Annotated in this window: 48 protein-coding genes (2 of these 48 running past the window's edge); 20 read left to right on the top strand and 28 right to left on the bottom strand. The window is 76.0% G+C overall.

From position 1 onward, the window contains the following. The 6 genes from AC2TEW_RS24635 to AC2TEW_RS24610 all read left to right on the top strand — a co-directional run. Positions 1-501 carry the 3' end of an acyl-CoA dehydrogenase family protein gene (locus AC2TEW_RS24635; RefSeq protein WP_484625525.1) on the top strand. The gene continues 672 nt to the left of window position 1, outside the view, so only the last 501 of its 1,173 coding nucleotides appear in the window; its start codon lies off the left edge, out of view; its stop codon occupies positions 499-501. A gap of 28 nt (positions 502-529) precedes the next feature. Next, positions 530-2,374: an AMP-binding protein gene (locus AC2TEW_RS24630; protein ID WP_484625524.1), complete on the top strand. Its 1,845-nt coding sequence runs from the start codon at positions 530-532 to the stop codon at positions 2,372-2,374. Positions 2,375-2,435: 61 nt separating this feature from the next. After that, positions 2,436-4,256, top strand: coding sequence for an amino acid adenylation domain-containing protein (locus AC2TEW_RS24625; RefSeq protein WP_484625523.1), 1,821 nt, complete (start codon positions 2,436-2,438; stop codon positions 4,254-4,256). Further along, on the top strand, positions 4,253-7,138 hold the full coding sequence (locus AC2TEW_RS24620; RefSeq protein ID WP_484625522.1) for a condensation domain-containing protein: 2,886 nt from the start codon (positions 4,253-4,255) through the stop codon (positions 7,136-7,138). The genes AC2TEW_RS24625 and AC2TEW_RS24620 overlap by 4 nt, the downstream gene beginning before the upstream one ends. Positions 7,139-7,576: 438 nt before the next feature. Beyond that, entirely contained in the window at positions 7,577-8,944 is a 1,368-nt protein-coding gene (locus AC2TEW_RS24615) for an FAD-dependent oxidoreductase (RefSeq protein WP_484625521.1), read from the top strand. Positions 8,945-9,104: 160 nt separating this feature from the next. Further along, positions 9,105-9,788 (top strand): DUF998 domain-containing protein, encoded by a 684-nt coding sequence (locus tag AC2TEW_RS24610; protein ID WP_484625520.1) that lies wholly within the window; start codon positions 9,105-9,107, stop codon positions 9,786-9,788. Positions 9,789-9,834: 46 nt separating this feature from the next. Here the strand turns inward: AC2TEW_RS24610 and AC2TEW_RS24605 are convergent, their stop codons facing one another. The 4 genes from AC2TEW_RS24605 to AC2TEW_RS24590 form a co-directional block, all read right to left on the bottom strand. Further along, positions 9,835-11,061, bottom strand: coding sequence for a saccharopine dehydrogenase family protein (locus tag AC2TEW_RS24605; protein WP_484625519.1), 1,227 nt, complete (start codon positions 11,059-11,061; stop codon positions 9,835-9,837). A 102-nt stretch (positions 11,062-11,163) separates the two neighbouring features. Further along, positions 11,164-12,084, bottom strand: coding sequence for a phosphatidylinositol-specific phospholipase C (locus AC2TEW_RS24600; RefSeq protein ID WP_484625518.1), 921 nt, complete (start codon positions 12,082-12,084; stop codon positions 11,164-11,166). Between the two features lie 183 nt (positions 12,085-12,267). Continuing rightward, positions 12,268-12,429, bottom strand: a complete 162-nt coding sequence (locus tag AC2TEW_RS24595) for a hypothetical protein (protein ID WP_484625517.1) — start codon at positions 12,427-12,429, stop codon at positions 12,268-12,270. 214 nt (positions 12,430-12,643) lie between these two features. After that, on the bottom strand, positions 12,644-13,741 hold the full coding sequence (locus AC2TEW_RS24590) for a PQQ-dependent sugar dehydrogenase (protein WP_484625516.1): 1,098 nt from the start codon (positions 13,739-13,741) through the stop codon (positions 12,644-12,646). Between the two features lie 442 nt (positions 13,742-14,183). Here AC2TEW_RS24590 and AC2TEW_RS24585 point away from each other — a divergent pair, with 442 nt between their 5' ends. Next, entirely contained in the window at positions 14,184-15,515 is a 1,332-nt protein-coding gene (locus tag AC2TEW_RS24585) for a hypothetical protein (protein ID WP_484625515.1), read from the top strand. Between the two features lie 87 nt (positions 15,516-15,602). Here AC2TEW_RS24585 and AC2TEW_RS24580 read toward each other — a convergent pair whose 3' ends face one another. From AC2TEW_RS24580 to pgm, 5 genes are all read right to left on the bottom strand, one after another. Continuing rightward, positions 15,603-15,818, bottom strand: a complete 216-nt coding sequence (locus tag AC2TEW_RS24580; RefSeq protein WP_484625514.1) for a hypothetical protein — start codon at positions 15,816-15,818, stop codon at positions 15,603-15,605. A gap of 235 nt (positions 15,819-16,053) precedes the next feature. Continuing rightward, positions 16,054-17,109, bottom strand: coding sequence for a WD40 repeat domain-containing protein (locus AC2TEW_RS24575; protein ID WP_484625513.1), 1,056 nt, complete (start codon positions 17,107-17,109; stop codon positions 16,054-16,056). A 42-nt stretch (positions 17,110-17,151) separates the two neighbouring features. After that, complete coding sequence (locus AC2TEW_RS24570) at positions 17,152-18,036, bottom strand: peptidoglycan recognition protein family protein (protein WP_484625512.1); 885 nt, start codon at positions 18,034-18,036, stop codon at positions 17,152-17,154. Positions 18,037-18,628: 592 nt separating this feature from the next. Next, the gene (locus tag AC2TEW_RS24565) at positions 18,629-19,513 is read right to left on the bottom strand and encodes a helix-turn-helix domain-containing protein (RefSeq protein ID WP_484625511.1); all 885 of its coding nucleotides are present in this window, start codon (positions 19,511-19,513) and stop codon (positions 18,629-18,631) included. A gap of 174 nt (positions 19,514-19,687) precedes the next feature. Then, positions 19,688-21,328: a phosphoglucomutase (alpha-D-glucose-1,6-bisphosphate-dependent) gene (gene pgm, locus AC2TEW_RS24560; RefSeq protein WP_484625510.1), complete on the bottom strand. Its 1,641-nt coding sequence runs from the start codon at positions 21,326-21,328 to the stop codon at positions 19,688-19,690. A 124-nt stretch (positions 21,329-21,452) separates the two neighbouring features. Between pgm and AC2TEW_RS24555 the strand changes: the two genes are divergently transcribed. From AC2TEW_RS24555 to AC2TEW_RS24540, 4 genes are all read left to right on the top strand, one after another. After that, positions 21,453-21,998, top strand: a complete 546-nt coding sequence (locus AC2TEW_RS24555) for a YbaK/EbsC family protein (protein ID WP_484625509.1) — start codon at positions 21,453-21,455, stop codon at positions 21,996-21,998. Positions 21,999-22,065: 67 nt separating this feature from the next. Beyond that, on the top strand, positions 22,066-22,656 hold the full coding sequence (locus AC2TEW_RS24550) for a GNAT family N-acetyltransferase (protein WP_484625508.1): 591 nt from the start codon (positions 22,066-22,068) through the stop codon (positions 22,654-22,656). A gap of 10 nt (positions 22,657-22,666) precedes the next feature. Beyond that, positions 22,667-23,041, top strand: coding sequence for an RNA-binding S4 domain-containing protein (locus tag AC2TEW_RS24545; protein ID WP_484625507.1), 375 nt, complete (start codon positions 22,667-22,669; stop codon positions 23,039-23,041). Between the two features lie 19 nt (positions 23,042-23,060). After that, complete coding sequence (locus AC2TEW_RS24540) at positions 23,061-23,483, top strand: hypothetical protein (protein ID WP_484625506.1); 423 nt, start codon at positions 23,061-23,063, stop codon at positions 23,481-23,483. Between the two features lie 30 nt (positions 23,484-23,513). Here the strand turns inward: AC2TEW_RS24540 and AC2TEW_RS24535 are convergent, their stop codons facing one another. Next, positions 23,514-23,735 carry a hypothetical protein gene (locus tag AC2TEW_RS24535; RefSeq protein WP_033824123.1) on the bottom strand — a complete coding sequence of 74 codons (222 nt, stop codon included), beginning with the start codon at positions 23,733-23,735 and terminating at the stop codon, positions 23,514-23,516. Positions 23,736-23,874: 139 nt separating this feature from the next. Beyond that, positions 23,875-24,789, bottom strand: a complete 915-nt coding sequence (locus AC2TEW_RS24530) for an AurF N-oxygenase family protein (protein WP_484625505.1) — start codon at positions 24,787-24,789, stop codon at positions 23,875-23,877. A gap of 216 nt (positions 24,790-25,005) precedes the next feature. Between AC2TEW_RS24530 and AC2TEW_RS24525 the strand changes: the two genes are divergently transcribed. Further along, positions 25,006-26,253 carry a polysaccharide deacetylase family protein gene (locus tag AC2TEW_RS24525; RefSeq protein ID WP_484625504.1) on the top strand — a complete coding sequence of 416 codons (1,248 nt, stop codon included), beginning with the start codon at positions 25,006-25,008 and terminating at the stop codon, positions 26,251-26,253. 27 nt (positions 26,254-26,280) lie between these two features. Here the strand turns inward: AC2TEW_RS24525 and AC2TEW_RS24520 are convergent, their stop codons facing one another. The 3 genes from AC2TEW_RS24520 to AC2TEW_RS24510 form a co-directional block, all read right to left on the bottom strand. Continuing rightward, complete coding sequence (locus AC2TEW_RS24520) at positions 26,281-28,290, bottom strand: transglycosylase domain-containing protein (RefSeq protein WP_484625503.1); 2,010 nt, start codon at positions 28,288-28,290, stop codon at positions 26,281-26,283. A 141-nt stretch (positions 28,291-28,431) separates the two neighbouring features. Further along, positions 28,432-29,874, bottom strand: coding sequence for an NADP-dependent phosphogluconate dehydrogenase (gnd, locus tag AC2TEW_RS24515; protein ID WP_484625502.1), 1,443 nt, complete (start codon positions 29,872-29,874; stop codon positions 28,432-28,434). A 101-nt stretch (positions 29,875-29,975) separates the two neighbouring features. Continuing rightward, complete coding sequence (locus AC2TEW_RS24510; protein WP_484625501.1) at positions 29,976-30,347, bottom strand: hypothetical protein; 372 nt, start codon at positions 30,345-30,347, stop codon at positions 29,976-29,978. A 270-nt stretch (positions 30,348-30,617) separates the two neighbouring features. Between AC2TEW_RS24510 and AC2TEW_RS24505 the strand changes: the two genes are divergently transcribed. Then, positions 30,618-31,823, top strand: coding sequence for an NAD(P)/FAD-dependent oxidoreductase (locus tag AC2TEW_RS24505; protein WP_484625500.1), 1,206 nt, complete (start codon positions 30,618-30,620; stop codon positions 31,821-31,823). A 25-nt stretch (positions 31,824-31,848) separates the two neighbouring features. Here the strand turns inward: AC2TEW_RS24505 and AC2TEW_RS24500 are convergent, their stop codons facing one another. Then, on the bottom strand, positions 31,849-33,363 hold the full coding sequence (locus tag AC2TEW_RS24500; RefSeq protein WP_484625499.1) for a M1 family metallopeptidase: 1,515 nt from the start codon (positions 33,361-33,363) through the stop codon (positions 31,849-31,851). 102 nt (positions 33,364-33,465) lie between these two features. Then, positions 33,466-33,678, bottom strand: a complete 213-nt coding sequence (locus tag AC2TEW_RS24495; RefSeq protein ID WP_484625498.1) for a DUF6480 family protein — start codon at positions 33,676-33,678, stop codon at positions 33,466-33,468. A 125-nt stretch (positions 33,679-33,803) separates the two neighbouring features. Between AC2TEW_RS24495 and AC2TEW_RS24490 the strand changes: the two genes are divergently transcribed. Next, positions 33,804-35,408 (top strand): ATP-dependent DNA ligase, encoded by a 1,605-nt coding sequence (locus tag AC2TEW_RS24490; protein ID WP_484625497.1) that lies wholly within the window; start codon positions 33,804-33,806, stop codon positions 35,406-35,408. A gap of 31 nt (positions 35,409-35,439) precedes the next feature. Here the strand turns inward: AC2TEW_RS24490 and AC2TEW_RS24485 are convergent, their stop codons facing one another. Continuing rightward, positions 35,440-36,390: a pseudouridine synthase gene (locus AC2TEW_RS24485; protein ID WP_484625496.1), complete on the bottom strand. Its 951-nt coding sequence runs from the start codon at positions 36,388-36,390 to the stop codon at positions 35,440-35,442. A 194-nt stretch (positions 36,391-36,584) separates the two neighbouring features. Here AC2TEW_RS24485 and AC2TEW_RS24480 point away from each other — a divergent pair, with 194 nt between their 5' ends. Continuing rightward, positions 36,585-40,319, top strand: coding sequence for a SpoIIE family protein phosphatase (locus tag AC2TEW_RS24480; protein WP_484625495.1), 3,735 nt, complete (start codon positions 36,585-36,587; stop codon positions 40,317-40,319). Positions 40,320-40,491: 172 nt separating this feature from the next. Continuing rightward, a complete protein-coding gene (locus tag AC2TEW_RS24475) occupies positions 40,492-40,857 on the top strand; it encodes a hypothetical protein (RefSeq protein WP_484625494.1) in 366 nt (121 codons plus the stop codon). A 68-nt stretch (positions 40,858-40,925) separates the two neighbouring features. Here AC2TEW_RS24475 and AC2TEW_RS24470 read toward each other — a convergent pair whose 3' ends face one another. The 5 genes from AC2TEW_RS24470 to AC2TEW_RS24450 are packed head-to-tail and all read right to left on the bottom strand — an operon-like array spanning position 40,926 to position 46,669. Further along, positions 40,926-41,702: a 3-oxoacyl-ACP reductase gene (locus tag AC2TEW_RS24470; protein ID WP_033820041.1), complete on the bottom strand. Its 777-nt coding sequence runs from the start codon at positions 41,700-41,702 to the stop codon at positions 40,926-40,928. Then, a complete protein-coding gene (locus AC2TEW_RS24465) occupies positions 41,699-43,072 on the bottom strand; it encodes an aldehyde dehydrogenase family protein (protein ID WP_484625493.1) in 1,374 nt (457 codons plus the stop codon). The genes AC2TEW_RS24470 and AC2TEW_RS24465 overlap by 4 nt, the downstream gene beginning before the upstream one ends. Then, the gene (locus AC2TEW_RS24460) at positions 43,069-43,770 is read right to left on the bottom strand and encodes a gamma-glutamyl-gamma-aminobutyrate hydrolase family protein (protein WP_484625492.1); all 702 of its coding nucleotides are present in this window, start codon (positions 43,768-43,770) and stop codon (positions 43,069-43,071) included. Before AC2TEW_RS24460 ends, AC2TEW_RS24465 begins: the two co-directional genes overlap by 4 nt. Further along, positions 43,767-45,125, bottom strand: a complete 1,359-nt coding sequence (locus tag AC2TEW_RS24455) for a glutamine synthetase family protein (protein WP_484625491.1) — start codon at positions 45,123-45,125, stop codon at positions 43,767-43,769. Before AC2TEW_RS24455 ends, AC2TEW_RS24460 begins: the two co-directional genes overlap by 4 nt. Next, positions 45,122-46,669, bottom strand: coding sequence for an amino acid permease (locus AC2TEW_RS24450; RefSeq protein WP_484625490.1), 1,548 nt, complete (start codon positions 46,667-46,669; stop codon positions 45,122-45,124). The genes AC2TEW_RS24455 and AC2TEW_RS24450 overlap by 4 nt, the downstream gene beginning before the upstream one ends. A 262-nt stretch (positions 46,670-46,931) precedes the next feature. On the opposite strand from AC2TEW_RS24450, the gene AC2TEW_RS24445 reads away from it, so the two are divergent. Beyond that, positions 46,932-47,663 carry a FadR/GntR family transcriptional regulator gene (locus tag AC2TEW_RS24445; protein ID WP_484625489.1) on the top strand — a complete coding sequence of 244 codons (732 nt, stop codon included), beginning with the start codon at positions 46,932-46,934 and terminating at the stop codon, positions 47,661-47,663. Between the two features lie 31 nt (positions 47,664-47,694). Here AC2TEW_RS24445 and AC2TEW_RS24440 read toward each other — a convergent pair whose 3' ends face one another. Continuing rightward, complete coding sequence (locus AC2TEW_RS24440) at positions 47,695-47,967, bottom strand: hypothetical protein (protein ID WP_484625488.1); 273 nt, start codon at positions 47,965-47,967, stop codon at positions 47,695-47,697. Positions 47,968-48,177: 210 nt separating this feature from the next. Between AC2TEW_RS24440 and AC2TEW_RS24435 the strand changes: the two genes are divergently transcribed. Then, entirely contained in the window at positions 48,178-48,837 is a 660-nt protein-coding gene (locus tag AC2TEW_RS24435; RefSeq protein WP_484625487.1) for a zinc ribbon domain-containing protein, read from the top strand. 36 nt (positions 48,838-48,873) lie between these two features. Here AC2TEW_RS24435 and AC2TEW_RS24430 read toward each other — a convergent pair whose 3' ends face one another. The 4 genes from AC2TEW_RS24430 to mptB all read right to left on the bottom strand — a co-directional run bounded on the left by AC2TEW_RS24430 (position 48,874) and on the right by mptB (position 53,961). Continuing rightward, positions 48,874-49,551, bottom strand: coding sequence for an SIMPL domain-containing protein (locus tag AC2TEW_RS24430; RefSeq protein WP_484625486.1), 678 nt, complete (start codon positions 49,549-49,551; stop codon positions 48,874-48,876). Positions 49,552-49,989: 438 nt separating this feature from the next. Then, entirely contained in the window at positions 49,990-50,709 is a 720-nt protein-coding gene (locus AC2TEW_RS24425; protein ID WP_484625485.1) for a peptidoglycan-binding domain-containing protein, read from the bottom strand. A 412-nt stretch (positions 50,710-51,121) separates the two neighbouring features. Next, on the bottom strand, positions 51,122-52,441 hold the full coding sequence (locus AC2TEW_RS24420; protein ID WP_484625484.1) for a glycosyltransferase 87 family protein: 1,320 nt from the start codon (positions 52,439-52,441) through the stop codon (positions 51,122-51,124). 101 nt (positions 52,442-52,542) lie between these two features. Next, positions 52,543-53,961 (bottom strand): polyprenol phosphomannose-dependent alpha 1,6 mannosyltransferase MptB, encoded by a 1,419-nt coding sequence (mptB, locus tag AC2TEW_RS24415; protein ID WP_484625483.1) that lies wholly within the window; start codon positions 53,959-53,961, stop codon positions 52,543-52,545. Positions 53,962-54,292: 331 nt separating this feature from the next. Between mptB and AC2TEW_RS24410 the strand changes: the two genes are divergently transcribed. Together AC2TEW_RS24410 and AC2TEW_RS24405 are read left to right on the top strand one after the other, a co-directional pair. Next, a complete protein-coding gene (locus tag AC2TEW_RS24410) occupies positions 54,293-55,135 on the top strand; it encodes a GNAT family N-acetyltransferase (RefSeq protein ID WP_484625482.1) in 843 nt (280 codons plus the stop codon). Next, a complete protein-coding gene (locus AC2TEW_RS24405) occupies positions 55,132-56,016 on the top strand; it encodes a lysophospholipid acyltransferase family protein (protein ID WP_484625481.1) in 885 nt (294 codons plus the stop codon). Before AC2TEW_RS24410 ends, AC2TEW_RS24405 begins: the two co-directional genes overlap by 4 nt. Before the next feature lie 55 nt (positions 56,017-56,071). Here the strand turns inward: AC2TEW_RS24405 and AC2TEW_RS24400 are convergent, their stop codons facing one another. Further along, on the bottom strand, positions 56,072-56,323 hold the 3' portion of the coding sequence (locus AC2TEW_RS24400; protein WP_484625480.1) for a DUF6777 domain-containing protein. Its footprint extends 1,047 nt past the window's final position; the window shows 252 of its 1,299 coding nt (coding positions 1,048-1,299); the start codon falls outside the window, past its right edge; its stop codon occupies positions 56,072-56,074.

Here is a 56,323-nt window from a genome sequence, read left to right as displayed (position 1 = left end):
CGGGTCCCGATGGCGGCCGTGATCGGCGGCGAGGCGGGCGTCGGGGCGGCGATGGCGCTGGCCATGGACAGCCTCTCGCGCGGACGCCTGGTGGTGGCCGCGATGTGCGACGGCGTGGCCGAGTACGCGCTGCGCCTGGGCGTGGAGTACGCCCGGGAGCGGGAGGCGTTCGGTGAGCGGATCGGCGCCTACCAGCACGTGCAGGAGCACCTGGTGCGCAGCCGGGCGGAGGTGGAGGCGGCGAAGCTGCTGACGCTGGCCTGTGCCCGGCTGGTGGACGAGGGCACCGAGGCGCCGGAGAACGCGGCGCTGGCCAAGCTGACCTCGTCGGAGACGGCGGTGCGGGTGGTGGACCGGGCGCTGCAGGTGCACGGGGCGACCGGGTGGGTGCGCGGGCATCCGCTGGAGTTCCTGTACCGGTACGTCCGGATGATGACGATCATCGAGGGGACCTCCGAGGTCCAGAAGGTGATCATCGCTCGGGCCATGGGCCTGGGCTGACCGCCAACGACTGTTCGGAGAACACGACATGACTGTTGAACGATCCATCGTCCGCGGCCTGCCCCAGGGCACGCCGGTACCCGACGCCGCCGTCCTCGACCTGTTCGGCGACTGGGTGCGCCGCACCCCCGACGCGCCCGCGCTGATCGACGGCGGGCGGGAGTGGAGCTACGCCGAACTCGACCGGCTCGCCGACGAGGTGGCCGGGACGCTGCGCGGCCGGGTGCGCCCGGGCGAGCTGGTCGGGGTGTGCCTGGACCAGTCGGCGGCGCTGGTCGCGGTCACCCTCGCGGTGGCCCGGCTCGGCGCGGTGCACCTGCCGCTCGGTCCGCGGCCCGGCGAGCGGCGGCTGCAGGCCGTCGCGGAGAACCTGTGGCTGGGCTGTCTGATCGGCGACCCGGCACTGCTGCCGCCCGCCTACCGGGCGGTGCAGCAGCTCCCGCTGCCGGTGCCGGCCGAGGGCGCGACCGCGGCGGGCGCCGTGGTGGCGGCCTTCGGGCCGTCGGCGGAGGGCGCGGCCGCCGCGCCGGAGGGCACCTTCTACGCGGTGCTGACCTCCGGCTCGACCGGGGTCCCGAAGGCGGTCGCCGTCGGCGAGCCGTCGCTGGCCGCGATGCTGCACTGGTACCGGGGGCTGACCGGGCTCGGCCCCGGCGACCGGCACAGCCTGCTGATCGGGGTCGCCTTCGACCCGCACCTGATGGAGCTGTGGGGGGCGCTGACCTCCGGCGCCGCGCTGAGCGTCGCCCCGGACGCGGTGCGCTGGGACCCGGCGGCGCTCACCGACTGGTGGCGTTCGGCGGGGATCACCGTGGCCGTGCTGCCCACCCCGCTGGCCGAGCCGGTGCTCGACCTGCCGTGGCCCGAGGGGCTGGCGCTGCGCCACCTGTCGATCGGCGGGGACCGGCTGCGCCGGTACCCGTCGCCGCAGGTGACCGCGCACGTGCACAACGCGTACGGGCCGGCCGAGGCGACCGTGGTGACCAGTGTGCACACCATGCCGGCAGGCGCGGGCGGCGCGGGCGCGCCGCCGATCGGCCTGCCGGTGCCGGGCGCGGTGCTGCTGGTCACCGACCCGGACGGGGTGCCGGTGCCGCGCGGCGAGAGCGGTGAACTGCGGGTCGGCGGCGGTCTGCTGGCGCTCGGCTACCTCGACGAGGAGCTGACGGCCCGCCGGTTCGTCGCGGCGCCGCCCGGGATCGACGGCGTGGACCGGGTGTACCGGACCGGCGACCGGGTGGTGATGGGCGCCGACGGCGTCCTCGAGTTCCTGGGGCGGCTGGACGACCAGGTCAAGATCAGCGGGGTCCGGATCGAACCGGCCGAGGTGGAGGCCGCGTTCGAGCGCGATCCGCGGGTGCGGCGGGCGGTGGTCGCGGTCCGCCGCGACGCGGCCGGCACCGCGCGGCTGCTCGCCTTCGTCCAGCCGGGCGACGCCCCGGTGCAGGGCGCCGACCTGCTGCCGGAGGTCCGCCGCTGGCTGCCCGAGCAGGCGGTGCCCACCGTGGTCCGGACGGTCGACGACTATCCGCTGGACGCCAACGGCAAGGTCGACCGGGCCGCGCTGCTGGCCGCCGAGGCGGCCGGCGAGGCCGCCGGGGACCGGGGTGCGCAGGACGCCGACGCGGCCACCGACACCGAGCGCACGGTGCTGCGGCTGTGCCGCGCGCTGCTGGGGCGCGCGGACCTCGGTCCGCTGGACAACTTCATCGACGCGGGTGGCAACTCGCTGGCCGCGGCCAGGCTGCTGGTGGCGCTGGAGGAGGAGTGCGGCGTGCGACTGCGCGCCCCGCAGCTGCTGCGCCAGCCCGATCTGCGGGCGCTGGCGGAGCTGGTCGAGGCCCGTCGCCCGGAGCGCGTGCCCGTCTCCTGACCCGCCCGACGTACCAGGGCGCCCCGGCCGTGGGCCGGGGCGCCCGGAAGGGAAACCATCCATGGACTCCGACCTCTCCCGCCCGGGCGCCGTACCCGGCCTGGTGGCCCGTCAGGCCGAACTGCGGCCGCAGGCGCTCGCCGTGTCCGACGGCGACACCGTCCTGACCTACGCCGGGCTCGTCTCCGCGGCGCGCGCCCTGGCCGCCGAGCTGACCGCGCACGGGGTGGGCCCCGGCAGCGCGGTCGGGCTGCTCGCGGCCCGCTCGACCCGGCTGGTGGTCGCCCAGCTCGCCGTCTGGTGGGCGGGCGGCCACGTCGTCCCGCTCGACCCGGCCCACCCGCGCCCGCGCACCGCCGGGATGCTGGCGGACGCCGGCGTCACGCTGACCCTCGGCGACAAGGCCCTGCTGGCCGAGGCGGGCATCCCGGCCGGCCAGGCGCTGACGCTGGACCTCGACGGCCTGCCGCAGGCTGCGGCCGGCGCCCCGGACCCGGCCTGCGAGGGCGCCCGCGCGCTCGCCCTGGTGCTGTACACCTCCGGCTCGACCGGCCGTCCCAAGGGCGTCGAGGTGCCGCACCGCGCCATCGCCGGCCTGGTGACCGCACCGGACGCGGTCCGGCTCGGCCCCGGTGACCGGATGCTGTTCCACTCCCCGTCGACCTTCGACGCCTCCAGCTTCGAGATGTGGGCGCCGCTCGCGGCCGGCGCCGCGGTGATGGTCTCGCCCGCCGAGCGTCCCAGCGCCGAGGACCTGGCCCGGGACGTGGAGCGGTTCGGTGCCACCCACACCTTCCTGACCACCGCGCTGTTCCACCAGCTGGCCGCCCGGCGCTCCCGGGTGTTCGGCCTGCTGCGCACCCTGCTGGTGGGCGGCGAGGCGCTGTCGCCGGAGCACGCCGGCGCGGTGCTGCGGGCCTTCCCGTGGCTGGAGCTGGTCAACGCGTACGGCCCGACCGAGGCGACCACCTTCACCACGCTGCAGCCGCTGACCGAGGCCGGCTGCGCGGGCCCGGTGCCGATCGGGCGGCCGTTCGGCGGCGCGACCGTACTGGTCCTGGACGAGCGGCTCGCGCCGGTGCCCGCGGGCGGCCGCGGTGAGCTGTGGATCGGCGGCACCCGGCTGGCCCTCGGCTACCTGGGCCAGCCGGAGCTGACGGCGGAGCGGTTCCGCGAGATCCCGGGCGCCGGGCGGATGTACCGCAGCGGCGACCTGGTCTCGGCCCGGCCGGACGGCGCGCTGGACTTCCACGGCCGCGCCGACGACCAGGTGAAGGTCCGCGGTTTCCGGATCGAGCCCGGCGAGGTCGAGCACACCCTGCGCACCCACCCCGAGGTCTCCGAGGCCGCCGTGGTGGTGCACCGGGCCGGTACCCCGGACGCGGCGCTGACCGCGTTCGTGGTGCCCGCCGACGGCGCCCGGCCGGCCGGCGACGCCCTGCGCGGCTACCTCGCCGAGCGGCTCCCCGCCCACCTGGTGCCCACCGGCTGGGCCGTGGTCGCCGCGCTGCCGCTGAGCGGCACCGGCAAGGTCGACCGCCGGGCACTGGCGGAGACCGGGCCGGACGGCGCGACGCCGCCCGCCGGCGCGCCGGTGGCCGCGCTGAGCCCGCTCGAGCAGGAGGTGGCGGAGGTCTGGGCGCGCGCGCTCGGCCACCCCGTCGAGCGGCCGGACGCCGACTTCCTGGCCGAGGGCGGGCACTCCCTGATGGCCATGTGGGTGGTGGACGACCTGCGCGAGGACCTCGGCGTGGACCTCACGCTCGCGGAGTTCTTCGCCCACCCGACCGTGGCCGGCCAGGCCGCCCTGGTCGAGCGGGCCCTGCTCGACGCGCTCGGCGGGCCCACCGGGGCCGACGACCACCGTACGGAGAGCCGATGACCGACACCGCCCACCCCGCCGCCCGCCAGGCCGACCTGCTGCGGCAGGCCCGCCTGCGGGCCGGCGCCGACCGCGCCGCGGACATCCCGCGCGGCCCCGCGGACGGCCCGGCCCCGCTCTCGCACGCCCAGCACCGGATGTGGCTGATGGACCGGCTCGGACAGGCGGGTGCGCTGTACAACGTGCCGGTGGCCACCCGGCTGCGCGGCCCGCTGGACACCACCGCCCTGGCCGCCGCGCTCACCGCGCTCACCGAGCGCCACACGATCCTGCGCACCCGGTACGGGCAGCACGGCGACGAGGCGCCGTACCAGGAGGCCGTGGCACCGGTACCCGTCGAGGTGCCGGTGCTGGACGCCCCCGCCGACGGGGCGGCCGAGCTGCTGCGCAGCGAGGCGGCCCGCCCGTTCGACCTGGCGTCCGGGCGGGTGCTGCGGGCCCTGGTGCTGCGCCACGGCCCGGCGGACCACACCGTGCTGATCACCCTGCACCACATCGCGGTCGACGGCGGCTCGCTGCCGCTGGTCACCGCGGAACTCGCCCGGCTGTACGGCGACGGGGCCGCCCCCCTGCCCGAGCCCGGCCTGCAGTACGCGGACTTCGCCCGCTGGGAGCGCGGACGCGACACCGAGCTGGCCGGTGAGGTGGCGGCCTGGGCCGAGCAGCTCGCCGGGGCCCGCCCGGTGCCGCTGCCCCGGCCGGCCACCCCCGCGGGGCCGCGCACCCGGGCCGCCCGGCTGCACACCGTACCGCTGCCCGCCGGGACGCTGGACGGTCTGCGGGCGCTCGGGCAGGCGCACGGCGCCACCCTGTTCACCGTGGTGCTGGCCGCCGCCTTCGCCACCCTGGCCCGCGCCACCGGCGAGGCGGACCTGACCCTCGGCTGCGCGTCGAGCCACCGCTCCCGGCCCGCGCTGCGCCGCCTGGTCGGACTGTGCGTCAACACCCTGCCGGTCCGCGCCGACCTGGGCGGCGACCCGGCCTTCGAGGAGCTGCTCGGCCGGGTCCGGGACGCGCTGCTGGGCTCCCAGCGCCGCCACGAGGTGCCGTTCGACCTGGTGGTGGAGCGGCTCGGGGCGGCCGCCCGCGGCCGGGACGGCTCGCCGCTGCTCTCGGTCACCTGCGACCTGGTCACCGCGCCGGGCGCACTGGAACTTCCGGGGCTGGCGGCCGAGGCCGTCGAGGTCGACCTCGGGCTGGCCAAGTTCGACCTCGGCCTGTTCGTCGAGGACGGCCCGCAGCCGCGCTGCCTGGTCCAGCACGACACGGCCGCGCTGGCCGGACCGGCCGGCGAACGGCTGGCCGCCGGCTTCGCCGCGCTGCTCACGGCGGTCGCCGAGGACGGCGGGCGACACCTCGCGCAGCTGCCCGGCGAACGGCTGGCGGTGCCCGGCGAACCGCCGGCGGCCGGGCACCCGGCCGAGGCCGCGCTGCTGGCCGACCCCCGGGTGCGCGAGGCGTACCTGCTGGAGCGCGAGGGGCTGGCGCCGCTGGCGTACGCGGTGGGCCGCGGCCCGGCCGGGGTGTCCGGCACCGAACTGCGGCTGCGGCTGCGTTCGCTGCTGGCGGCCGGTCAGATACCGGCCTCGGTGACCGTGCTGGACGCGCTGCCGCGCACCGCCGACGGCGCCGTCGACCCGGCCCGGCTGCCGGGCGCGGTGCCGAAGCCGCGGCCCGAGCCGGCGGCGGACGACCAGCAGCGGACGGACACCGTCCGCACGGCCTTCGGCGAGCTGCTCGGCGCCCGGCCCGGGCCCGACGGGGACTTCTTCCTGCTGGGCGGTCACTCGCTGGTCGCCGTGCAGCTGGCCGAGCGGCTGCGGCTGCGCACCGGCCTGCCGCTGACCGGGCTGGACATCCTGGAGCAGCGCACCCCGCGGGCGCTGGCCGCACTGCTGGACGCCCGCGACGAGGAGCGGCGCGCGGTGCAGGCCCGCCGCCCCGGCGCGGGCGCGGGCGCGGGCCGGCCGGTGCGGCCGGGCACGGTGCTGGTCACCGGCGCGACCGGCGGGGTCGGCGCGGCCGTCCTCCAGGAGCTGATGGCGCAGGGCCGCCCGGTACGAGCGCTGGCCCGCGCCGAGTCGGCGCACCTGGTGGCGCTGGACGGGGTGGAGGTCGCCGAGGGTGACCTCGCCGACCTGGACAGCCTGCGCGCGGCCGTCCGGGGGGTCGACGCGGTGGTCCACGCCGCGTGCACCTTCACCGCGCACGAGGTCGACGTCGCGGCGATGCGCGCCATGGTGGACGCCTGGCGGCACGGCAGCTTCGTCTTCGTCAGCAGCATCGACGCGTACGGGCGTCCGCCGGGCGTCGAGGTGGCGGAGGGCGCGCCGGCCACGGCACCGGTCACCGCGTACGGGCAGGCGAAGCTCGACTGCGAGCGGATCCTGCTGGCCGCGGCCGGTACCGACGGCCGCGGCGCCGGTACGGTGGTCCGCTCGCCGATCGTCTGGGGTCCGCACCGGCGGCTGCGCGAGCAGCTGCGCTGGGGCGCGACCGGGGAGCTGTTCCAGACCGCACAGGCCGGCCGGCCGCTGCTGCTGCCCGACCCGCCGGCCGACGGGCACGCCTGGTACGGGGCGGCCTGGGTGCACGCCGCGGCGCTGGCGCGGGCCGTCACCGCCTGCCTCGACGGCGGCGGCCGGGACGCGGCCGGGGATCCGGGCCGGGTGCTGAACGCGGTCGGCGGCCATGTCGGCTGGCCGGAGCTGGCCGCGGAACTGGTCCGGCTGCTGGGCTCGGCGAGTCCGGTGGAGCTCGGCGCGGGCGCCGACCCGGAGCTGGCCCGGCCGTGGCGCTACCGCTCGGACGCGCTGGCCGAGGTGCTGCGCGAGGAGCCGGGCGAGGACTGGCGCAGCGTGCTGGCCGCGATGGTCCGGTAGGCCCGACCCGGCCGCCGCCCGGCCTGCGGCGTCTCACCGGGCGCCTCACCGGGCGGCGCGCCGGCCGGTGCGGGAGCCGGTCAGGTGGTCGGGTCGGCCCGCGTTCGCGGGCGGCGGGATGTCGCTGGTGCAGTCGAGGGGCCCCGGTGATCGTCCACCCGCACTCGACCCGCCTAGTGGTGTCCCGCCGCCGCCCGCGGCGGGCACAGCGACGCCCCCGCGCCGCCCGGGGGCTGCACCGGCGGTCCTGGGCGGTCCGCGGGTGGTGGTCCCGGCGTACGGCGGCGCGGGGTCCGGGCGGTTGTTCCCGTCCGGGCCATAGGTCGGACCTATGGCCCCATAGGGCCGGGTGCCCTACTGCACCACCCGGCCTGCCGAGAGGGTGGCGATCACGGTCGGCGGTCCTCCGGCCGTGTGCCGACCGAAGGAAGCGCCGCCATGCCTCGTCCCGTCCGGGTCGCCATCGTCGGGGCCGGCCCCGCCGGGATCTACGCCGCCGACGCCCTGCTGAAGTCCCCCCTCGCCACCGAGCCCGGCGTGTCGATCGACCTGCTGGAGCGGCTGCCCGCGCCGTTCGGCCTGATCCGCTACGGCGTCGCGCCGGACCACCCGCGGATCAAGGGCATCGTGACGGCCCTGCACCAGGTGCTCGACAAGCCGCAGGTGCGGCTGTTCGGCAACGTCGGCTACCCGGACGACATCGGCCTGGACGACCTGCACCGGTTCTACGACGCACTGGTCTTCGCCACCGGCGCCGACGCCGACCGCGACCTCGGCATCCCCGGCGCCGAGCTGGACGGCTCCTACGGCGCGGCGGACTTCGTCTCCTGGTACGACGGCCACCCCGACGTGCCGCGCAGCTGGCCGCTGGAGGCGGAGCGGGTGGCGGTGCTCGGGGTCGGCAACGTGGCGCTCGACGTCGCCCGGATCCTCGCCAAGACCGCGGACGAGCTGCTGCCCACCGAGATACCGCCGAACGTCCACGCCGGGCTCACCGCCAACCGGGCCGTCGAGGTGCACGTGTTCGGCCGCCGCGGCCCGGCGCAGGCCAAGTTCAGCCCGATGGAGCTGCGCGAGCTCGACCACTCGCCGGCCATCGAGGTGATCGTCGACCCCGAGGACATCGAGTACGACGACGGCTCGATCGCCACCCGGCGCGGCAACAAGCAGGCCGACATGGTGGCCGCCACCCTCGAGAACTGGGCCATCCGGGACGTCGGCGACCGGCCGCACCGGCTGTTCCTGCACTTCTTCGAGTCCCCGGTGGAGATCCTCGGCGCCGACGGCCGGGTCACCGCCCTGCGCACCGAGCGGACCCGGCTGGACGGCACCGGGAACGTCACCGGCACCGGCGAGTACCGCGACTGGGACGTCCAGGCGGTCTACCGGGCCGTCGGCTACCGCTCCGCCGAGCTGCCGAAGCTGCCGTTCGACCCGCTGTCCGCGACCGTGCCGCACGAGGCGGGCCGGGTGCTGGAGGCCAGCGCGCCGCTGCCGTCCACGTACGTCACCGGCTGGGTCAAGCGCGGCCCGGTCGGCCTGATCGGCCACACCAAGGGCGACGCCAACGAGACGGTCGCCTGCCTGGTGGAGGACCACCGCGCGGGCCGGCTGCGCACCGCCCAGGTGCCGGCCGAGGAGGCCGTGCCGGCGTTCCTGGCCGGGCGGGGCGTGGAGTTCACCACCTGGGAGAGCTGGCTGCGGCTGGACGCCCACGAGCGCGCGCTCGGCGCCCGCGAGGGCCGGGAGCGGGTGAAGGTGGTCGCCCGCGAGGAGATGCTGCGGGCGGGCGCGGCGGACGGCTGACCCGGCGTCACCCCGACGCGTCACCCCGGCTCGTCACCCCGGCGGGTGACTCCGGTTGTGGCGGCCGGTGGCCCCTGGCAGCGTCGGTCCGACCGGTCGGACCGGACCGGTCCTGCCCGACCCGGCCCGGCCCGGTCGCCGACGTTGCCGAGGGAGTCCCGTGCACCTGCCGTCCGCGCGTCGTCGAGCCGCACTGCTGCTGACCGCGGGGGCGGTGGTCTACAACGACTGGCCGCTCGAGTTCCTCCTGCCCACGGGCCTGGACCCGGCCAACTCCTACGCCAGCGAGCTGTACGCGGCGGACCAGCCGTTCCGCGTGCTGTTCGGCGCCGTCGAGCTGGTGGCCGCGGCGCTGGTGGCGTCCGGTGCGCTGACCGCGCTGGCGGCCTGGCGGGGTGCGCTCGGGCGGGCCGGGTGGGGGGCGCTGGCCGGGTTCGCGGCGTTCTCGGTGGCCGACGTGATGGTGCCGATGCGCTGCGCGGCCTCGGTGGAGCCCGGCTGCGAGGTGGTGAACCCGTGGCACACGCTGACCAGTGCCCTGGTCCACTTTGCGCTGTTCGCCTCGATGGCGCTGCTGATCCTGGCCGCCCGGCGGGAGCCGGCCCGGCTGCCCGGCGTGGCCCGCCGGGGGCCGGTGGTGCTGGCCGCGGCGATGGCGACCGCGCTGTCCACGGTCGGTCCGCTGTTCGGGTACCCGGGCTGGCACGGCGTCACCCAGCGCGCCCACCTGGTGCTGGTCGGGGTCTGGTTGGTGCTGCTGGCCGGCGCGCTGTCGGCCGTGCCCGCGGCGACGGTGCCCGCCCGACGGCGGCCCGAGCTGCCCGCGCCTTCGCTGCGGAAGTGACCGCCGCGCCCACCGGGGTCACTTCGCCCGCCGGGGCCAGTGCCGCTCAGCGGCCGGGGGCGCCGGTGGGCGGGGAGTCCAGCACGGTGAAGCGCAGCCCGGCGGCGCCGAGGCGGTCGATCAGCGCGGTGCCCATCGCGACCGCCGGGGTGACCTGTCCGGCGGTGGCCGGCAGGTCGTCGTAGGCGAGGCTGAGCGCGGACTCGGCGAGCATCTTGGCCGTCTCGGTATAGCCCGGATCGCCGCCCGACACCTCGGTGAGGAGCGGGGCCGCGTCGCTGCCGAGCGCCTGGCCCGCGAAGCGGACCGTGAACCAGGAGGCCGCCCGCTGCTCGGCGCTCGGCCCCGCGCCGGGCCGGTGCAGCCGGCCGAGTGCCGTGCGCAGCGGCGGGACCTGGGCGGCGAGCGCCAGCAGGGCGAGCCCGGCGCCGCCGCCGAGCAGCACCGGCAGCCGCTTGACCGCGGCGAAGTGCCCGTACCGGAACGCCGGGCCGTAGTCCGGGCGGGCGGCCGCGGAACGGCCGACCACCAGGGGGTCGATGGTGGGCATCGGTACGGCCCAGGCGCGGGCCTGCGGCGAGTACCGGATCCGTCCGGCGGAGGTGCTGATCCGCCGTCCGGCGGGATGCGGCTCGGCGGCCCGGCGGGCCCGGGCGGCCCGGGCGGCCTCGCGGGGGCGGCCGATCGCGGACAGCGCCGAGGCGAAGGTCCCGCCGGAGAACATGCCGCCGGCCCGCACGAAGCCCCGGACCGAGACCGGCGCGTCCGGCGGCAGCACCCCGCGCTCGCGCATCCGCTCCAGGGTGAACAGCACGCCGAGGTCGTGCGGCACCGAGTCGAAGCCGCAGGAGTGGACCAGCCGCGCGCCGGTCTCCACCGCGCGCCGGTGGTACCGCAGGTACATCAGGTCCACGAACTCCGGTTCGCCGGTCAGGTCGACGTAGTCGGTACCGGCGTCCGCGCAGGCGGCCACCAGGGGCTCGCCGTGCCACAGGTAGGGGCCGACCGTGGAGATCACCACCCGGGCCGAGGCCGCGACCTCGCGCAGCGAGGCGGGGTCGGTGGCGTCGGCGGTGAGCAGCGGGAGGTCCGCGCAGCCGGGTGCCGATTCGGCGAGGCGCTTGCGCAGCGCCTCCAGCTTCTCCCGGTTGCGGCCGGCCAGCGCCCAGCGGCAGCCGGCGGGCGCGTGCGCCGCCAGGTACTCGGCGGTCAGCGCCCCGGTGAATCCGGTGGCGCCGAACAGGACCAGGTCGTACGGGCGATCGGCGTCCATGAACTTCCCTACCAGCCGGTAATGATCGGGCCTCACGCTAGGGACGGGCCGCCCGCGGTGTCAACAGCGCGGGGCCGCGGGCGGCCGTGCGGCAGCGCCCGGTCAGCCGCCGAAGTTGAGGGCGTAGAGCCGGCGGACCGAGTCGGCGGTGACGAAGTCCATCGGCACCGTGCCCAGCACCGGGCGGGCGCCGTGGTCGAGGCCGCCGAGGTAGCCGTTCAGCCGGGAGCCCATCGCGTCGGCTGCCTGCCGGGGCCACAGTCCCCAGCCGGAGGAGGAGGTGAAGGTCAGGTAGAGCCGCTGGGGGTCGGTGGCCGCGCGGGCGGCGTTCAGGTGGGCGGAGGTCTCGGGCCACTTGCGGGAGGCGATCTCGAAGATCGTCCCGATGTCGTAGTCGTCCTCGATGTCGGTGAGCGGGCCGCCCCAGCCGATGCCCGGCAGGCCCGGGCTGTCGGCGAGCAGCACGATCCGCCCGCGGACCTCGCCGAGCTGCGGGACCCGGCTCTCGCCCCACATCAGCCCGGCCCATCTCGCCCGGTACCCCTCGAAGACCGCGGCGAAGTCGGCCGCGGCGGCCGAGGAGTACTCCTGCTTCACCCGCATCAGCACGGTCTCCTGCGGGTGTGCGGCGAGGAAGGCCTGGCACTGGTTGAGCACGTCGCCGAAGAAGATCTCCTGGAAGACCGGGCCGTGGTGGATCGCGAACACCCCGTCGATCAGCCGGCAGCGGATGTCGAAGAAGCGGACCCCGGCCGCGAGCTGGTCGGGCACCGAGAGGGTCTGGGTCTGGGTGATCGGGCCGCCGTGCAGCGAGCAGGTGTCGTGCGTCCCCGGCACGGTGAGCCGCGCCAGCGGGCTGCCGGACGGGAGCGCCGCCATCCAGTCCGCCCCGCCCGGCACCTGCGCCGCGGCGGCCGCCGGGGCCGCCACCCCGGTCACCGCCCCGAGGGTGCCCGCCGCGCCGAGTGCCAGCACCGCCCGCCCGAGGGTGCGCCGGCTGATCCGCTGCTCCGTCAATCCCATGGCCACGTCCCGTCGTTGGAGTCTGACGGGCGGTGTCTCCGCCCCCTGCATTGTCATGGCCACAGAGGGACGGGCATAGACCCGTGCACGGGGGTGGTGGGAGCGGCGGGAGCGGTACGAGGTGACGGGCGGTCACCGCAGGGCGGCCGGGCGGTCACCGCAGGGCGGCCGGGCGGGCCGGGGTCAGCCGCTGACGCCCGGCACCCGGCCGCGCGGGCGGCGGTGCGCACCGCGGTGGCGGGCGACGCCGTGGCGGCCGCCGCCACGGGTCCGCCCGCGGGGGTCGGTCGCGGCCAGCACGGCGGCGACCAGCAGCGGGACGGTCAGCAGGAGCAGGTTGAACATCGGTCCGGTCCTCTCCTCGGGGGCACACGAAGGACCGTAGCCAGCGGGGGCGCAGCCCAATCCGGACCGCCACCCGGGGCGTCCTCAACCCACCCGAACCGGTGATCTCCTGACCCCGACCGGCCCAGCGCGGCACCCGCCAGGGGCGGACCGGGGTCAGGGACGGAGCGGAGTCAGTGGCGGACCGCGGTCAGGGACGGCAGGGCCCTGCGGCTCACCCGACGGCGAGCCGCAGGATGCGGTCGTCCCCGGCGCTCGGCTGCCCCCGGCCGTCGGTGTTGTTGGTGGCGAGCAGCAGGGTGCCGGGGCCGTCCGCGACCACCGTCCGCAGGCGTCCGTACCGGCCGGTGAAGTGGTCCTGCGGGGTGCCGCTGACGTGGTCCCCCTCGACCGGGATCCGCCACAGGCGCATCCCGTGCAGCGCCGCCATCCAGATCGCGCCGTCGGCGTACGCGATCCCGCTGGGCGAGGCCTGGTCGGTGTGCCACTGGACGAGCGGGTCGGTGTAGCCGGCCCGGTGCCCCTGGCCCTCGACCACCGGCCAGCCGTAGTTGGCACCCGGGGTGATCAGGTTGAGTTCGTCCCAGGTGTTCTGGCCGAACTCGGACGCCCACAGCCGCCCCTGGGCGTCCCAGGCCAGCCCCTGGACGTTGCGGTGGCCGAGCGTGTAGACCACCGAGCCGGGGAACGGGTTGCCCGGGGCGGGGGCGCCGTCCGGGGTCATCCGCAGGATCTTGCCGCCGAGCGAGGAGAGGTCCTGGGCGAGTTCGGTGCGGCCCGCCTCACCGGTGCCCGCGTACAGCATGCCGTCCGGGCCGAAGGCGATCCGGCCGCCGTCGTGGTTGTTGCCCTTGGGGATCCCGGTGAGCAGCACCTCGGGGGCGCCGAGCTGCTGCCCGGGCGGCTGCTGCGGGTCGTAGCCGAGGCGGACGATCCGGTTGTCGTCGGCGGCGGTGAGGTAGGCGTACACCTGGTGGTCGGTGGCGTAGTGCGGGGAGACGGCGAGGCCGAGCAGGCCGCCCTCGCCCGCGGCCACCACCCCGGGGACCTCGCCGACGTCGGTCCTGGAGCCGCCGTCGGCGGCGATCCGGGTGATCCGGCCGGTGTCCCGGGAGCCGACCAGCAGGTCGCCGCCGGGCAGCACGGCGATCCCCCAGGGCGTGTCCAGGCCGTCCGCGACCTGCCCGGTCACCCGTACCGTTCCGGGGCCGGCGGCCGTGCTGCCGCCCGCGGCGGGTGACCCGGTCGAGCTGCACCCGGCGGCGAGCAGCAGCACGGCGGTGACGGCGGCGGGAACGGTTCGCAGTCGCATCTCGGCTCCTACCGGCTGGGCTTGCGGCGGTCCACCCCCAGCAGACCACAGGTCCGCCCGGCCGGGCAGCGGGACCGGACGCGCCAGGTACGGGAGCGGCCGCCGGCACGGCCGCCTCGGCGCCCTCCACGGTCCCCAGGTGCGGGACGTACGCCGCCTCGGCGGAGTCGGCCGGCGTCCTCACGGCCCGTCTCCCGCCCCTGCGCCGCACCCCGGTGACGCGCCCTCAGCAGAGTGTCGAATCCATCATGCCTCGTCAGCGGCGTCGGCGGTAGGACGAACAGCACGATCGGTCGATCTTGTCCGGGCCCGCCGCACCCTCCAGACTCGACGCATCCACCCCTTCGCCCGTACCGGGGCCTCGCCGAGGCTCCCGGTGCGCGCGTCGCGCTGCCCGCCGTCGCGGCGGGCGGGAGCGGGGGTGGCGGGACCGAGGGGGAAGATGAATCACGACGCGGTGCTGCGGGCCAAGGTTCGGCTGTTCGACGAGGACCGGCTCGGTGTCCTGCACCTGGTCCACGCCTACCGGGTCCTGGTGGGGACCGGCCCGGCTGCGTACCGTCCGAAGCTGTCCCGGGCGTTGGTCGGGCTGAGCGAGGACGCCTCGCTGCTCGACCTGCCCGAGGCCCGGCTGCGGCTGCTGGCGGAGGCCGTGGCGGCGGCCGAGGGGCTGGCGCAGGACGACCCGGTCCGCCCGCCGGTGCTGTTCGACGCGCTGGACGCCCAGCAGCGTGAGCTCTACGGCCAGGACCGGCGGCCGGACGGCCTGGCGGCGCGCGGGAAGCTGCTCGCCGTCGCCCGCACGACGGGACGGGCGGACGGGCGCCTGGTGCGGGCGCTGGGCGGGTGGGCCACGGCGCTGGCCGAGGAGGGCCGGGCCGAGGAGGCCGCGGCGGCCTTCGGCGAGCTGGCCCGCGTGGTCGGGCCGGCCCGGCAGGCGGACGGCCCGCGCCGGGACGGTCACGGGCTGGCCCTCGGGCGGGTCCTGCCGGCCCTGGCCGGGCAGTTGGCGGCAGCGGGACGCGGCGAGGAGGCGGTCTCCGTCCTCGACGAACTGGTCGGCCTGGACCGCGCCGAGGCCGAGCGCGAGGGCGGGCCGACGGCTCGGCTGCTGCAGAGCACCGTCCGGTTCGCCGGACAGCTGGCGGCCGCCGGTCGGCACGGGCGCGCCGCGGTGGTCCGGCAGGAGGCCCTCGCCCTGTTCGCCGCGCTCGCGGCCGGTGGCGAGCGCAGGGCCTGGACCGGCGACGGGCGGGTCCACTGGTCGGCGTTGCTGGCGCTGTCCGGCGCCGCCGCGGAGCCCGCCGGGGCGGGCGCGGCCCCGGCCGCCGGGATGCCCACCGCCGCGTGGTCACCCGGGGTCCGTCGGGGCTACCGCGACGGCCGCGCCGCGCTGGCGGCGCAGGTCGCCGCCCTGCTGCCGCAGGCGGACGCCGATCCCGGTGCGCACCTGGGACCGCTGGTCGCGCTCCACCGCAGGCTGCTGGTCCGTACGGCGGTGGAGACCGAGGCGGGCGGCGGGCCGCTGCTGGACGCGCTGCTGCCCGGCTTCGACCGGGGCGTGGCGCTGGCCCGGCGGCTGGACGAGCAGGCCCGCACCGGCGGCGCCGCGGCGCTCGCCCTGGCACTCACCGACCGGGCGGCCCTGCTCGCGGTCTGCGGCCAGTACGGCTACGCCCTCGCCGACTACGAGCAGGCGCTCGAACGGACCGGCGGCCCGGCCACCGAACCGGCACCCCAGGTGCCCCAGGCGCCCCCGGTGACGGCCGGCTGACCGGCTGGGGCACTGAGCGTCGGCGGCGGGCGGCACCGCGTCCCGTGGTGTCCCCGCCGTCGGCGCGCCGGGCCCGCTCCGGCGGGGTCAGTCGGCCGTGAGCAGTCCCTCGCGCTCCCACACCGCGCGGGCCGCGGCCATCCGCTGCTGCTTGGTCCGCCGCCATTCGGTGCGGTCGGTGACCGCGCCGGGCGGCTCCTCGACGGTGTAGCAGAGCGTGCACACGTATCCGCCGCGCGGGCCGTCCTTGACCGGCGTGCCGCAGGTCGGGCAGTAGCGCGAGTGGTGGACCTGACTGCTCATGGCGCCCAGGTTACTTGCCGATCACGGCGCCGCACGAGTGGCAGACCAGCTGCCGCCCCCGGTCGTCCATCAGCGAGCCGCAGTTGGGGCAGTTCATGGTGGTGCCTCCGTCGGCCGTCCCGAGGTGCAGTCAGCTCCGCACACGCTGCCAGGCCGCACCCCGTCCTGTCCACGGCCCGGCGGATCGGGGCCCGGCGGCCCAGGGCCCGTGCCGAGCAGGGCCGGGCCGGTCCGGTCAGCTGTCGCGGCGCTTGCGCACGGCCAGCACGACCGCGCCGACCACCAGCACGGCCAGGACGGCGGAGCCGCCCGCCCCGCCGCCCACTCCCCCACCGCCGCCCGAGCCGCCGGCCGCGGTGCTGCCGGTCGCACCGGCGCCGGGGCTCGCCGGGCCGCTCGGCGCGCCACTGCCACTGCCGGCCGTGGGCGCGGGCTTGGCGTCGAGGGTCTCCCGCCAGACGGTGCTGTCCTTGCCCTCGCTGCCGAACAGCAGGGCGGTGCCGTCCGCCGAGTACGTCACCGACTCGCCCTGCCGCTGGAACGGCACGTTGACCGAGCCGTCCTCCACCGGGCGGCCGTCCTGCCAGCGGTAGGCGGTGGCGGAGAAGTACCCCCGCAGCACCAGCCGGGTGCCGTCCGGGGAGAAGGCGCCGTCGGTGGTCCAGGGCACGTCGGCGATCGGGTGGAAGACGTTGACGCCGGAGTCGGAGAGCGTCTCGGGCCCCTGGTAGAGCCGGCCGCCGCTCTGCCGCTTGCTGGCTATGTACGCCCGGCCGGTGACCGGGTGCACCATCAGGGCCTCCGCGTCCCGCGGCCCGTCCTCGTAGCGCACCCGGTAGCGGACCGCGTCGACGGTCTGGTCGCGCAGGTCCTTCGGCTCGTCGAAGCGGTAGATCCACACCTCGGGCCAGGTGCCGTCGCGGTTGTCCCCGATGTCGCCGAGGTAGAGGCGGCCGTCGGGTCCGAGCGAGATGGCCTCGACGTCGCGCGGCTTGATGCCGCGCAGGGTCACGGTGGCGACGGTGTGGCCCTGGGAGTCGACGGCGTACACGTACGGGCCGTCGTCGCTGTCGTTGTGGGTCCAGTAGACGCCGGGGTGGGCCCGGCTGGCGGCCAGACCGCTGGACTCGGTGATCCGCGGGTCGCCGATGGTGAACGCCTCGCGCGGCAGGCCCGCCGCACCCGCGGGCCCGGCGGCCGCACCGACCCCGAGCACCGCGGCGGCCACCGCGGCCGCGCCCGCCCGTACGGCGCGGGATCCGCGCGGCGCCCGTTCGTTCGACCTCGTCACCCAGCGATCATCGCACGCCGCTCCGGCCGTCCGGGTGGGTGGTCACGACGGCCGGGTGTCGTCCCGGACGGGTCGGACCTGCCGGAGGGTGGGCCGCAGCAGGTGACCGGCGGGCCCGGCGGTGTCGGGGCGGACGGCGTTCGCCCGCTCGCTCTCGCGCAGCAGGCCCACCGCCCGCTCGGCGATCTGCGGCAGGGCCGCGTACAGCGACTCGCCGGGGCAGAGCGTGGTGTACGCGTCGCGATGGCCGGAGATGGCGGCGAACGCGTGGGTGGTGCCCGCCGGGAAGCGGCTGCTGCTGCTGTTGGAGGTCAGTTCGGACCGGCCGGCCGGGTCGATGCCGTACAGGCCGAGCTTCCAGGCGGAGAGCCGGGCCAGCGCGTCGAGCACCGGCTCGGGGACCGGGGTGCCGGCGCCGAAGGTGCCGATCACGGCGATGCCGCAGGTCTCGCGGTTGAAGCCCATGGTGTGCGCGCCGACCACCGGGCGGCCGGTGGAGCCGAGCCGGCCCTCGTAGATCGTGCCGAAGCGGTCGACCAGGAAGTTGTAACCGATGTCCTCCCAGCCCTGGTTGGTGCGGTGCTCCTGGTAGATGGACCGGAGCTTCTCGGGGACGTCCTGCGGGCCGTAGCCGTTCGGGTCGTCGGTGTGGTGGATGAAGACCGCCCGCACGGCCGCGTCGCACTCGGTCGCGGTCTGCGGTTCGTCCGTCTTCCAGGTCGAGCGGCGCACCACCAGCGGGGGCGGCGGCGGGGCCGGCACGGCCTGACGGGGCGGCAGCGGGGCGGCCGCCGGGGCAGTGGCGGGCAGCTCGCGGGCGGCGGCCGAGCCGTGGCGGGGCGGGCCCGCTGCCACCAGCGCGGCCGCCGCGCCGGCCGAGGCGGCCTGCGCGGCGCGGCGCAGCACTGAGCGACGGTCGATGTCCATGAGGCGAGGTTAGGGGCGGGTGGACCGGGCCTGCCTGCTGTCGGAGGGCCGGGTGACGGCCCGTCCGCCGACCGGTGGACGGCGCCTCGGGCGCGGGGCTGGGGGCCGCAGGGAGCCGGTCGGGGGCGTCCGCCGGCGGCCGGCCGGGCGGCGGGCCGGGGCCCGCGGGGCCGCGGGCCGGTCCACGCGCACGGGGCACCCGGTACCGCCACCTGGGCCAGCCGCCCTCCTCCGGCGGGCGGTGCCGGGGCGCTCCCGGGCCGCGGCGGCCAGGTCCAATTCGTCCAATACGGCGGTGCCGCAGGTTGACTAGGTTCGTCGCGTTCCGGTCAACCACATCGAGGGAGGCGCACCGTGGCCCGCCCCACCGCCAGGATCTCCGCCGCCGCGACGCCCGCCGCACCGGCCGTCCCCTCTGCGCCTCGTCCGGGCCCCTACGGCGCCTACGGGCCGCACGGCGGGCGCGGCGCCGGGACGCCCGGGCGCTGCCGGCGAGCGGGCGCCGCGCGCCTCGGCAACGGCGGGGCCGCCGGGCCCTGCTGACGAAACCGCCGGGGCCGCCCGGTCCGGTGAGGGCCGGGGGTCGCACGCGTCACGGGGGAAGGACGACGCTGGTGACCTCGCCGCTCAGCCGATCGGGGGCGGGCGGCCCCGGCTTCACCGTCCGCCGCTCGGCCAGGAACCGGCCGGGCGTCAGGCCGGTCATGGCCCGGAACTCGCGGCACAGGTGGGCCTGGTCGTAGTACCCGGCCGCGGGCGCCGCCTCGGCGGGCGGGCGGCCGAGTTCGGTCAGCCGCAGGTAGCCCCGCAGCCGCAGCACCCGGGCGACGGCCTTCGGGCCGAGGCCGACCTGCTCGCTGAAGCGCCGGTCCAGCTGCCGCCAGCTCCAGCCGCTGAGCGCCACGAGGTCCTGGACCGGCACCAGGCCGGCCGTGCGGACCAGTTCCTCCCAGACCGCCACCACCTGGGGCGCGGGCTGCGGTCCGGCGCCGTGCAGCCGGGCCAGGGCGGCGTCGAGGGCGGCGAACCGCCGGGGCCAGTCGGGTGCGCCGGCCAGCCGGCCGACCAGGGTCCGCGCCGGCCCGGCGCCCAGTACGTCCTCCAATTCGACGGACCGGCCCGCGAGTTCGGCCATCGGCAGGGAGAAGATCCGGTACGCCGCCCAGGGCGCCATCACCACCTCGATGCCGTACAGCCCGCCGTCGTGCTCGCCGGTGGACCCGCGGGTGCGCGGGCCGGAGAGCAGCGACCCGAACGATTCGGTGCGGCCGCCGGCGGCGTCGGTGATCCGGATCGGGCGGTCGAACCCGAGGAAGAGGGTGACCTCGCCGGTCGGGACCTCCAGCCGCCGGCGCGGCCCGCCGGGTGCGAGCCGGACTCCCCGGTAGCCGTGGACGCCCGGGCGCAGCAGCGGGTGCGGCAGCGCCTGGGCCAGCTCCCACTCCTGGTCCGGGCCGGAGCGGTGGCGCACGGGCATCTCCCTGGGCCTGGTGTCCTGGGTCATCGGTCCGTCGGCCGACAGCGGACAGCGGACAGCGGACAGCGGACGGCCGACAGCGGTACCGGTCGAACGCGGGACCGGCGAACGGCCGGTCCGGCCCCGGGCCGTCGCGCGGCGGGCCGCCGCGTACGGTCCGGGGCCGGGCCGCTCTCAGCCGCCGAGCACCTGGGCGACCAGCGCCCGGGCCTGGTCCTGGACCTGCGCGAGGTGGTCGGGGCCGTGGAAGCTCTCGGCGTAGATCTTGTAGACGTCCTCGGTGCCGGAGGGGCGGGCCGCGAACCAGGCGTTCTCGGTGCAGACCTTCAGGCCGCCGATGGCCGCGCCGTTGCCGGGGGCCTCGGTCAGCACGGCGGTGATCGGCTCGCCCGCCAGCCGGTCGGCCTCGACCTGGTCGGCGGAGAGCTTGGCCAGCGCGGCCTTCTGGGCGCGGTCGGCCGGGGCGTCGACCCGGGCGTAGGCGGGGGCGCCGAAGCGGGCCGTCAGGTCGTCGTAGTGCTGGGAGGGGCTGCGGTCGGTGACGGCGGTGATCTCGGAGGCGAGCAGCGCCAGCAGGATGCCGTCCTTGTCGGTGGTCCAGACCCCGCCGTCGCGCCGCAGGAACGACGCGCCGGCGGACTCCTCGCCGCCGAACGCGATGGTGCCCTCCAGCAGCCCGTCGACGAACCACTTGAAGCCGACCGGTACCTCCACCAGGTCGCGCTTCAGCTCGCCCGCCACCCGGTCGATCATCGAGGAGGAGACCAGGGTCTTGCCGACCGCCGCGGTCGCGGGCCAGTCGGCGCGGTGGCGGTAGAGGTAGTCGATGGCGACGGCCAGGTAGTGGTTGGGGTTCATCAGCCCGCCGTCGGGGGTGACGATGCCGTGCCGGTCGGCGTCCGCGTCGTTCCCGGTCGCGACGGTGTACTCGTCGCGGCGGCCGATCAGCGAGGCCATCGCGTACGGGGAGGAGCAGTCCATCCGGATCTTCCCGTCCCAGTCGAGCGTCATGAACCGCCAGGCCGGGTCGGTGAGCGGGTTGACCACCGTCAGGTCGAGCCGGTGGGTCTCGGCGATCCGGGCCCAGTACGCGACGGAGGCGCCGCCCAGCGGGTCGGCGCCGATCCGCACCCCGGCCGCCCGTACGGCGTCCAGGTCGAGCACGGACGGCAGGTCCTCGGTGTAGCGGCCGAGGAAGTCGTAGCGGCCGGTGGTGTCCGCGGCCAGGGCCCTGGCGTACGGCAGCCGGCGCACGCCGGCCAGGCCGGCGCGGATCAGCTCGTTGGCGCGGTCCTGGATCCAGCCGGTGGCGTCGGAGCCGGCCGGGCCGCCGTTCGGCGGGTTGTACTTGAATCCGCCGTCGCGCGGGGGGTTGTGCGACGGGGTGACCACGATGCCGTCGGCGCGGGCCAGCGGGTTGGCGCGGTTGTGGGCGAGGACGGCGTGCGAGACGGCGGGTGTGGGCGTGTAGCCGTCCTCGCTGTCCAGCAGCAGGGTGACGTGGTTGGCGGCCAGCACCTCGATCGCGGTGGCCCGGGCGGGCTCCGACAGGGCGTGGGTGTCCGCGCCGAGGAACAGCGGTCCGGTGGTGCCCTGGGCGGCCCGGTACTCGCAGATCGCCTGGGTGGTGGCGGCGATGTGGTCCTCGTTGAAGGCGGTGTCCAGGGAGCTGCCGCGGTGCCCTGAGGTCCCGAACGCGACCCGCTGTCCCGGCTCCTGCGGGTCGGGGTGCAGCGTGTAGTACGCCGTCACCAGCCTCGCCACGTCGACCAGATCCCCTGGCTGTGCCTGCTCGCCGGCCCGTGCGTGCACCATCACGTCTCCTTGGGTCGTCAACTGTCGGACCTGAGCCACCAGTACAGCAGCCCCGGCGCGCCGCGCGGGCGGCGACCGGCCCTCCGGCCCCGGGTTCGGCCCCCGGATGCGCTTGGATGGCCGGATGGACACCACACTCGGCACCCGGCCCGCGCTGACCCGTCCCGACCTGCTCGCCGCGCCGGTGGCGGCCGCCCTGGCCGGCTGGCCCGCCGACCGGGCCGGCGAGGTCGAAGCCGCCGCGATCGACCCGGAGCTCGCCGACACCGCGGCGTTCTGCGAGCGGTACGGGGTGGCCCTGGCCGACTCCGCCAACTGCGTGGTGATCGCGGCCCGCCGGGGCGCCGTCACCACGTACGCCGCCTGCCTGGTCACCGCGACCACCCGGGCGGACGTCAACGGCCTGGTCCGGCGCCACCTGGACGCCCGCAAGGCCTCGTTCGCGCCGGTGGAGGCCGTGCTGGCGGCCACCGGCATGGAGTACGGCGGGATCACCCCGATCGGGCTCCCCGCCGACTGGCCGGTCCTGGTCGACGCCGCGGTGGCCGCCCACCCCCGGGTGGTGGTCGGCGCCGGTATCCGCGGCGCGAAGCTCTGGCTGCCGGGCCGGCTGCTCGCCGAACTGCCGACCGCGACCGTGCTGGAGGGCCTGGGCATCCCGGTCGGCTGACCCCGCCGGTCGCGCCGCGCGGGAAACCCGCTGGACACGGCGGTGACGGTGGCCCGACGATCCGCCCATGGACACCCTCACCACCGACCCCGCGCGCACCCCCTCGCAGCGGATCCGGTTCCTGCCGCTGCCCGCACCCGCGATGACCGCCCTGCTGGCCGGGGACCTCGCGGGCGCCGGCGCGCTGGTCGGCACCGCGCTCGATCCGTACTTCCTCACCGAGCAGGCCCGCTGGCTGTGGGGCTACCGGCTCGCCCAGCTCGCCGAACGGCCGCAGGACGCGCCGTGGCTGGTGCGGGTCGCGGTCGACCGGGCGGACGGCGCGGTGGTCGGGTACGCCGGATTCCACGGCGCACCGGACGCGGCCGGCCTGGTCGAGGTGGGTTACTCGGTGCTGCCGGCCGCCCGCCGCCGGGGGTACGCCACCGCGATCCTGGCCGAACTGCTGCGCCTGGCCGCCGCCGAGCCCGAGGTCGCGACCGTACGGGCGACCGTCTCCCCGGACAACCCCGGCTCGCTGGCCGTGGTCCGGCGTTCCGGCTTCGCCGAGGTCGGCGAGCAGTGGGACGAGCGGGACGGCCTGGAGCTCGTCTTCGAGCGCCCGGCCCGCGACGACGGCGAGGATTCCGGTACGGGCGGCCGGACGGACACGGACTAGGGTCGTGGGTATGGAGTCGGACGAGGGATCGGTGCGGGTCGACAGCTGGATCTGGTCGGTCCGGCTGACCAAGACCAGGGCGCTGGCGGCCGCGGCCTGCCGGGCCGGGCACGTGAAGGTGAACGGGGACCGGGTCAAGCCCGCGCAGTCACTGCGCCCGGGCGACGAGGTGCGGGTCTTCCACGACGGGCGCGAGCGGGTGGTGGTGGTCTCCCGGCTGATCCGCAAACGGGTCGGTCCGGCGCCGGCCGCCGAGTGCTACGTGGACAACAGCCCGCCGCCCCCGCCGCGCGCCGAGATCCCGGTGGCCGCCGTCCGCGACCGCGGCGCCGGCCGCCCCACCAAGCGCGAGCGCCGGGACCTGGAACGGCTGCGCGGTCAGTGACCGCCGGCCGGGGGGACTGATGTACGAGGTCGAGTACCGGGTCGACTGCGAGGGCTGCGGCGGGGACGCGCTGTGCACCGCCGGGGCGTCCCCGGGCGGCGGACAGGTCGAGTGGTCGTACGACGTGAGCTGCGCGGTGTGCGGTCCGGGCCCGATCGCCTGCGGCTCCGGGCCGGTGCCGGCCGACCTCAAGGACAGGCTGCTGGCCCGGCACGGGCCGGTCCGCCTGCGGCTGGACGATCCGTCGGCCGGCGCGGTCACGGTCATGAAGGTGCTGCGGGCCGGGCTCGGCGGCGACCCGGCCGCCGCGAAGGCGACGCTCGGGCTGATCCGGGCCGGCGGGTACGCCGGTGTCCGGGCGGAGGTCGAGGTGCTGGCCCTGCGGCTGCGGGAGGCCGGGGTCGGTGCCGGGGTCGTGGAGGGGCCCCGGCAGCCGGGGTGAGCCGGGTGCCGGGGCCGCAGGCCGGTCCGGTCAGTTGGTGCGGTCCTGGAGGTCCGCCATGGCGACGGCCCAGCGGACGTACTTGTTGCGGCCGAGGTCGCCGACGGTCTTGATCCGCAGGGCGGCCAGCGCCTCGCCGTGCGCGTCGGTCACTCCGGCGAGCGCGGCGACGGGCGCGTCCAGCACCTCGGGCAGGCTGAGGTTCTCGTAGGCCTTGTCGAGCACCTTGTCGAGGTCGGCGGTGACGGTCATGGGGTTCCTCCGGTGGGTCGCGGGCACACGTGCCGCCAGGCTCCGTCCGCGCCGCGGCGCCCGCCAGCCGGGCACCGCCATCCGCCGTACGGCCCGCCGGCCCGCCGCGCCGCCGCGCACCGCCGGCCGGCCGGCCTCCTCAGGCCAGTACGCCGGCGGCCCGCAGCAGCCACCGGTTGGTCCGGCCGACCAGTCCGGCCCGGTCCAGCACGCCGATCACCTTGGCCGCCAGCCGGACCTTGGTGGCCCGCCAGTGGGGGTTGGCCGCGGCCGCCCGGCGCCCGGCCGCGGGGTCGATGCCGACGGCCGCGTACAGCCGGGGGTTGACCAGGCTGACGGTCGCGAAGTAGACGATCAGGCCGACGAACAGCTGCTCCCAGCGGCGGCGCACCGGGCCGAGCCGCTCGCGCAGCAGTTCCTCGCGGGCGTAGCTGATGTGCCGGGACTCCTCGATGACGTGGATCCGGGAGACCTGGCGGGTGAGCGGCTGCAGGCTCTCGTCGTTCATCACCTCGCGCTGGAAGGCGTCCAGGATCTCCTCGACGTACATCGTGCCGCCGAAGGTCTGGCTGTGCGTGGAGGTGGCCTTGAAGATCCGGCCGAGGTTGTGCGCCAGCGCGTCGGGGCGGTACGCGGGCACGCCCATCCAGGAGATCATCCGCGCGAACATCACGGAGTGCCGGCACTCGTCGGCGATCTCGGTGAGCGCGTACTGGACGTGCGCGGTGGTGGGGTCCCGGTCGAAGGCGTGGCGCAGCAGCATCTGCATCAGGATCTCCTCGAACCAGATGCCGACGGCCGCGATGCTGGCGACCTCGTGCTTGCTGAGCTCGATCCGCTGGTCCTCGCTCAGCCCGTCCCACAGGTCGGTGCCGTAGAGCGAGAGGTGGTGGGGCGGGGCGTAGTAGCGGCCGGGGACGGGCGGGGACTGCCAGTCGACGTCCTTGAGCGGGTCGAAGGAGAGCTTGGCGGAGGAGGCCAGCAGCCGCTGGGCGGTGCGTTCGCGCCCGGGTGCGTCCGGTCCGGCTTCGGCCCCTCGTGCGGGTGCTGACATCAGCGGCTCCTCGGTTCGGTGGGTCGGTCCCCGGTCCAGAAGCTAGGCACTATTAGAACCGGCGTCAATAGTGCTGGCGCAGCCCCGCCGCGGACCGGGCCGCAACCCGGGTCGCGGACCGGGGCCGAAAACATCTCAGATCATGCGAAACCAATCCATTTCCCACCGCGTAGGAAGGGGTGATGACACGTCAGATATCGATACGGAGCGAGGCTGATGGTGAGGACTGGAAAGCGCACGGCTGCCCTGCTCGCGGGAAGTCTGGTCCTGGCGGGGGCGGCCGCCCCCGAGGCGGGATCGACCGGGAACGCCCCGCCGGAGGCCGCCGGGGCGAGCGCCGCCGCCCCGGCGCCGCTCCCGCTCCCGGTGCCGCGCCCGGCCGAGCCCGCCTGGGACGGCAAGGTGACCGTGCTGGGCGACGGCTCCACCTCCTACACCGGGCCGCAGCCCGGGCCGCAGCCCGCCGAGCGGCTGAAACCCGGTGAGAAGCCGCCGCAGTTCGTGGTGTTCTCCTGGGACGGGGCGCTGGAGAACGACGACCATCTGTTCTCCCGGTTCCGCAAGCTCGCCGAGCAGAACAACGCCCGGATGACCTTCTTCCTCAGCGGCATCTACCTGCTCCCCGCCGCGAAGCGGAAGCTCTACCGGCCGCCGCAGCACGCCGCGGGCACCGCCTCGATCGACTTCCCGACCGCCGCCCACGTCCGGGAGACCCTGGAGGAGCTGCGCCTGGCCTGGCTGTCCGGGGACGAGATCGGCACCCACTTCAACGGCCACTTCTGCGGCGCCAAGGGCGGCGGCGACTGGTCGACCGACGAGTGGCGCAGCGAGATCGACCAGGCGTACTCCTTCGTGGAGAACTGGCGGACCAACACCGGCTTCAAGGACATCGCCCCGCTGCCGTTCGACTACCGCAAGGAGCTGGTCGGCGGCCGGGCGCCGTGCCTGGAGGGGCAGAAGACCCTGCTGCCGGCCGAGCGGGCGCTCGGCTGGCGCTACGACGCCAGCTCGCCGGGCGACTTCCAGGTCTGGCCGGGCAAGCTGAACGGCGTGTGGAACTTCCCGCTCCAGCTGGTGCCGTACCCGCAGACCGACAAGCAGGTGCTGTCGATGGACTTCAACTTCCAGGTCAACCAGTCCGGCGACAACACCAAGGGCAACCCCGCCAAGTACGACGCCTGGGAGAAGCAGACCAGGGACGGCTACCTCAACGGCTTCGAGCGGGCCTACAACGGCAGCCGGGCGCCGCTGTTCATCGGGAACCACTTCGAGACCTGGAACGGCGGCATCTACATGAAGGCCATCGAGGACGTCATGAAGGACGTCTGCCGGCGGGACGGTGTCCGTTGTGTCTCCTTCCGTGAGGTGGCGGACTGGATGGACGCCCAGGATCCGCAGGTGCTGGCCCGGCTGCGGCAGCTGGATCCCGCGCAGGCCCCGGACTGGTCCACCTTCGTCCGGTAGCCCGGGCCGGGCGGCGCCGGCGGGCGGTCAGCCCGTCGGCGCCGCCTGCTGGTAGCCGGTCCACACCGCGAGCGGCAGGCCGGTGGCGGACATCGCCGGCGCGCCGCCGCCGAGGCCGTCCAGCGGCTGCAGGACCAGCGTCTTCAGGTCCATCCGGAAGACCACGACCGCCGTCGAGGTGGTGCCGGCGGTGCCGACGAACCAGCCGGCCGTGTTGTCCTGGGAGGTGCCCGAGGTGCCCGCCGCGCCCGGCGCGACGGCCTTCGCCCCGGCGGCGCTGCCGCCCTTGACCGCGTCCGTCAGCGCGTCGGTGACCTCCGCGGCGACCTGCGGGGTGACCGCGGTGACGGTCGGCGGCAGCTGCAGCGGGAGGTCCTCGCCGCCCCGGGTGACCTTCAGCACCGAGTACGGGTCGGTGTGCCGGCCGCCGGAGGCGAAGGTGCTGTAGGCGCCGGCCATCCGGATCGTGCTGGGCGTCGAGTTGCCGAGCGAGAAGGCCGGAACCATCGGGCCGGTGCTGGCGGGCAGCAGGCCGAGGTCGAGCGCCGTCTGCCGGACCTTGTCCAGGCCGACGTCCATGCCGAGCTGCATGATCGGGGTGTTGACCGCCTGGGCGACCGCGGTGCGCAGGCTGATCTTCCCCCAGGACCGGCCGTCCGCGTTGCGGCCCTTGACGATCTTCCCGTCGCGCCCCCAGTAGGGGCCCTCCGGTGTCATCACCTTGAGGCCGTCGTCGCCGTCGTAGACGGTGCCGGGCAGCACCGGGGTCCGGGGTGCCCCGCGCTCGCGCTGCACGCCCTGGCCGAGGGCGGCGGCGTAGACCAGCGGGCCGAACGCCGAACCGGCCGGCACGTTGGAGGTGTTGGCGTTGTTGAAGCCCTGCTTGAGGTAGTCCGGTCCGCCGTACAGGGCGAGGATCCGCCCGTCCGCGGCGACCGAGGTGGCGCCCACCCTGACGTACCGGTCCTCGGCCCTGGTGTCGGGGCTCAGCCCGGCGCTCGCCCGGCCGACCGCCGCGGCCAGGGCCGTCGTCCGGGGCTTCTCGAAGGTGGTGTAGATCTGGTGGCCGCCCAGGTCGAAGCGGGCGGGAGTGATGTCGGTGTGCGACTCCACGTAGGAGCGGGCCACCTCGACCAGGTAGCCCACCTGCCCGGCCATCCCGACCTGCGGCTCGGGGGCCTTCGGCTCGGGGAAGACGGTGTAGCCGGCCCGCTGCGCGGCGGTCAGCGCGCCGGTCTCCACCATCCGGTCCAGGATCCAGGACCAGCGGTCGACGGCCCGCTGGTGCGCGGCGGGGCCGAGCGCCGGGTCGAACAGGCCGGCGCCCTTGAGCAGGGCGGCGAGTACCGCGCCCTCGCTGGGGTCGAGCTGGGAGACGTCCTTGCCGTAGTAGGCGTGCGCGGCGCGCTGGATGCCGTAGCTGCCGCGGCCGAACCAGCTGGTGTTGAGGTAGCCCGCCAGGATCTCGTCCTTGCCGAGGTGCCGGTCGAGTTTGACGGCCAGCAGGATCTCGGTGAACTTCCGTGACAGGGTGCGGTCCTGGTTCAGGTAGGCGTTCTTGACGTACTGCTGGGTGATGGTCGAGCCGCCCTGGGTGTCACCACCGGAGACGGTCCGGTACAGCGCCCGCGCGATACCGGTGGGCGAGACGCCGTGGTCGGAGTAGAAGGTGGCGTTCTCGGCGGCCAGCACCGCGCCCTTCACCGGCCCGGGCACCTCGTCCAGCGGGACGTCCTGGCGGTTGGTCAGGCCGGTGCGGGCCATCTCGGTGCCGTCCGCCCAGTAGTAGACGTTGTTCTGCTGGGTGGCGAAGGCGTTCAGGTCCTCGGGTATGTCGGTGCGGGCGTACGCGACACCGATCAGGGCCACCAGCCCCAGCGCCCCGGCCGCGGTCAGCACCAGCCACTGCCGCCAGGACGGCAGCCAGCGCCGGACGCCGCGTCTGCCCGCGCGCGGGTAGTCCCAGGACATCCGGCCGAGCAGGCGGTGCAGGCCCGACCGGGCGGACGCGGCCAGGGCTCGCGGGCGGAACGGCATGGCGGGGTACTCCATTCGTGGGCTGACTACCCGTCATGGAGGTGACGTCACGGACCCGCCCCGAGGTCGCGGATCTTCCGGCATCCGCACAGATCGTTCGCAGGTCGTTCACCGCTCCCGCCCGCGGCGGGGCCGCGTCCGTCAGTGCTGCTCCTCGCTGCGGTCTCCGCCCCAGAGGGTGTGGAAGGTGCCGTCCCGGTCGACCCGGCGGTAGGTGTGCGCGCCGAAGAAGTCGCGCTGGCCCTGGACCAGGCAGGCCGGCAGCCGCTCGGCGCGCAGGCTGTCGTAGTAGGCGAGGGCGGTGGCGAAACCCGGTACCGGGACGCCCAGCTGCGCGGCCGTGGACACCACCCGGCGCCAGGCGGACTGGGCATCGCCGAGGGCCTGCCGGAAGTGGTCGTCGATCAGGAGCGTGGGCAGCTCGCGGTCCCCGTGGTACGCGGCCCTGATCCGGTCCAGGAAGCGGGCCCGGATGATGCAGCCGCCGCGCCAGATGACCGCCATCGCGCCGGGGTCGATCCGCCAGCCGTACTCGGCGCTGCCGGCCTGGATCTGGTGGAAGCCCTGCGCATAGGCGACGATCTTGGAGGCGTACAGCGCCTGCTCGACGTCCTCGGCGAACCGGTCCGCGGCGGCGCTGTCGAGCCAGGTCTCGGCCGGCCCGGGCAGGCCGCGGGTGGCCGCCCGCAGCGCCGCACTGCCGGACAGCGAGCGGGCGAACACCGCCTCCGCGATCCCGTTGACCGGCACCCCGAGCTCCAGCGCGGTCTGCACGGTCCAGCGGCCGGTGCCCTTCTGCTCGGCCTGGTCCACCACCACGTCGACGAACGGCTTGCCGGTGGCCGCGTCGGTGTGCGCCAGGATCTCCGCGGTGATCTCGATCAGGTAGGACTCCAGGCGTCCGCCGTTCCAGGTCCGGAACACCTCGGCGATGGCCGCGGGCTGCAGGCCGGCGCCGTGCCGCAGCAGGTCGTACGCCTCGGCGATGAGCTGCATGTCGGCGTACTCGATGCCGTTGTGCACCATCTTGACGAAGTGGCCGGCCCCGTCCGGGCCGACGTGGGTGCAGCAGGGCTCGCCGTCGACCTCCGCCGCGATGTCCTCCAGCAGCGGGCCGAGCACCCGGTACGACTCCTCGGTGCCGCCGGGCATGATGCTCGGGCCCTCCAGCGCGCCCTGCTCGCCGCCGGAGATGCCGGTGCCGACGAAGTGCAGCCCGCGTTCGCGCAGCGCCTTCTCCCGGCGGCGGGTGTCGAGGAAGTGCGCGTTGCCGCCGTCCACCACCACGTCGCCCCGCTCCAGCAGCGGGACCAGCTCGTCGATGACGGCGTCGGTCGGGGCCCCCGCCTTGACCATGATCACGATGCGCCGGGGCCGCTCCAGCGAGGCCACGAACTCCTCGACGCTCCCGGACGGCCGGAAGTCCCCCTCGTGCCCGAACTCCTCCACCAGCGCCGTGGTCTTCGCCCCGGTCCGGTTGTGGACCGCGACCCGGTAGCCGTGGCGGGCGAAGTTCCGGGCCAGGTTGCTGCCCATGACGGCCAGTCCGGTGACGCCGATCTGGGCCTGCGGTTGCGCGCTCATGACGGGGGCTCCAAGGGGGTTCGCCGGCAGGACATCACGTCCCAACCCTGCCAAGCCCCGCGGCCGCCCGCACCCGGACACGCCTGCCCGGGGCGGCGCTCTCAGCGGCGCTCCGGCAGCAGCAGCCCCGCCGCCGACAGCGCTCCCCAGCCCACCGACACCGCGACCGCCATGGTCCGGTACCCGCGCCCGGGCAGGGTCCGGCCGAGCAGCGCAGCGTCGCCGAGGTCGGCGGCCAGCCGCAGCACGGTGGCGGTGCGCAGGCTCCGCGCGTCGGGCGCCAGCGCCATCGCCAGGCCGCAGGCCGCGTCCCGCCAGGCCAGCGGGCGCAGGCAGACGGCGACCGCCTCGGGGGTGCGGCCGTCCGGCCCGGCCAGCCCCGACGGCCGGGCCAGCAGGCCGGGGCGGGCGGCGACGGCGAGGCCGTACACCGCGGTGGCGGCGCCGGTGAGGCGGAGCAGGCGGGAGTTCATCGGCGGATCCTCGGGACGGGCCGGACGGGACGGCTGCCCACGCTACGCCGTCGGATCCGGCGGGCGCGGCTCCCCGCGCCCGCCGCGGGCAGCGGGTATGACTGGGCGGTGGACCGCGGGCGGCGCGGGCCACCGCGGCGGGGCGGGCCGACGGGGGAGGGGGGGGGGGGTAAGGACGGGGGCGGTGGGCGTGCTTTGGCGGTGGCCCGCGGATGCCGCGCCCCACCGCGGCGGGCCGGCCCGCCGGGCGAGCGGAGGAGGTGCACGGCCGTGACCGTCGACGCCGTGGTGGTGGGGGCCGGCCTGGCGGGCCTGGCCTGTGCGCAGGACCTGGTCGCGGGCGGCCTGCGGGTCCTGGTGCTGGAGGGTTCGGACCGGGTCGGCGGGCGGATGCGCACCGACCTGGTCCACGGGTTCCGGCTGGACCGCGGCTTCCAGGTGTTCAACACCTCCTACCCGCAGGTCCGGCGCCGGCTGACGCTGCGTGCGCTGCGGCTGCACCCGTTCACCCCGGGCTTCCTGGTGGCCGGACCGGACGGGCGCAGGCTGTTCGCCGACCCGACCAGGCGCCCGCGCGAGGCCGCCGGCCTGCGGCAGCTGGCCTCGGCCCGCGACCTGGCGGCGCTCGGGCTGCTCGGGGCCCGGGACGCGGCGCTGCCCGCCGCGCTGCTGCGCCGGGCGGGCGAGGCGCCGACCTACGCGGCGCTGCGATCCGCCGGGATCTCCGCGCACGGGGTGGAGACGCTGCTGCGGCCGTTCCTGTCGGGGGTGTTCCTGGAGGACCGCCTGGAGACCTCCGGGCGCTTCTTCCAGCTGGTCTGGCGCAGCATGCTGCGCGGCAGCCTGTGCCTGCCGCAGGCCGGGATCGGCGCGGTGCCCGAGCAGCTGGCGGCCGGTCTGCCGGTCCGGCCGGAGTGCCCGGTGGCGGGGCTCACCGAGGACGGGGTGCTGCTCGCCGACGGCGGCGAGGTCGCCGCCCCCGCGGTGGTGGTGGCGACCGACCCGGCGACCGCGGCGCAGCTGCTGCCGGGGCTCGCGGTGCCGCCGATGCGGGCGGTCAGCACGCTGTACCACGCGGCGGCCCGCCCGCCGCTGGCCGAGCCGACCCTGGTGGTGGACCGGGACGGGCCGGTGCTGAACACGGTGGTGCTGTCCCAGGTGGCACCCGGCCTGTCCGGTGACGGCCGGGCGCTGGTGTCCACCTCGGTGCTGGGCACCGAGGTGGACGAGCCGGCCGTCCGGGCCCGGCTGGGCGAGCTGTACGGCTGCGACCCGGGCGGCTGGGAGCACCTGGCGACGTACCGGATCCCGGCCGCGCTGCCGGCGATGCCGGTGCCGCTGCTGCTCAGCCGGGCCACCCGGTTCGGGCCGGGCCGCTACGTCTGCGGGGACCACCGGGCGACCGGGTCGGTGCAGGGCGCGCTCGCCTCCGGCGCGCGGGCGGCCCGCGAGGTGCTGGCCGATCTCGGCCGGTGAGCGGGCGACCCGCCGGATGCCGTCCTCAGAGCGTGCCGCTGCCGCGGGGGACGGCGGCGAAGGCGCGCTGCTGCCCGGTGGCCGGGCCGGTGGTCCAGTCCGGGTGGCCGGGCATCGGCGGGGTGCGGTCGCCGTAGAGCCAGGCGTCCAGGAACGGGCCGAGGTCGCGGCCGGCCACCGCGGAGGCGGTCGCGACGAAGTCGCGGGTGCCCGCGTCGGCGCCCCGGTAGCGGCGCAGGTACTCCCGTTCGATCCGGTCGAAGACCTGCTCGCCGACCTCCTGCCGCAGGGCGTAGAGGACCAGGGCGCCGCCGAGGTAGCGCTGGGTGTCGTAGAGGTTGGCGGTGGTGGGCGCGGCGACCGGTCCGGAGTCGTGGCGCCACTGGTCGCCGTGGCTGTAGGTGTCCTTCATCCGGGCCTCCAGGGTGGTCAGGCCCGCGCTGTCGGGCCAGCCGCGCTCGTAGCGGTAGAGCAGCCCGTAGAAGTCGGCGTGACCCTCGTTGAGCCACAGGTCGGCCCAGGTGCTGGGGGTGACGCTGTTGCCGAACCAGGAGTGCACCAGCTCGTGCATCATGTGCGCGCCGATCTTCTGCTCGGGCTGGAGCAGGAAGGCGGGCTTGTAGACCGTGAGGGTCTGCGTCTCCAGGCCGGTGAAGTCGAAGGCCGCCGGGTCGTCGGTGTCGGCCGGCATCAGTCCGTAGGTCTCCAGCGGGAACGGGCCGAGCCGCTGCTCCAGCCAGTCGAGCTGGCCGGCCGTCAGTGCCAGCGCCGGCTCGGTGGCGGCGGCGCGGCCGGTGGGCACCACGTCGCGCAGCGGCAGGCCGCCCGGCCCGGTGCGCCGCACCACCGTGTAGTCGCCGACCGAGACCTGCAGCAGTTCGGTGGCCATCGGGTCGCGCGAGACGTAGGTGCGGCGGGTCAGGCCGCCCCGGGACACGGTCGCGGCGAGCGAGCCGTTGGCGACGCCGTACAGCGCGTCGGGGGCGGTGACGCTGACCGTGAACCCGGCCTTGTCGCTCGGACGGTCGTTGCAGGGGAAGACGGTGTGCGCGGCGTCCGGCTGGCCGGCGACGGCGAACCCGTCCTCGGTGGGCACCCAGCCGGTGTGCGTCCCGGCGGCGTGCGGGTCGGCGGTGTAGTCGACGGTCACCGCCATCGGGGTGCCGGGCGCCACCGGGCGGGCCGGCACCACCTCCAGCTTCTCGCCGTACGCGCGGAACGCGGCCGGCGCCCCCTGGACCCGGACGGCGTGCACGTCGAGCCCGGCGGCGTCCAGTTCGAAGCGGGGCAGCCGCTGCAGGGCCAGCGCGGTGACGGTGGCGGTGGCGTCCACCCGCCGGGTGTCGGCCCGGTAGGTGAAGGCGAGGTCGTACCACTGCACGTCGTACCCGGCGTTGCCGAGCGCCGGGTACACCGGGTCGGCCGCTCCCCGCCCGGCGTCGAGCGGCGCGGCGGGGCCGGCGGCGGAGCAGACCAGCGCCGCGGCGAGGGCGACGGCCGGGAGCAGGCGTAAGGATTTCAGCGCAACCACCACTTCCATGTGCAGTCGGAACGTCACACATGGTAATCGGCAGGGGTGACGGCCCCCGGGCCGGGTACCGGCAGCGCGGGACCGCCCGCGGTCGGCGGCCCGGGGACCGGCTCAGATCGAGAAGATCCGGCCGACCATGAACAGCACGCAGGCCAGCACCACCAGCGAGATCAGCGCCAGCGGGACCCAGCCCGGCCAGGCGTTGTGCAGCTCGGGCGCCTCGGGGGTGGAGATCTCGTGGCTGGTGCTCGACTCGCCTTCCGGCGTCTCGGCCGGCCGGGGCCCGCGCGGGACGGGCCGGGCGGGGTGTACGGCAGTGGTCATGGTGTCCTCCGGCCCTCGCTCGGCGGCCCGGCGTTCGGCCGCGGCCTCCCGACCAGCTTCCCGCGCACCCGTGGCCGGGGCCACCCGCGGGCGTCGGCGGGCGCGGGCGTCGGCGACCGGCCAGCATGGGATGCCCGGCCGTCCGCGGACGGCCGGGGGATCCGCCGGACCAGCCCGAGGAGGCCGCCGTGCTGCACCTGGTCGCCGAGACGTCCCGCGCCGTCGCCGCCGAGCCGGCCCGCAACGCCAAGATCGGCCTGTTGGCCGGGCTGCTGGGTGCGCTCGGACCGGCCGAGGGCGCGGCGGCCGTCGCCCTGCTGTCCGGCGAATCCCGCCGCGGGCGGATCGGGGTGGGCCCGGCGGCCCTGCGCGACCTGCCCCCGCCGGCCGCCGCGCCCTCGCTCGGGGTGCTGGAGACGGAGGCGGCGCTGGCCGCCATCGCCGCCGTGCACGGGCCCGGCGCGCAGGCCGGGCGGCGCCGGCGGCTGGACGGGCTGTTCGGCCGCGCGACCGGCGCCGAGCAGGAACTCCTCGCCGGGGTCCTGGTCGGCGACCTGCGCCAGGGCGCGCTGGACGCGCTGCTGGGTGACGCCGTGGCCAAGGCCGCCGGGGTGCCCGCGGCGGCGGTCCGCCGGGCGCTGATGCTGCGCGGCTCGGCCCGGGCGGTGGCCGAGGCGGCGCTCGGCGGCGGCACCCCGGCGCTGCGCGCCTTCACCCTGGAGGTGGGCCGGGCGGTGCGGCCGATGCTGGCGGCGGCCGCACCGGACACCTCGGCGGCCCTCGCACGGATCGAGGGTCCGGCCGCCCTGGAGTGGAAGCTGGACGGTGTCCGGGTCCAGGTGCACCGGGACGGGCCCGAGGTGGCGGTCTTCACCCGCGGCCTGGACGACATCACCGCCCGGGTGCCCGAACTGGTCGAGGCGGCGCTGGCGCTGCCGGTCCGCGCGGCGGTCCTGGACGGCGAGGCCATCGCGCTCGGCCCGGACGGCCGGCCGCGGCCGTTCCAGGTCACCGGCGCCCGCACGGCCTCCCGGCAGGACCCGGCCCGGCTGCGCGCCGAGACACCGCTGACCCCGTACTTCTTCGACCTGCTGCACCTGGACGGCGCCGACCTGCTGGACCTGCCCGCCGAGCGCCGCTGGGCCGAACTGGCCCGGGTCGTCCCGGCGGAGCTGCGGGTGCCCGCGGTGCGGACCGCGGACCCGGCGCGGGCCGAGGCCTTCCTGCGCGAGACGCTGGGCCGCGGCCACGAAGGGGTGCTGGTCAAGGACGCGCAGGCGCCGTACGCGGCGGGGCGGCGCGGCGCCGGCTGGATCAAGGTGAAACCGCACCACACGCTGGACCTGGTGGTGCTGGCCGCCGAGTGGGGGTCGGGCCGCCGTCACGGCTTCCTGAGCAACCTGCACCTGGGGGCCCGGGCGGCCGGTGAGCCGGGCCTGCCGCCGTGGGTGATGCTCGGCAAGACCTTCAAGGGGTTGACGGACGAGCTGCTGGTCTGGCAGACCCGCGAGCTGCTGGCCCGCGAGCGCGGCCGGGACGGGCACGCCGTGCTGGTCCGGCCGGAGCTGGTGGTGGAGATCGCCTTCGACGGGATCCAGCGCAGCCCGCGCTACCCGGCGGGCCTGGCGCTGCGGTTCGCCCGGGTGGTCCGCTACCGGGACGACAAGCTCGCCGAGGAGGCGGACACGGTGGCCGCGGTCCGCGCCCTGGCGACCGGGCTGACCGTCTGAAGGGCCCGCCCGGGGCGGCTCCCCCGGGCGTTCAGGCGCCGGCCGCCCAGGACCGCGGGTCGGTCCAGGCCGCCAGTTCGCGGCGGCTCTCGAAGCACCGGGCCTCGCCGGTCACCGGGTCGGTGAACTCCAGCCGCCTGGCGAGCAGCTGGAGCGGGCGGCGGAAGTCGTCCGGGGCGGGCTCGGCGAGCACCTCGGGGTAGAGCGGGTCACCGAGGATGGGCAGGCCCGCGGCGGCCATGTGCAGGCGCAGCTGGTGGGTGCGGCCGGTGTGCGGCAGCAGCCGGTAGCGGGCCAGGCCGGCCCGGTGGTCGATCAGCTCGATCCGGCTCTCGGCGTTGGCCTCGCCGGGGACCTCGCGGGAGGCCAGTTCACCGCGTTCCTTGACGATCCGGCTGCGGGCGGTGTGCGGCAGGGGGAGGGCGGGGTCGAAGCGGGCCACCGCCTCGTACTCCTTGCGGACCTGCCGCTGTTCGAACAGTCCCTGGTAGGCGCCGCGGTGCCGGGGGTCGGCGACGAACATCACCAGGCCGGCGGTGAGCCGGTCGAGGCGGTGTGCCGGGCTGAGCCGGGGCAGGCCGAGGTCGCGGCGCAGCCGGGCGAGGGCGGTCTCGGTGACGTGCCGCCCGCGCGGGGTGGTGGCCAGGAAGTGCGGCTTGTCGGCGACCACCAGCCGCTCGTCGCGGTGCAGCACCTCGACGGTGAACGGGACGGGGGTCTCGGCGGGCAGCTCGCGGTGGAACCACAGGTACTCGCCGGGCCGGTAGGGGCGGTGCGCGGTGACCGGGCCGTCGAGCGCGACGAACTCGCCGCCGGCCATCATCTGCGCCAGCCGTTCGGTGCCGACGGCGGGGCCGTAGCGCTCCAGCAGGTACGCGAGGGCGGTCGGCCAGGTGCCGTCGGCGGGCAGTCGCAGCCGGACCGGGTCGACTCCCCGGCGTTGCGGGAGGGGGCTCGCGGGCACCCCGGACTTGCGCCTCATCGGCCGGACGACCTCCGTCTGCTCGCTGTACCGGCCCCCAGCCAACCATCCCGGCGGGCCGGGACCCAATCCGTGCGGCCCGCCGGCCGGGCGGCCGGGCCCGGCGGGAAATGCGCCGGTCACGGGCTGGGCCGGGCCGCGGCGGCCGTGCGACGATGGCAGGGCGGAACGCCGACTTCCGGACGGGTGCCTCGATGGACACCAATGAGCAGCAGCACAGGACCGTCCCCCCGACCCGCCGCTCCCTGGTCCCGCCCGAGCCGGGCGGACCCGGGCGCGGCGGGCAGGCTGCCGACAGCCTGCTGGCGGTCCCGATCGCCACGGCGCTGATCGCGGAGAACGGCCGGATCCTGCACTGGAGCCCGGACGCGGAGGCGCTGCTCGGTTACAGCGCGGCGCAGGCGGTGGGCGCGCCCGCCGCGCAGCTGCTGGTTCCGGCCGAGCAGCGGCCGGAGGTGACGGCGCTGTTCGCGGACATCCTCGCGGGCCGGGCCTGGTCCGGGGTGTTCCCGGTGCGGCACCGGTCGGGCCACGACGTGATCCTGGAGTTCCGGACCCATCCGATCGCGGGTCCGGGCGGGCAGCCGCTGGTGCTGGCGGTGGCCTCGGACGTGACGGCGGTGCGGCGGCTGCAGTCCGACCTCGCGGTGCTGGACGGGTTCTTCACCCAGTCGCCGGTCGGGATGGCGGTGTACGACACCGACCTGCGGTTCGTCCGGCTCAACGACTCGCTGGCGCGGATCAACGGCCTGCCGGTGGAGCAGCACCTGGGCCGGACCGTCACCGAGGTGCTGCCGGGTCTCAACGGCGAGGAGATCGAGGCGGTGATGCGGGAGGTGCTGGCGGGCGGCGACGCGGTGGTGGACACCCGCTCGCACGGCCGCACGCCCGGCGATCCGGCGCACGACCACGCCTGGTCGGCCTCGTACTTCCGGTTGCAGCGGCCGGACGGGCGGGTGCTGGGCGTCAGCTCGACGATCGTGGACGTCACCGAACGGCACACCGCGGAGCTGGTGGCAGCCCGGGCGCAGGACCGGCTGGCGGTGCTGGCCGATGCCAGCGCGTCCATCGGCACCACCCTCGACCTGCGGCGCACCGCCCGGGAGCTGGCGGAGGCGCTGGTGCCGCGGCTGACCGACACGGTCGGGGTGTTCGCGCTGGAGCACCTGGTGACCGGCAACGACCTGCACCCCTCGGCGCCGGACGTGCTGCGGGTGCGGCGCCTGGCGGTGGCGACCGTCGACCCGGACCACCCGGTGCAGGACCTGCCGACGGAGTCGGTGCACCGGGTGCCGCCCGAGTCGGCGTACGCGCAGGCGCTGGCCACCGGCCGAACGGTGACCATGCCGACCTGGGACCTGCCGCTGCTGGCCGACCAGGTGCCGCCGGAGCGGCTGAAGGGGTACCTGGGGGACGTGCCGCGGCCGGTGGTGATCACGCCGCTGGTGGCGCGGGGCACGGTGCTGGGCATGGTGGTGTACTCGCGGCGGGCCGGGCGGGACCCGTTCGGGGAGTCGGATCTGACGCTCGGCGACGAGCTGGCGGCCCGGGCGGCGGTGGCGATCGACAACGCCCGGCTGTACCAGCGCCAGCAGCAGACCGCCGCGGCCCGCGAGCAGGCGCTGCGCGAGGCGCGGGCTGCGCAGGACCGGCTGGCGCTGGTGAACACGGCGACCGCGCGGATCGGCACCACCCTGGACCTCGGGCAGACCGCCCGGGAGCTGGCCGAGATGGCCACGCCGCGGCTGGCCGACACGGTGGTGGTGGAGGTGCTGGACGCGCTGGTGCGCGGGGCGACCGGGCCGGGGCCGGGCCGGGCGGACCGTTCGGCGGTGCTGCGCCGGCTGGCGTACCACACGGTGCAGGGCAGCGGGATGTCCTCGGTGACGCCGGTGGGTTCGGTGCACCGCTTCCACCCGTCCACGCCGAACGCCTGGGTGCTGGCGCACCGGCGGCCGGTGTTCCTGCCGACGATGGACGACCGGGCGCTGAACTGGTTCAACGACGACCGGGAGCGGGCCGTCGCGGTCCGCGAGCAGGGCGTGCGCTCGCTGATGGTGGTGCCGCTGATCGCCCGCGGCGCGGCGGTCGGGGTGGCGACCTTCTACCGCAGCGTCACCGACCGGGCGTACGACGAGGAGGACCTGACGCTGGCGGCGGAGCTGGCGGCCCGGGCGGCGGTGTCGATCGACAACGCGCTGCTGTACACCCGGGAGCGGGACGCGGCCCAGCAGCGCCAGCGGGCGCTGGAGGCGGCGGGCGCGGCGCAGCAGCGCCTGGCGCTGCTGAACGAGGCGAGCACCCGGATCGGCACCACGCTCGACCTGCACCGCACCGCGCAGGAGCTGGTGGAGGTGGTGGTGCCGCGGTTCGCCGACTTCACCACGGTGGACGTGCTGGAGTCGGTGCTGCAGGGCGACGAGGCGGACCCGGTGCCCCGGGACGGCTCGGTGCTGATGCGGGCCATCGCGGTCGGCGAGGTGGACGAGGACGGGCGGATGGCGAAGGCCGCCGACGCGGTCGGCGAGGCGTCCCGCTCGGCGATGCTGTACGCGCAGAGCCTGCGCAGCGGCCGGTCGATCCTGGTGCCGCACGTGGACGAGGCGGCGCTGCGGCGGATCGTGGCGCACCCGGACCGGGTGGAGCCGAGCCTCGAGGCGGGCGTGCACTCGTACCTGATGGTGCCGTTGCTGGCGCGCGGGACGGTGCTGGGCGGGGCGGAGTTCATCCGGACCCGCAATCCGGAGCCGTTCACGGCCGCGGACGTGGCGCTGGCGGAGGAGTTGGCGGCGCGGGCCGCGGTGTGCATCGACAACGCCCGGCTGTACCGGCGGGAGCGGGACACCGCGCTGACCCTGCAGCGCAATCTGCTGCCGCAGGACGTGCACCACACGCCGGGGCTGGAGATCGCCTACCGGTACCTGCCGAGCAGTGTGATCAGCGAGGTCGGCGGCGACTGGTTCGACGTGGTGCCGCTGTCCGGCGGCCGGGTGGCGCTGATCGTCGGGGACGTGATGGGGCACGGCATCCGGGCCGCGGCCACCATGGGCCAGCTGCGGACCGTCGCCCGGACCCTGATCACCCTGGACATCGACCCGGCCCGGGTGCTGCGCCGGCTGGACGACGCGACCGCGGCGATCGGCGAGGGCCAGTTCGCGACCTGTGTGTGCGTGGTCTTCGACCCGGTGGACCGGGTGTGCACGGCGGCCAGCGCCGGGCACCTGCCGCCGGTGCTGTCCGCCCCCGACGGGACGACCCGGCTGCTGGACCCGCCGCCGGGGGCGCCGCTCGGGGTGGGCGGGGTGCCGTTCGAGAACATGGCGTTCACGCTGCCCGAGGACGGGCTGCTGGTGCTGTACACCGACGGGCTCGTGGAGCGGCGCGGGCAGGACCTGGACGAGGGCATGGAGCTGCTGTGCCGGACCGTGGCGGCGCGCCGCGGCACCCTGGAGGAGGCCTGCGAGCAGGTGATCGACCGGCTGGGCGCGCACAACGGGCAGGACGACGTCGCGGTGATCATGGCGCACGCCCGGCCGATCGGCGGTGACCGGCTGGCGATGCTGTCGCTGGCGGGCGACCACTCGATGGTCCGGCACGCCCGCCGCTTCACCCGGCGGACCCTGGAGCACTGGGGGCTCGGCGCGCTCAGCGACCACGCCGAGCTGCTCACCAGCGAGCTGATCACCAATGCGCTGGTGCACGCGGGGGCGCCGGTGCAGCTGCGGCTGTTCCGCAACCAGCTGCTCACCGTCGAGGTGTCGGACGTCGACAGCCACGAGCCGAGGCTGCGCCGGGCCCGCGAGCAGGACGAGGGCGGCCGGGGCATGCACCTGGTGAACGACCTGGCGCACCGCTGGGGCAGCCGGGCCACCCACGAGGGCAAGGTGGTCTGGTTCGAGCTGGAGATCCCGTCGGCCGCCCGGCGCTGATCCTGCGCCACCGGGCCGGTGCGGGTGGGGCGTTGGGCCGGTGAGTGCGGCGCGTTGGGCCGGTGCAGCGTCGGCGCTACGCCGGACGGGTGAGGTGGCGGGGTGGTTCGCACGCCATCGGCCCCGGCTGCCGGATCATCGGTCCCGTCCCTTTCCCAACCAGGAGGACTCGATGCGTTCCAGCATTGCCAAGGTCACCACCGCCGCCTTCCTCGCCGGGCTCGCGCTGATCGGCGGGGCCGGCTCGGCCGCCGCACACATGGACGCCGACGCCGACCATCCGCACGGCGCGTTCGCGGTCGGTGGCGACGCCGCCGCCGTGGGCGGCAGCGCTGGGGCGGTGGGCGGTGACGCCGCCGCGGTCGGCGGCAACGCCGGCGCTGTGGGCGGCGACGCGGCCGCCGTCGGCGGCTGGGCCGTCGCGGTGGGTGGCGACGCCGCCTCGGTCGGCGGCAACGCCCTGGCTGTGGGCGGTGACGCCGGCTCGATCGGCGGCAGCGCCCTCGCGGTCGGCGGTGACGCGGGTTCGGCGGCCTGAGTCACCGACCGTACGGCTTCGGCCGGGCTCCCCTCGCGGGGGCCCGGCCGCGGTCGTTTCCGGCCTGCCTACTCGGGGGTGACGTACGCCCCGGAGATACCGCCGTCCACCAGGAAGGTGTTGGCGGTCATGAACGAGGAGTCGTCGCTGGCCAGGAAGGCGACGGCGGCGGCGATCTCCTCCGGCTCGGCGAACCGGCCGAGCGGGATGTGCACCAGGCGGCGGGCGGCGCGCTCCGGGTCCTTGGCGAACAGCTCCTGCAGCAGCGGGGTGTTGACCGGCCCGGGGCACAGCGCGTTGACCCGGATGCCCTCGCGGGCGAACTGCACGCCCAGCTCGCGGGACATCGCCAGCACGCCGCCCTTGGAGGCGCTGTAGGAGATCTGCGAGGTGGCCGCGCCCATCACCGCGACGAACGAGGCGGTGTTGATGATCGAGCCCTTGCCCTGGCGCTGCATGTGCCCGATGGCGTACTTGCAGCACAGGTAGACGCTGGTCAGGTTGACCTCCTGGACCCGCTTCCAGGCCTCCAGTCCGGTGGTCAGGATGGAGTCGTCGTCGGGCGGGGAGATGCCGGCGTTGTTGAACGCGATGTCCAGGCTGCCGTAGTGGTCGACGGCCTGCTGGTACATCGCCTCGACCGCCGCCTCGTCGGTGACGTCGGCCTGGATGAACAGGCCGCCGACCTCGTTGGCGGCCTTGGCGCCGCGCTCCTCGTCGAGGTCGACGCAGACCACCTTGGCCCCCTCGGCGGCGAACCGCTTGGCGGTGGCCAGGCCGATGCCGCTGCCCGCGCCGGTGATGACCGCCACCCGGCCGTCGAGTCGCTTCGTCATGGTGATCATTCCTCCGTGGAGATGAAGACGTTCTTGGTTTCGGTGAAGGCGTTGAGGGCGTCCGGGCCGAGCTCCCGGCCCAGGCCCGACTGCTTGAAGCCGCCGAACGGCGTCGAGTAGCGCACCGAGGAGTGCGAGTTGACGGACAGGTTGCCCGCCTCCACCCCGCGGGCGACCCGCAGCGCCCGGCCGACGTCCCTGGTCCAGATCGAGCCGGACAGGCCGTACTCGGTGGAGTTGGCGATCCGCAGCGCGTCCTGCTCGCCGCGGAACGGCACCACGGTGACCACCGGGCCGAAGATCTCCTCGGTGAACGCCGGGTCGTCGTGGCGCACCGGCGCCAGCACGGTCGGCGGGTACCAGAAGCCGGGGCCCTCGGGTGCGGTGCCGCGGAACGCGACCGGGGCGCCGTCGGGGACGTACCCGGCCACCCTGGCCCGGTGCGCGGCCGAGATCAGCGGGCCCATCTCGGTCTTCTCGTCGGCCGGGTCGCCCACCCGCACGCCGTGCACGGCCGGTTCCAGCAGCGCCATGAAGTCGTCGTAGACGGACTCCTCGACCAGGATCCGCGAGCGGGCGCAGCAGTCCTGCCCGGCGTTGTCGAAGACGGCGTAGGGCGCGGTGGCGGCGGCCTTGGCGAGGTCGGCGTCGGCGAAGACGATGTTGGCGCTCTTGCCGCCGAGTTCCAGGGTGACCGGCTTCACCTGCTCCGCGCAGCCCGCCATGATGGACTTGCCGACGGCGGTGGAGCCGGTGAACACCACCTTGCGGACGTCCGGGTGGGTGACGAAGCGCTGCCCGACCACCGGCCCGCGGCCGGGCAGGATCTGCAGCACGCCCTCGGGGATGCCGGCCTGCAGGGCGAGTTCGCCCAGGCGCAGCGCGGTCAGCGGGGTGAGCTCGGCGGGCTTGACGATGACGGTGTTGCCGGCGGCGAGGGCGGGGGCCAGGCCCCAGGCGGCGATCGGCATCGGGAAGTTCCACGGCACGATGACGCCGACCACGCCGAGCGGCTCCTGGAAGGTGACGTCCAGGCCGCCGGCGACCGGGATCTGCCGGCCGAACAGCCGCTCGGGGGCGGCCGCGTAGTACTCGATCACGTCGCGGGCGTTGCCGGCCTCCCAGCGGGCGTTGCCGATGGTGTGCCCGGCGTTGGCGACCTCGGTGGCGGCCAGCTGCTCGCGGTCGGCGTCGACGGCGGCGGCGAAGGCGCGCAGCAGCCGGGCCCGGTCGGCGGGGGCGACCTTGCGCCAGCTGTCGAAGGCCGCCTTGGCCCGTGCGATCGCTGCGTCGGTCTCGGCGAGCCCGGCCAGGTCGAGGGTGGTGATCACCTCCTCGGTGGCCGGGTTGAGCACGTGGTAGCGGTCGGGTTCGGTCATCGGGCTGCCTCCTTGCAGCTGGCCGCGGTGAACGCGTCGAACAGTCGCGGGTCGTCCGGCTCGGTCTCGGGGTGCCACTGCACGGCCACCGCGAAGGCGCGGTCGGGCAGTTCGAGTGCCTCGACGCTCTCGTCGGCGCTCCAGGCGGTGGCCCGCAGTCCGGTGCCGAGGCGGCCGACGGCCTGGTGGTGGTAGCAGTTGACCTGGGCGGTGGGGCCGAGGATCTCGCCGAGCCGGCTCTCCGGGCGGACCAGGACGCCCTGGCGGACGAACTCGGCGGGCAGCCGCTGGTGGGTCTCGTCCGGCAGGTGCTGGACCAGGTCGCCGCCGAGGGCGACGTTCAGCAGTTGCAGGCCGCGGCAGATGCCGAGCACCGGCAGGTCGCGCTCGAGCGCCGCCGACAGCAGCTCCAACTCCCAGTCGTCCCGGGCCCGGTGGGGCGGGCCGGTGCGCGGGTGCGGCTCGGCGCCGTACCTGGCCGGGTCGACGTCGGAGCCGCCGGCCAGCAGCAGGCCGTCGAGTGCGCCGATCAGCCGCTCGACGCCGCCGCCCTGGGGCGGGAGCAGGACGGGGGTGCCCCCGGCCCGGGAGACGGCGTCCAGGTAGGTCTGCGGCAGGACCGCGGCGCGCTGGCGCCAGACGCTCCAGGCGGCCTCGTCGAGGTAGCTGGTGATGCCGATCAGGGGTCGCACGGTCACAGCCGCTCGAATCCGCGGCGCCGCTCCCAGTCGGTCACCGCCGCGTCGTAGGCGGCCAGTTCGGTGCGGCCGGCGTGGGTGTAGTGGCCGACGACGTCCTTGCCGAAGGCCTCGGCGGCGGCCTCGCTGCGCTCGAAGGCGTCCACCGCATCGCGCAGCGTGGACGGCACCCGGGGGGCGTCGGAGGCGTACGCGTTGCCGGTGAACTCCGGCTCCAGCGGCAGCTGGTGCTCGATGCCGTACAGTCCGGCGGCGATCAGCGCGGCGGTCGCCAGGTACGGGTTGACGTCGCCGCCGGGGACCCGGTTCTCGAAGCGCAGCGACGGGCCGTGGCCGACCACCCGCAGGGCGCAGGTCCGGTTGTCCCGGCCCCAGGCGACGGCGGTGGGGGCGAAGCTGCCGGGGACGTACCGCTTGTAGGAGTTGACGGTGGGGGCGAGCAGCAGGGAGAAGTCGGCGAGGCAGGCGAGCTGTCCGGCCAGGAAGTGCTCCATGGTGCGGGAGAAGCCGTTCGGGCCGTCACCGGCCATCACCGGCCGGCCCTGCTCGTCGCGCAGGCTGAGGTGGATGTGACAGGAGTTGCCCTCGCGCTCGTTGTACTTCGCCATGAAGGTGAGGCTGACGCCCTCCTGCGCGGCGATCTCCTTGGCGCCGGTCTTGTAGACCGCGTGGTCGTCGCAGGTGGTGAGCGCGTCGGCGTACTTGAAGGCGATCTCGTGCTGGCCGAGGTTGCACTCGCCCTTGGCGGACTCCACGGTGAGCCCGGCGCCGGCCATGCTGTTGCGCAGCCGGCGCAGCAGCGGCTCGACCCGGGAGGTGCCGAGGATGGAGTAGTCGACGTTGTACTGGTTGACCGGGGTGAGGCCGTGGTACGCCTTGTCCCAGGCCTGCTCGTAGCTGTCCCGGAAGACGATGAACTCGAGCTCGGTGCCGACGTAGGCGCTCCAGCCGTAGGCCGCGAGCCGCTCCAGCTGGCGGCGCAGGATCTGGCGCGGGGAGACGCTGACGGGCCGGCCGTCGTGGTGGTGGACGTCGCACTGGACCATGACGGTGGCGGGGTGCCAGGGCACCGGTCGCAGGGTGTCGAGGTCGGGGGTGAGGGCGAGGTCGCCGTAGCCGCTGTCCCAGGAGGAGATCTGGTAGCCGTCGACGGTGTTCATGTCGATGTCGACGGCGAGCAGGTAGCCGCAGCCCTCGGCGGCGTTGGGGACCACGTCGCTGAGGAAGTACTCGGCGGCGACCCGCTTGCCCTGGAGGCGGCCCTGCATGTCGGTCATGGCGAGCACGACGGTGTCGATCTCGCCCTGGGCGACCATGGCCTGCAGGCGGTCGAGGGTGAGCCGGGCGGCGGTCATCGGGGGGTCTCCAATTCGTCGGCCGGGGCGCCGTGGTGGTCCGGGAGTTCCTGGCTGCCGGGGGCGGGGGCGTCCTGGATGCGGGGGCCGGTGAACCAGTGCCGGGCCGACACCAGCCACCACAGGCCGGCGAACCCGAGCACCACACCGACCGCGACGGGGGTGTAGTTGAAGCTGAGGGCGGTGACGGGGCTGACGGTGGGCAGCATGAACAGCACGGTGATCACGGCCGTCCAGCCGACCGCGACGCAGCCGATGATCCTGCTCCAGCGGCCCAGATGCCAGGGACCACGCGGGAAGGCCTCGCCCTGGCGCAGCCGCAGGTAGACCGGGATCACGTAGGAGATGTAGAGGCCGATCACCGAGATCGAGGTGACGGCGGCGTACGCGGTGGTGTTCCACAGCACCGGCAGAGCGAGGACCAGGGCGCCGCCGGTGGCCAGCCAGACCGCGCTGGTGGGCGTCTGGGTGCGGGGGTTGATCCGGTGCCAGAGCTTGGCGCCGGGCAGCGCGCCGTCCCGCGAGAAGGCGTAGATCATGCGGGAGTTGGCGGTGACCGAGGCCATGCCGCAGAAGAACTGGGCGCCGATCACGATCAGCAGCAGCAGCTTGGCGCCGGTGGTGCCGATCGCGTCGATGAAGATCTGGGCGGGCGGGACGCCGGTGGAGCTGGCGATCTCGCCGTCGTAGTCCTGGATGGCGAAGGTGATGCCGAGCAGCAGGATCCAGCCGGCCACCAGGGAGACCACGATGGCGTTGACGATGCCGCGCGGTCCGGAGCGGGCTGCGTCGTGGGTCTCCTCGGTCATGTGGGCCGAGGCGTCGTAGCCGGTGAGGGTGTACTGGGCCAGCAGCAGGCCGAGCATGCCGACGTAGAAGCCGTTGGAGAAGCCGGTCTTGTTGACGAACTCGGTGAACACGAAGGAGGCGGAGGCGTGGTGGCTGGGCAGCAGGGCGAGCGCGCCGACGATGATCGCGACGCCGACCAGGTGCCACCAGACGCTGACGCTGTTGAGCAGGGCCACCAGCTTGACGCCGCGGGTGTTGAGCAGGCCGTGCAGCAGCAGGATCACCACGAAGATCTCGACGGTGTGGCCGGTGCTGGCGGTGAAGCCGAACTGCAGGTCCAGGAAGGCATTGGTGAAGAAGGCCGCGCCGTAGTCGACGCCGGCGGTGACCGCCACCTGGCCCATGAAGTTGAACCAGCCGGTGAACCAGGAGGCCGCGGGGCCCTTGGTCCTGGCCAGCTTGGCGGCCCAGTAGTAGAGCCCGCCGGCGGTGGGGTACGCGGAACAGATCTCCGCCATCGCGAGGCCGACGCAGAGCGTCATCAGGCCGACCAGCGGCCAGCCCCAGGTGATCATGGCGGGCCCGCCGGTGTTCATGCCCATCCCGTACAGGGTGAGGCAGCCGGAGAGGATGGAGACGATCGAGAAGGAGACGGCGAAGTTGGAGAAGCCCGACATCGAGCGGGCGAGCTCCTGGGTGTAGCCGAGTTCGCGCAGCCGGCGTTCGTCCTCGGACAGCTCGGCGGGGTCGGACACAGTGGTGGTACCGGCCGGAAACACCGGTCTGGCAGTCTGCTCGGCCGAGTGGGGACCGGCCTGGTGTTCGGAAGTCATGCGCACCCCTGGGGATTGAGGCGGGACCGACACGCGCGCCCACGTCTTCGTGGTGCGCCCTCCTTGCGCTCAATGGCCCGGAAGCAGACCATTGGGCTGTGCGGAGCATCGTTCACCCCCGGCCACCTCGGCGTCAAGGGGGATCCCCCCTCGGGTCCGGCCCGCGGCTGAGTACGATTCCCGCGTGGAGGAGGCAGTGGTGGACCCCCAGCTAGGCACCGTCTTCCGGCCGGTGCGCACCGGCAACGCCTTCGAGGAGACCGTCGAACGGATCCTCCAGGCGATCAAGCTCGGCGTGATCGGCCACGGCGACCGGCTGCCCGCCGAACGCGACCTCGCCACCCGCCTCGGCGTCAGCCGCGAAACCCTGCGCGACGCCCTGCGCTCGCTCCAGCAGGCCGGGTACGTCGAATCCCGCCGCGGCCGCTACGGCGGCACCTTCGTCACCTACCGGCTGCCCGCCCCCGACGTCGGCGAACTGCGCCGCGCCGCCGAGGACCTGGGTGCCGAACTGGAGGACGCGCTGACCTTCCGCCTGGTCCTGGAGACCGGCGCCGCCGAGCAGGCCGCCCGGCGCGACCTCGGCGAGGAGCAGCGCCGCTACCTCCTCCAGCGCCTCGCCGACGCGGACGGGGCCAGCCCCGAGGAGTACCGCCAGTGCGACTCGCGCTTCCACCTGGCCATCGGCGAGCTCACCGGCTCCCCCTCGCTGGCCGCCAGCATCACCGAGGCCCGGATCCGCCTCAACGACCTGCTCAACGCCATCCCGATGCTCGGCCGCAACATCGACCACGCCTCCGAGCAGCACGGCGCGATGGCCCGCGCCATCCTGGCCGGGGACCCGGCCGCCGCCCGCCGGGCCACCGAGGAGCACCTGGAGGCCACCGCCGCACTGCTGCGCGCCTTCCTCGGCTGAGCCCGCTCCGCCCGGGACCGGCGGGCGGCGCTCAGACCCCGCCGACCGGCAGCAGCACCAGCCGCTCGGGGTCGAACGGCATCCACCGCGGGGCGGTGCGGGCCCGCAGGATCCGCACCCGGCACCAGGCCGGTCCGTCCTGCGGCCGCCACCAGGCGTTGATCCGCCCGAGCGCCCAGGTGCCGTCCTCGGCCCGCACCTCGACGGGCTGGTACACCGCGGTGACCTCGGCCTCCGGAGGCTGCCAGCCGGCCTCGGCGGCCGCCGGGGCCGTCCGGCCGGCCGGTCGCTGACGGTCTGCCATCGCTCTCCCCCAGGACCGGGTGATCGTTACCCGACTGTTGATCGGGGGGCCTTTGTGCTGCCCCGCCGGCTGACTCTACAGTGATGTAGAGGTCAGCGTGATCCCTTCCCGGGGTGTTCCACCCGCCGGGACGGGCCGCTGTTCCGGGAGGGCACCGGGCAGCCGCCCGAACGGCCGCGCACGACGACACGACCTCTGTGGGGGGACGCCATGACCGAGATCTACTTCAGCCACAACTACCGCGACCTCAGCGAGCAGCACGGCACCGGCGCCGGCTTCCAGTTCGAGTTCTCCTGCCAGCGGTGCCACGACACCTGGCGCTCGCCGTTCGAGGCGTTCACCACCGGTCAGGTGGCGGGCTGGCTGAACAAGGGCGTCGGCGCCGCCTGGAGCCTGATCGGCGGCAACGCCACCAACGGGATCACCGGCGCGGCCGACGGCCTGGCCGGGGCGAACTGGGGCAGCTCCCGGGACTCCGCCTTCCAGCGCGCCATCGCCAACGCCCAGCACCACTTCAACCGCTGCGGCCGCTGCACCGACTACGTCTGCGGCCGCTGCTGGAACACCGCCCAGGGCCTGTGCCTGCGCTGCTCCCCCGACACCGCCGCCGAGGCGGTCGCGGCCCAGCAGCGCGGACTCAACGACATGGTCTCGCAGCAGGCCTACGCGAACGGCCAGCAGACCGGCCAGTCCTACGACGTCACCGCACCACGGCAGTTGGTCTGCCCGCACTGCCGCGCCGAGACCCACGGCACACCGTTCTGCCCGGGCTGCGGCAACCGGCTGGCGCAGACCGCGCAGTGCACCGGCTGCCACGCCCAACTGCCGGACGGCGCCGCCTTCTGCCCCGCCTGCGGCACCAGGCGCTGAGCCCGGCCCGCGGCGGCCCAGCGCCCCGGCGGCCCGTCAGGACAGGTCGGGCGGGCGCAGCGTGAAACGCGCCTCGACGGTCGCCCGGACGGTCTGCCGGGCCGGCCGCAGGTCCAGCTCCGGGCTCTCCTGGGCGTAGCCGTACACGACCGCGCCGCGGGTCTGCGCGCCTCCGGGCGCGGGGTACGGGTCCGTCCCGCCCAGCCCCTGGTCGGCCAGCGACAGCAGGCCGGTGAGCCCGGAGCCGAGCGCGGCGGCGTACTGGCGGGCCCGCTCCACCGCGGCCTCGACCGCCTCGGTACGGGCCTGCCGGTACGCGGGGTTGTCCCGGCGCAGCTCCCACTGCGGGCCCGCGACGGTGGCCTGCTCCAGCCCGGCCAGCGCGCCGACCAGCTCGCCCAGCACCTCGAAGTCGACCACGGTGAGGTGCAGTTGGGCACTGCCGCGGTAGCTGGTGACCTTCTCCACGGCCCGCTTGGAGCCGGGCCGTTCGGGGTTGACCCAGACCGCGCCGCTCTCGGCGCGTTCCACCGCGTCGCCGTAGCCGGCCAGCAGCGCGCGGGCGGCGTCCAGCCGCTGCGCCAGCAGCCGCACGGTGCGCCCGCGGTCCTTGTCCTGCGCCTGGACCGTCAGGTGGACGACGGCCAGGTCCGGTTCGACGTCGAGCTCGGCCTCGCCGCGGACGGCGACGGTCGGCTGCTGTGGGGAGTCCATGGCCGCAGTCTGCCATCCGGCGGCCGACCCCCGCTGCGGGACGGCCGCGCTGCGGCCGGTGCCCGCGCACGCGACCTCGGCCCGTCGAGGATCGGCGACCGGTGCGTGCTCCCGGCGTGCCGGGCATGGGTCCTCGGACAGGCCCGAGGGCCGGCGGCCGGTGCGCCGGGAGGACGTGCCGGGCCTCGCAGCGGGACGAAGGCGGCCTGGCTCGGTGTTAGGCCGTGTCCGACGGTTCGCGTCGGATCAGCGCGCGGCTCCCCCGGCCTTCGGCCGGGAGGTACCCGCCAGGCGCCCGGCCGGGCGTACCGGCGAAGCGCCCTCGTACTGGGTCGCACTTGGGAGATTCGCCGGTGCGTCCAGCTGGGGCACCTCCCGGCCGGATGCTGGGGGAGGATGCCCGGCGTCGGGCGCCCGGCGGGAAGTGTCAGAGACGGCCTACCGGCCTTCCAGCGCCGCCCGGGTGTTCGGGCCGTAGACGCCGGACGGGTCACCGGTGATGCCGCGGTCGCTCTGCAGCTGCGCCGTACCGCGCCGGGTGGCCTCGTCGTAGCGGCCGGTCCGAGTCACATAGGTGAAACCCTGCCCGAAGAGCAGGTCCTGCAGGGCCGTCACGTCCGGGCCGGTGTCGCCGACGGTGAGGACGCGCGGGCCGGACGGCGCGGCGGCGCCGGTGGACCGGGGGCCGGAGGCGGCCGCCGACGGGGTGGCCGCGGGTGCGGGCTGCGCCGGGGTGCCCGATGGTACGGGCTGCGCCGCCGGTGCGGCGGGCGCGGAGGTGGCCGGTGCGGAGGCGGCCGCGGTGCCGGAGATGGCACCGGGCAGGACGGCCGGCGGGGTCGGTGCGGTGACCGGGTGCGCGGGGGGCGGGGCAGGCCGGGTGACGAGGTACACCGCGCCGCCGAGCAGCAGGCAGGCGACGGCGGCCAGGCTCAGCGCGGCTCGCGACACCGCCCCTCCCCCGCGCCCGGCGGGCTCCTGCCGGGCCGCCGGGCGGGCCTCGGGCGGCGCCGGCGGAAGCAGCGGCGGCACCTGGACCGGGGCGGGCCGGAGCGGGCCGGGCGGCTCGGGCAGGTCGAGGACGGGCGGCATGTACGGCCGGACCAGGCTGTCGCCGGCCACGGATCCCGGCCGGACGGTGGTGGGGTGCTCTGTCACTGGTGCGCGGTCACTGGTCCTCGTCGAGGGGCGGCACGGCGGGCCGCCGGTGCGGTGGAGCCCCGTCGGCGGTGTGCGGATCGAGGCGAGGGTATCCGCTCCCCGGCGCCCCGCTCCAGCCCGGCGGGCGGCCCGGCCGGAGCACCGGAGCGCTGCGGCCGTTCCGCCGAAGGCGGGCGTGGCGCCTCCTTGCTGACGGCCGCGAACCGCTCCCACCTCGGTCGACGCCGCACGGCAGCCGGGCGGTGCGGGCGCCGGGCATCGGAGCACCTCCCCCGTACCGGGTCCGGAACGGGCGCCTCGGCGCCTTCCCCGTCGACCGGCGATGTCCGCGGAGTTTCCCGGCTCCGACCGATCGGTTGCGGTGCATGCCCGGTTCCGACCACGGGCCGCCGCCGGAACGCGCCCGGTCTCAGCGGACCCGGCCCACGCCGAGCCCGGCCCGCACCATCGCCCCCGCCGCGGCAAGGTCGGCCGGCGCGGCCGGCAGGCCGCCCGGGAGCGGCCGTCCGGTGCGGGCGGCCGCCGCCGGGCGGACCGGCAGCGCGATCAGCAGCCCGAGGGTGATCCACAGGTAGGTGCTGCCGCCGATCAGTCCGCCGACCCCCGCGGTGTCGAACCGCCAGAGCCAGACCACGCTGCTGCACAGCACCACGTACCCGGCGGCCGCCGCGCCCAGCAGCCGGCCGCGCCGGGCCGAACCGACGGGCTCGCGCAGGCCTGCGTCGGCCAGCAGGACCAAGGCCGGCAGCACCCAGACCAGGTGGTGGATCCAGGTGATCGGGCTGATCAGACAGGAGGTCAGCCCGGTCAGCGCGAAGCCGGTCAGCTCGTCGCCCGCGGCGGCGGCCCGGTGCACCCGGTACGCCCACAGCGCGAGCACCCCGAGCACGGCGAGCGCCCACGCGGCGCGCCCGGGGACGTCCGGCGCCAGGCGGGCGATCATGCCCTGCAGGGACTGGTTGGAGACGTAGCCGAGCGAGCCGACCCGGTTGGTGTTCCACAGCAGGTCGGTCCAGAACGCGTGCGAGGCCTCGGGCGCCGCCAGCCGGCCGATCAGGGTGGCGCCGACCGCCGTCCCGGCCGCGACCAGGGTGGCGCGGCGGCGCCGGGTGACGGCCAGGTAGAGGATGAACACGGCCGGCGTCAGCTTGAACGCGGCCGCCAGCCCGATCCCGATGCCCGCGTACCGGCGGCGCTGCGGTGCGCCGGTCAGCAGCTTCCAGTCGGCCAGCACCAGCGCCACCAGCAGCAGGTTGACCTGCCCGAAGCTGAAGGTGTCGCGGACCGGTTCGAGCAGCCCGAGCAGGCAGCCGGCCACCCCGAAGGTGAACCACCGGTTCCACCCCAGCCGCCGGGCGACCGGGTCGACCAGCCAGTACAGCAGCGCGGCGGCGGCCAGGGCGCTCAGCACCACGCTGATCGCCACCGCCGTGTGCCAGCCCACCAGGGCCATCGGCAGCATGCAGACCGCCGCGAACGGCGGGTAGGTGAAGCCCATCGTGCTGTTGGGGTGCACGTAGTCGTACAGGGCGCCGCCGCCGGTCCAGTGGTGGACGGTCCCGTAGTAGACCCCGACGTCGAACCAGCCGCGGTGGCCCGGGATCACGGCGATGAAGACGCCGACCGCCAGCGCCAGCCCGGCCAGGACCAGCACCCGCCGGGCGGTGCCCGCCCCGCCGGCCGCCGCCCGCCCGGCCACCCACTCCCGGGTCGTCCCCTGTCCTGTCACCGCTCGCCCCGCCACCACTCGACCCGCCACCACTCGCCCCGCCACCACTCGTTCCGTATCCGCTCGTCGCCCTGTTGTCATCCGTCCCCCGTCCGGTCCGCTCACCACAGCGCCCGCTCCTGGGCCTCGATCACCAGCGGCCGGTCGCCGGGCAGCAGCCGCAGGCCGTACAGCGCCGCGAGCGCCAGCAGCCCGCCGGTGACCGCCGCGGCCAGTTCGGGGATGTCGGGGGCGAATCCGCTGGGCAGCACCGCCAGGGCGAGCACACCGCTGGCGGGCGCCGCCCAGCGGCGTATTCGGCCGTCGGCCGCGGCGGCGGCCAGCAGCACCACGCCCCACAGCGCGTACCAGGGGCGCAGCGCCGGGCCGAGCACGACCAGCGCGGTGAGGCTCAGGCCGAGCAGGTGGACCGGTGAGGGCACCGGGCGCCGGGCCCACAGGTACAGCAGGACGGCGGCCGCGGCGGCCAGGCCCAGCCACCGCCACAGGGCTATCGCGCCCTCCGCGGGCCCGGCGCCCAGCAGCACCGCCAGCCCCCGGGTGGCCCGGCCGAGTGCGCTGGTCAGCGACCAGTTGCCGGCCGACACCGGGGTGCCGAGCGCGTGGACCCAGCCGTAGCCCGTGCCGGTCACGGCGGTGGCGGCGGCGGCCGTCCCGAGGGCGGCGGCCGCGACGGCGGCCCCGGCCCGCAGCAGCCTGGCCCGGCCCTTGAGCCGCTCCGACCACAGCGCGGCGACCGGCAGCAGGCCGAGCGCGGCCGGTGCCTTGACCAGCGCCGCCAGGCACACCAGTCCGGCCGCCCACAGCGGACGGCGGGCGAGCGCCAGCACCAGCCCGGCGACCAGCAGTCCGAGCATCACGGCGTCGTTGTGGGCGCCGGCCACCAGGTGCAGCAGGACCAGCGGGTTGAGCACCCCGAGCCACAGCGCCACCCCGGGGTCGACCCCGCAGCGGCGGGCCAGCCGCGGGACGAGCGCCACCAGCAGCGCCACCCCGAGCAGCGCCACCAGCCGCAGGCCCAGTACCCCGAAGTAGACGTGCCGGCCGGTCACCCCGGCCACCGCGCCGGACAGCGACAGGAACACCGGGCCGTACGGCGCCGGCGTGAACTGCCATACCGCGGGCACCTGTTCGGCCAGCGGCCCGCCCAGGTCGGCGGGGCCGTGGGTGTAGACGTCCAGACCGCCGTCGACCATCGCGCCCTGCGCCAGGTAGCTGTACACGTCGCGGCTGAACAGCGGCGGACCGGCCACCAGCGGCGCGGCCCACAGCGCCAGGGTCAGCATCAGCGAGCGCGGGCCGGGCGCGTCGGGCCCGCGGACCACCTGGCCCAGTCGCAGCCACCCCGCGATCAGCAGGACCAGCCCGAAGTACACCACCAGCAGCCCGAGTCGGGGGTGGCCGTGCAGGGGCCCGTACGACACCCCAGTCGGAAGCGCCCCCGCGGCCAGGCCACCGACCGCGAGGGCCGCCGTGCCCGCGAATCCGAGCGTCCGGCACCAGTACGGGTCAGTGGCCACACCCCGGATCGGCATGCGGACAAGCTGTCAGGGGCCGGTGGCCGGTCGTCGACGCCGCATCGACCAACAGGTGACCGGCGCCTGTCCGGTTCCCGGCACCCGCAGGCCCGGGGCCCGGCGGGCCCCCGCGCCTGCCGGGCGGCCCCCGGGAGGCCGCAGCCAGGCCTTCAGCCGGTGCACATCTGCGCTCCGCCGAATGGCCACCGCGACGCCAGCCCGCTCGGGGAGACATACGGGTGCCACGCCAAACGCGTGACGGTCGTCCCGGACCTCGCGGGTGCCCGGCTCCTCGCGCACCCGTCAACGTCCGCGAATCCACGGAGAGTTCGCCATGACCGCTGTTACCACTCTCACGCTGCCGGCCACCGCCGACGGCGCCGCGCGACCGTCGGTGCCCGCCTCCCGCCGGGCCAAGCCCGCCGCCGCGCCGTCCTACTCGGTCGCGCTGGCCCGCGACGAGGCCGACCTGCGGGCCTCCCAGCGCCTGCGCCACCAGGTGTTCGCCGAGGAGCTCGGCGCGGTGCTCGACACCCCGCTGCCCGGCTTCGACGTCGACCCGTTCGACGACTTCTGCGACCACCTGCTGGTGCGCGACGACTCCACCGGCGAGGTGGTCGGCACCTACCGGCTGCTGCGTCCGGCCCAGGCCGAGCGCGCCGGACGGCTGTACTCGGACAGCGAGTTCGACCTGTCGAAGCTGGCCGGCATCCGCGGCGACATGGTCGAGGTCGGCCGGTCCTGCATCGCCGCCGAGCACCGCGGCAACGGCGCGGTGATCAACCTGATGTGGGGCGGCATCGCCCGCTACCTGGTCGACGCCGGCAACACCTGGATCGCCGGCTGCTGCTCCGTGCCGCTCACCGACGGCGGCGGCACCGCGGCCGGCGTCTGGGACGCGATGGCCGCCCGTCACCTCGCCCCCGAGGAGTACCGGGTCCGCCCGCACCGCCCGTGGGACCCGAGCGGTATCACCCGCCCCGAGCGCACGCCCGTCCCGGCGCTGCTCCGCGGCTACCTGCGCCTGGGCGCCTGGGTCTGCGGCGAGCCCGCCTACGACCCCGACTTCGGCGTCGCCGACCTGTACGTGCTGCTGTCGCTGGAGCGCACCGACCCGCGCTACCTGCGGCACTTCCTGTCGGCCGGGCAGAGCGCCCCGGCGGGCCCCGCGTCGTGAGCGCCTGGCTGCCGACGGCGCCGTGCACCCCGCAGGAGTGCGTGGCGCCCCCGGCCGCGACGGTCTCCGTCCCGCGCCGGGTGCTGCGCTGCGTGGTGGGCCTGACGGTGCTGGTGGCCGGGATCGCGGCGGGTCCGCTGGTGCGGCGCCTGCCACGGACGCAGCGGGAGTGGCTGGTCCGGGTGTGGTCGCGGGCGGTGGCGGCCGGCTTCGGGGTGCGGATCCGCTCCACCGGGGAGCGCGGCACCGGCCGCGGCGGCGCGCTGCTGGTGGCCAACCACGTGTCCTGGCTGGACATCGCCCTGATCGCGGCGGTCCGGCCGGGCCGGATGCTGGCGAAAACCGAGGTCGGGGCCTGGCCCGTGCTCGGCGGTTTCGTCGCGCGCAGCGGCACCCTGTTCATCGAGCGGGACCGGCTGCGCTCGCTGCCGGACACGGTCGGGCAGATCGCGGCGGCGCTGCGGCAGGGTGAGCGGGTGGTGGTGTTCCCGGAGGGCAGCACCTGGTGCGGGCGCGGCGGCGGGCGCTTCAGGCCCGCGCTGTTCCAGGCGGCGATCGACGCGGGCGTGCCGGTCCAGCCGGTGACGATCCGCTACCGCACGGGGCGGGGCGAGCCGACCACCGTGTCGGCGTTCGTCGGGGACGACGGCCTGGTGGCGTCGGTCCGCCGGGTGGTGTCCGCCCGCGGCCTGGTCGGCGAGGTGACGCTGCTGCCGCCGATCGTCCCCGGTGCCCATCCGGGCCGCCGGGCGCTGGCGGGCGCCGCCCAGGCGGCGGTCGGCGACGCGGTCGCGGCCGACTGGCCGGACCACGCGCACGTCCACCCGGCGGCGCGGACACCCCGGCCGGCCGTGGCCGGCCGGGGCAGCCGGTGGGGCTGACCGCCCCTTCGGTTCACGGCCGGGCGCCGGCCGATCCGGGGACGGGCGCGCCCCGCTACTGCGCCGGCGACGGCCCCACCACGGCGGGGCTGTTCGGCGCGACGCTCCCCGCGCTGGAGACGGGCGCGCCCTGCGACTGGACCGAGGCGCCGCCCGAGGACGGCCCCACCGCCGGGCTGTTCGGCGACACCGGCGCGGGCGACGCGGCCGAGGACTGGCCCGGGCCCGGCGGCGAGGAGGCGGCCGTGGAGGGCCCGGAGACCGGGGGCGAGGAGCCGCCGGAGGGGCCGGACTTCGAGGCGGACGC

It is taken from the genome of Kitasatospora sp. NEAU-CNBT7 (genome assembly GCF_057220535.1).
This window is presented reverse-complemented; position numbering and strand designations above follow the sequence as displayed.

Coding starts and splice junctions, on each gene's coding strand:
- AC2TEW_RS24630 (WP_484625524.1), top strand. CDS start 530: ATGACTGTTGAACGATCCATCGTCCGCGGCCTGCCCCAGGGCACGCCG.
- AC2TEW_RS24625 (WP_484625523.1), top strand. CDS start 2,436: ATGGACTCCGACCTCTCCCGCCCGGGCGCCGTACCCGGCCTGGTGGCC.
- AC2TEW_RS24620 (WP_484625522.1), top strand. CDS start 4,253: ATGACCGACACCGCCCACCCCGCCGCCCGCCAGGCCGACCTGCTGCGG.
- AC2TEW_RS24615 (WP_484625521.1), top strand. CDS start 7,577: ATGCCTCGTCCCGTCCGGGTCGCCATCGTCGGGGCCGGCCCCGCCGGG.
- AC2TEW_RS24605 (WP_484625519.1), bottom strand. CDS start 11,061: ATGGACGCCGATCGCCCGTACGACCTGGTCCTGTTCGGCGCCACCGGA.
- AC2TEW_RS24600 (WP_484625518.1), bottom strand. CDS start 12,084: ATGGGATTGACGGAGCAGCGGATCAGCCGGCGCACCCTCGGGCGGGCG.
- AC2TEW_RS24595 (WP_484625517.1), bottom strand. CDS start 12,429: ATGTTCAACCTGCTCCTGCTGACCGTCCCGCTGCTGGTCGCCGCCGTG.
- AC2TEW_RS24590 (WP_484625516.1), bottom strand. CDS start 13,741: ATGCGACTGCGAACCGTTCCCGCCGCCGTCACCGCCGTGCTGCTGCTC.
- AC2TEW_RS24585 (WP_484625515.1), top strand. CDS start 14,184: ATGAATCACGACGCGGTGCTGCGGGCCAAGGTTCGGCTGTTCGACGAG.
- AC2TEW_RS24580 (WP_484625514.1), bottom strand. CDS start 15,818: ATGAGCAGTCAGGTCCACCACTCGCGCTACTGCCCGACCTGCGGCACG.
- AC2TEW_RS24570 (WP_484625512.1), bottom strand. CDS start 18,036: ATGGACATCGACCGTCGCTCAGTGCTGCGCCGCGCCGCGCAGGCCGCC.
- AC2TEW_RS24565 (WP_484625511.1), bottom strand. CDS start 19,513: ATGCCCGTGCGCCACCGCTCCGGCCCGGACCAGGAGTGGGAGCTGGCC.
- pgm (WP_484625510.1), bottom strand. CDS start 21,328: ATGGTGCACGCACGGGCCGGCGAGCAGGCACAGCCAGGGGATCTGGTC.
- AC2TEW_RS24555 (WP_484625509.1), top strand. CDS start 21,453: ATGGACACCACACTCGGCACCCGGCCCGCGCTGACCCGTCCCGACCTG.
- AC2TEW_RS24550 (WP_484625508.1), top strand. CDS start 22,066: ATGGACACCCTCACCACCGACCCCGCGCGCACCCCCTCGCAGCGGATC.
- AC2TEW_RS24545 (WP_484625507.1), top strand. CDS start 22,667: ATGGAGTCGGACGAGGGATCGGTGCGGGTCGACAGCTGGATCTGGTCG.
- AC2TEW_RS24540 (WP_484625506.1), top strand. CDS start 23,061: ATGTACGAGGTCGAGTACCGGGTCGACTGCGAGGGCTGCGGCGGGGAC.
- AC2TEW_RS24535 (WP_033824123.1), bottom strand. CDS start 23,735: ATGACCGTCACCGCCGACCTCGACAAGGTGCTCGACAAGGCCTACGAG.
- AC2TEW_RS24530 (WP_484625505.1), bottom strand. CDS start 24,789: ATGTCAGCACCCGCACGAGGGGCCGAAGCCGGACCGGACGCACCCGGG.
- AC2TEW_RS24525 (WP_484625504.1), top strand. CDS start 25,006: ATGGTGAGGACTGGAAAGCGCACGGCTGCCCTGCTCGCGGGAAGTCTG.
- AC2TEW_RS24520 (WP_484625503.1), bottom strand. CDS start 28,290: ATGCCGTTCCGCCCGCGAGCCCTGGCCGCGTCCGCCCGGTCGGGCCTG.
- gnd (WP_484625502.1), bottom strand. CDS start 29,874: ATGAGCGCGCAACCGCAGGCCCAGATCGGCGTCACCGGACTGGCCGTC.
- AC2TEW_RS24510 (WP_484625501.1), bottom strand. CDS start 30,347: ATGAACTCCCGCCTGCTCCGCCTCACCGGCGCCGCCACCGCGGTGTAC.
- AC2TEW_RS24500 (WP_484625499.1), bottom strand. CDS start 33,363: ATGGAAGTGGTGGTTGCGCTGAAATCCTTACGCCTGCTCCCGGCCGTC.
- AC2TEW_RS24495 (WP_484625498.1), bottom strand. CDS start 33,678: ATGACCACTGCCGTACACCCCGCCCGGCCCGTCCCGCGCGGGCCCCGG.
- AC2TEW_RS24490 (WP_484625497.1), top strand. CDS start 33,804: ATGGGATGCCCGGCCGTCCGCGGACGGCCGGGGGATCCGCCGGACCAG.
- AC2TEW_RS24485 (WP_484625496.1), bottom strand. CDS start 36,390: ATGAGGCGCAAGTCCGGGGTGCCCGCGAGCCCCCTCCCGCAACGCCGG.
- AC2TEW_RS24480 (WP_484625495.1), top strand. CDS start 36,585: ATGGACACCAATGAGCAGCAGCACAGGACCGTCCCCCCGACCCGCCGC.
- AC2TEW_RS24475 (WP_484625494.1), top strand. CDS start 40,492: ATGCGTTCCAGCATTGCCAAGGTCACCACCGCCGCCTTCCTCGCCGGG.
- AC2TEW_RS24470 (WP_033820041.1), bottom strand. CDS start 41,702: ATGATCACCATGACGAAGCGACTCGACGGCCGGGTGGCGGTCATCACC.
- AC2TEW_RS24465 (WP_484625493.1), bottom strand. CDS start 43,072: ATGACCGAACCCGACCGCTACCACGTGCTCAACCCGGCCACCGAGGAG.
- AC2TEW_RS24455 (WP_484625491.1), bottom strand. CDS start 45,125: ATGACCGCCGCCCGGCTCACCCTCGACCGCCTGCAGGCCATGGTCGCC.
- AC2TEW_RS24440 (WP_484625488.1), bottom strand. CDS start 47,967: ATGGCAGACCGTCAGCGACCGGCCGGCCGGACGGCCCCGGCGGCCGCC.
- AC2TEW_RS24435 (WP_484625487.1), top strand. CDS start 48,178: ATGACCGAGATCTACTTCAGCCACAACTACCGCGACCTCAGCGAGCAG.
- AC2TEW_RS24430 (WP_484625486.1), bottom strand. CDS start 49,551: ATGGACTCCCCACAGCAGCCGACCGTCGCCGTCCGCGGCGAGGCCGAG.
- AC2TEW_RS24410 (WP_484625482.1), top strand. CDS start 54,293: ATGACCGCTGTTACCACTCTCACGCTGCCGGCCACCGCCGACGGCGCC.